The sequence below is a fragment of the Devosia sp. genome (assembly GCF_028290435.1).
Lineage (GTDB): Bacteria > Pseudomonadota > Alphaproteobacteria > Rhizobiales > Devosiaceae > Devosia.
Genome location: NZ_JAQGJV010000078.1, coordinates 57672 through 115342, shown reverse-complemented (window position 1 = coordinate 115342; position 57671 = coordinate 57672). Strand labels below are relative to the sequence as shown.

The 57671-nt window shown below is 62.3% G+C and carries 51 protein-coding genes and 1 pseudogene (2 of these 52 cut by a window edge); 33 read left to right on the top strand and 19 right to left on the bottom strand.

Annotated features, from left to right (window positions below):
• The 6 genes from nuoL to JWP26_RS17830 form a co-directional block, all read left to right on the top strand.
• Window positions 1-486 carry the end of an NADH-quinone oxidoreductase subunit L gene (nuoL, locus tag JWP26_RS17855; protein WP_299730857.1) on the top strand. 1614 nt of this gene lie to the left of the window's left edge, so only the last 486 of its 2100 coding nucleotides appear in the window; its start codon lies off the left edge, out of view; its stop codon occupies window positions 484-486.
• Window positions 486-1994: an NADH-quinone oxidoreductase subunit M gene (locus JWP26_RS17850; protein ID WP_299730855.1), complete on the top strand. Its 1509-nt coding sequence runs from the start codon at window positions 486-488 to the stop codon at window positions 1992-1994. The genes nuoL and JWP26_RS17850 overlap by 1 nt, the downstream gene beginning before the upstream one ends.
• A 10-nt stretch (window positions 1995-2004) precedes the next feature.
• Entirely contained in the window at window positions 2005-3450 is a 1446-nt protein-coding gene (nuoN, locus tag JWP26_RS17845; RefSeq protein ID WP_299730852.1) for an NADH-quinone oxidoreductase subunit NuoN, read from the top strand.
• Complete coding sequence (locus JWP26_RS17840) at window positions 3451-4287, top strand: biotin--[acetyl-CoA-carboxylase] ligase (protein ID WP_299730849.1); 837 nt, start codon at window positions 3451-3453, stop codon at window positions 4285-4287.
• A gap of 78 nt (window positions 4288-4365) precedes the next feature.
• Entirely contained in the window at window positions 4366-6039 is a 1674-nt protein-coding gene (locus JWP26_RS17835; RefSeq protein WP_299730846.1) for a ribonuclease J, read from the top strand.
• A 231-nt stretch (window positions 6040-6270) separates the two neighbouring features.
• Entirely contained in the window at window positions 6271-6516 is a 246-nt protein-coding gene (locus tag JWP26_RS17830) for a DUF1467 family protein (protein WP_299730844.1), read from the top strand.
• A gap of 188 nt (window positions 6517-6704) precedes the next feature.
• Here JWP26_RS17830 and JWP26_RS17825 read toward each other — a convergent pair whose 3' ends face one another.
• A complete protein-coding gene (locus tag JWP26_RS17825; protein WP_299730841.1) occupies window positions 6705-7040 on the bottom strand; it encodes an MmcQ/YjbR family DNA-binding protein in 336 nt (111 codons plus the stop codon).
• Between the two features lie 423 nt (window positions 7041-7463).
• On the opposite strand from JWP26_RS17825, the gene proS reads away from it, so the two are divergent.
• The 3 genes from proS to JWP26_RS17810 are packed head-to-tail and all read left to right on the top strand — an operon-like array spanning window position 7464 to window position 10859.
• On the top strand, window positions 7464-8813 hold the full coding sequence (gene proS, locus JWP26_RS17820; protein ID WP_299730839.1) for a proline--tRNA ligase: 1350 nt from the start codon (window positions 7464-7466) through the stop codon (window positions 8811-8813).
• Window positions 8810-10180 (top strand): ABC transporter permease, encoded by a 1371-nt coding sequence (locus JWP26_RS17815; RefSeq protein ID WP_299730836.1) that lies wholly within the window; start codon window positions 8810-8812, stop codon window positions 10178-10180. The genes proS and JWP26_RS17815 overlap by 4 nt, the downstream gene beginning before the upstream one ends.
• Entirely contained in the window at window positions 10173-10859 is a 687-nt protein-coding gene (locus JWP26_RS17810; RefSeq protein WP_299730833.1) for an ABC transporter ATP-binding protein, read from the top strand. The genes JWP26_RS17815 and JWP26_RS17810 overlap by 8 nt, the downstream gene beginning before the upstream one ends.
• Before the next feature lie 5 nt (window positions 10860-10864).
• On the opposite strand, the gene JWP26_RS17805 is transcribed toward JWP26_RS17810, so the two are convergent.
• The gene (locus tag JWP26_RS17805; RefSeq protein WP_299730831.1) at window positions 10865-11203 is read right to left on the bottom strand and encodes a hypothetical protein; all 339 of its coding nucleotides are present in this window, start codon (window positions 11201-11203) and stop codon (window positions 10865-10867) included.
• 397 nt (window positions 11204-11600) lie between these two features.
• On the opposite strand from JWP26_RS17805, the gene dnaE reads away from it, so the two are divergent.
• The 15 genes from dnaE to JWP26_RS17730 all read left to right on the top strand — a co-directional run bounded on the left by dnaE (window position 11601) and on the right by JWP26_RS17730 (window position 28617).
• A complete protein-coding gene (gene dnaE, locus JWP26_RS17800; protein WP_299730829.1) occupies window positions 11601-15056 on the top strand; it encodes a DNA polymerase III subunit alpha in 3456 nt (1151 codons plus the stop codon).
• Window positions 15056-15424, top strand: a complete 369-nt coding sequence (locus tag JWP26_RS17795) for a VOC family protein (RefSeq protein ID WP_299730826.1) — start codon at window positions 15056-15058, stop codon at window positions 15422-15424. Before dnaE ends, JWP26_RS17795 begins: the two co-directional genes overlap by 1 nt.
• Before the next feature lie 389 nt (window positions 15425-15813).
• The gene (rpsB, locus tag JWP26_RS17790; RefSeq protein WP_299730823.1) at window positions 15814-16620 is read left to right on the top strand and encodes a 30S ribosomal protein S2; all 807 of its coding nucleotides are present in this window, start codon (window positions 15814-15816) and stop codon (window positions 16618-16620) included.
• A 68-nt stretch (window positions 16621-16688) separates the two neighbouring features.
• The gene (gene tsf, locus JWP26_RS17785; protein ID WP_299730820.1) at window positions 16689-17621 is read left to right on the top strand and encodes a translation elongation factor Ts; all 933 of its coding nucleotides are present in this window, start codon (window positions 16689-16691) and stop codon (window positions 17619-17621) included.
• 194 nt (window positions 17622-17815) lie between these two features.
• On the top strand, window positions 17816-18541 hold the full coding sequence (gene pyrH, locus JWP26_RS17780) for a UMP kinase (protein WP_299730817.1): 726 nt from the start codon (window positions 17816-17818) through the stop codon (window positions 18539-18541).
• A 15-nt stretch (window positions 18542-18556) separates the two neighbouring features.
• Complete coding sequence (gene frr, locus JWP26_RS17775; RefSeq protein WP_299730879.1) at window positions 18557-19114, top strand: ribosome recycling factor; 558 nt, start codon at window positions 18557-18559, stop codon at window positions 19112-19114.
• Window positions 19115-19147: 33 nt separating this feature from the next.
• The gene (locus tag JWP26_RS17770) at window positions 19148-19909 is read left to right on the top strand and encodes an isoprenyl transferase (RefSeq protein ID WP_299730815.1); all 762 of its coding nucleotides are present in this window, start codon (window positions 19148-19150) and stop codon (window positions 19907-19909) included.
• The gene (locus tag JWP26_RS17765; RefSeq protein ID WP_299730812.1) at window positions 19906-20766 is read left to right on the top strand and encodes a phosphatidate cytidylyltransferase; all 861 of its coding nucleotides are present in this window, start codon (window positions 19906-19908) and stop codon (window positions 20764-20766) included. Before JWP26_RS17770 ends, JWP26_RS17765 begins: the two co-directional genes overlap by 4 nt.
• A gap of 41 nt (window positions 20767-20807) precedes the next feature.
• Window positions 20808-21956, top strand: coding sequence for an RIP metalloprotease RseP (gene rseP, locus JWP26_RS17760; RefSeq protein WP_299730809.1), 1149 nt, complete (start codon window positions 20808-20810; stop codon window positions 21954-21956).
• Window positions 21957-22140: 184 nt separating this feature from the next.
• Window positions 22141-24255, top strand: a complete 2115-nt coding sequence (bamA, locus tag JWP26_RS17755; RefSeq protein ID WP_299730806.1) for an outer membrane protein assembly factor BamA — start codon at window positions 22141-22143, stop codon at window positions 24253-24255.
• Between the two features lie 73 nt (window positions 24256-24328).
• Entirely contained in the window at window positions 24329-25357 is a 1029-nt protein-coding gene (gene lpxD, locus JWP26_RS17750; protein WP_299730803.1) for a UDP-3-O-(3-hydroxymyristoyl)glucosamine N-acyltransferase, read from the top strand.
• Window positions 25354-25830 carry a 3-hydroxyacyl-ACP dehydratase FabZ gene (fabZ, locus tag JWP26_RS17745; RefSeq protein WP_299730800.1) on the top strand — a complete coding sequence of 159 codons (477 nt, stop codon included), beginning with the start codon at window positions 25354-25356 and terminating at the stop codon, window positions 25828-25830. The genes lpxD and fabZ overlap by 4 nt, the downstream gene beginning before the upstream one ends.
• Window positions 25827-26639 (top strand): acyl-ACP--UDP-N-acetylglucosamine O-acyltransferase, encoded by an 813-nt coding sequence (gene lpxA / locus JWP26_RS17740; RefSeq protein ID WP_299730797.1) that lies wholly within the window; start codon window positions 25827-25829, stop codon window positions 26637-26639. The genes fabZ and lpxA overlap by 4 nt, the downstream gene beginning before the upstream one ends.
• On the top strand, window positions 26640-27488 hold the full coding sequence (gene lpxI, locus JWP26_RS17735; RefSeq protein WP_299730794.1) for a UDP-2,3-diacylglucosamine diphosphatase LpxI: 849 nt from the start codon (window positions 26640-26642) through the stop codon (window positions 27486-27488).
• Complete coding sequence (locus tag JWP26_RS17730) at window positions 27481-28617, top strand: lipid-A-disaccharide synthase (protein WP_299730791.1); 1137 nt, start codon at window positions 27481-27483, stop codon at window positions 28615-28617. The genes lpxI and JWP26_RS17730 overlap by 8 nt, the downstream gene beginning before the upstream one ends.
• On the opposite strand, the gene gltA is transcribed toward JWP26_RS17730, so the two are convergent.
• Window positions 28604-29893 carry a citrate synthase gene (gene gltA, locus JWP26_RS17725; RefSeq protein WP_299730789.1) on the bottom strand — a complete coding sequence of 430 codons (1290 nt, stop codon included), beginning with the start codon at window positions 29891-29893 and terminating at the stop codon, window positions 28604-28606. The genes JWP26_RS17730 and gltA overlap by 14 nt on opposite strands.
• Window positions 29894-30047: 154 nt before the next feature.
• Complete coding sequence (gene gltX, locus JWP26_RS17720) at window positions 30048-31469, bottom strand: glutamate--tRNA ligase (RefSeq protein WP_299730876.1); 1422 nt, start codon at window positions 31467-31469, stop codon at window positions 30048-30050.
• Between the two features lie 282 nt (window positions 31470-31751).
• Between gltX and JWP26_RS22425 the strand changes: the two are divergent.
• Window positions 31752-33697, top strand: a pseudogene (locus JWP26_RS22425) (ComEC/Rec2 family competence protein).
• Here JWP26_RS22425 and JWP26_RS17705 read toward each other — a convergent pair.
• From JWP26_RS17705 to JWP26_RS17690, 4 genes are read right to left on the bottom strand one after another with little or no spacing between them, the layout of a single operon-like run.
• Entirely contained in the window at window positions 33666-35621 is a 1956-nt protein-coding gene (locus JWP26_RS17705; RefSeq protein ID WP_299730786.1) for a beta-galactosidase, read from the bottom strand. The pseudogene JWP26_RS22425 and the gene JWP26_RS17705 sit on opposite strands and share 32 nt — an antisense overlap.
• Before the next feature lie 11 nt (window positions 35622-35632).
• Entirely contained in the window at window positions 35633-36508 is an 876-nt protein-coding gene (locus JWP26_RS17700; protein ID WP_299730784.1) for an SMP-30/gluconolactonase/LRE family protein, read from the bottom strand.
• Entirely contained in the window at window positions 36505-37119 is a 615-nt protein-coding gene (locus tag JWP26_RS17695; RefSeq protein WP_299730782.1) for a 2-dehydro-3-deoxy-6-phosphogalactonate aldolase, read from the bottom strand. The genes JWP26_RS17700 and JWP26_RS17695 overlap by 4 nt, the downstream gene beginning before the upstream one ends.
• Window positions 37120-37131: 12 nt before the next feature.
• On the bottom strand, window positions 37132-38055 hold the full coding sequence (locus JWP26_RS17690; RefSeq protein ID WP_299730780.1) for a 2-dehydro-3-deoxygalactonokinase: 924 nt from the start codon (window positions 38053-38055) through the stop codon (window positions 37132-37134).
• Between the two features lie 312 nt (window positions 38056-38367).
• Between JWP26_RS17690 and JWP26_RS17685 the strand changes: the two genes are divergently transcribed.
• Window positions 38368-40194, top strand: coding sequence for an IlvD/Edd family dehydratase (locus tag JWP26_RS17685; RefSeq protein WP_299730778.1), 1827 nt, complete (start codon window positions 38368-38370; stop codon window positions 40192-40194).
• A gap of 66 nt (window positions 40195-40260) precedes the next feature.
• On the opposite strand, the gene JWP26_RS17680 is transcribed toward JWP26_RS17685, so the two are convergent.
• The 9 genes from JWP26_RS17680 to JWP26_RS17640 form a co-directional block, all read right to left on the bottom strand.
• The gene (locus JWP26_RS17680) at window positions 40261-40596 is read right to left on the bottom strand and encodes a hypothetical protein (RefSeq protein ID WP_299730776.1); all 336 of its coding nucleotides are present in this window, start codon (window positions 40594-40596) and stop codon (window positions 40261-40263) included.
• Complete coding sequence (gene lexA, locus JWP26_RS17675; protein WP_299730774.1) at window positions 40596-41306, bottom strand: transcriptional repressor LexA; 711 nt, start codon at window positions 41304-41306, stop codon at window positions 40596-40598. The genes JWP26_RS17680 and lexA overlap by 1 nt, the downstream gene beginning before the upstream one ends.
• A gap of 150 nt (window positions 41307-41456) precedes the next feature.
• Window positions 41457-42665, bottom strand: a complete 1209-nt coding sequence (gene glp, locus JWP26_RS17670) for a gephyrin-like molybdotransferase Glp (protein ID WP_299730772.1) — start codon at window positions 42663-42665, stop codon at window positions 41457-41459.
• The gene (gene moaC / locus JWP26_RS17665) at window positions 42662-43144 is read right to left on the bottom strand and encodes a cyclic pyranopterin monophosphate synthase MoaC (protein ID WP_299730771.1); all 483 of its coding nucleotides are present in this window, start codon (window positions 43142-43144) and stop codon (window positions 42662-42664) included. The genes glp and moaC overlap by 4 nt, the downstream gene beginning before the upstream one ends.
• A 2-nt stretch (window positions 43145-43146) precedes the next feature.
• Window positions 43147-43953, bottom strand: a complete 807-nt coding sequence (gene trpC, locus JWP26_RS17660; RefSeq protein ID WP_299730770.1) for an indole-3-glycerol phosphate synthase TrpC — start codon at window positions 43951-43953, stop codon at window positions 43147-43149.
• Window positions 43946-44968: an anthranilate phosphoribosyltransferase gene (gene trpD, locus JWP26_RS17655; protein ID WP_299730769.1), complete on the bottom strand. Its 1023-nt coding sequence runs from the start codon at window positions 44966-44968 to the stop codon at window positions 43946-43948. The genes trpC and trpD overlap by 8 nt, the downstream gene beginning before the upstream one ends.
• Entirely contained in the window at window positions 44968-45567 is a 600-nt protein-coding gene (locus JWP26_RS17650; protein WP_299730768.1) for an aminodeoxychorismate/anthranilate synthase component II, read from the bottom strand. The genes trpD and JWP26_RS17650 overlap by 1 nt, the downstream gene beginning before the upstream one ends.
• An 86-nt stretch (window positions 45568-45653) precedes the next feature.
• Window positions 45654-47162 (bottom strand): anthranilate synthase component I, encoded by a 1509-nt coding sequence (trpE, locus tag JWP26_RS17645; protein WP_299730767.1) that lies wholly within the window; start codon window positions 47160-47162, stop codon window positions 45654-45656.
• A 28-nt stretch (window positions 47163-47190) separates the two neighbouring features.
• A complete protein-coding gene (locus JWP26_RS17640) occupies window positions 47191-49065 on the bottom strand; it encodes a peptidylprolyl isomerase (RefSeq protein WP_299730766.1) in 1875 nt (624 codons plus the stop codon).
• Window positions 49066-49271: 206 nt separating this feature from the next.
• On the opposite strand from JWP26_RS17640, the gene tpiA reads away from it, so the two are divergent.
• The 7 genes from tpiA to eno all read left to right on the top strand — a co-directional run bounded on the left by tpiA (window position 49272) and on the right by eno (window position 55495).
• The gene (tpiA, locus tag JWP26_RS17635; RefSeq protein WP_299730765.1) at window positions 49272-50027 is read left to right on the top strand and encodes a triose-phosphate isomerase; all 756 of its coding nucleotides are present in this window, start codon (window positions 49272-49274) and stop codon (window positions 50025-50027) included.
• 118 nt (window positions 50028-50145) lie between these two features.
• Entirely contained in the window at window positions 50146-50691 is a 546-nt protein-coding gene (gene secG / locus JWP26_RS17630; RefSeq protein ID WP_299730764.1) for a preprotein translocase subunit SecG, read from the top strand.
• Between the two features lie 109 nt (window positions 50692-50800).
• A complete protein-coding gene (locus JWP26_RS17625) occupies window positions 50801-52429 on the top strand; it encodes a CTP synthase (protein ID WP_299730763.1) in 1629 nt (542 codons plus the stop codon).
• Window positions 52430-52431: 2 nt separating this feature from the next.
• On the top strand, window positions 52432-52923 hold the full coding sequence (locus tag JWP26_RS17620; protein ID WP_299730873.1) for a GNAT family N-acetyltransferase: 492 nt from the start codon (window positions 52432-52434) through the stop codon (window positions 52921-52923).
• Between the two features lie 34 nt (window positions 52924-52957).
• Window positions 52958-53134, top strand: a complete 177-nt coding sequence (locus JWP26_RS17615) for a DUF4169 family protein (RefSeq protein ID WP_299730762.1) — start codon at window positions 52958-52960, stop codon at window positions 53132-53134.
• A gap of 33 nt (window positions 53135-53167) precedes the next feature.
• Window positions 53168-54133, top strand: a complete 966-nt coding sequence (locus JWP26_RS17610) for an NAD(P)-dependent oxidoreductase (RefSeq protein ID WP_299730761.1) — start codon at window positions 53168-53170, stop codon at window positions 54131-54133.
• A gap of 84 nt (window positions 54134-54217) precedes the next feature.
• Window positions 54218-55495, top strand: a complete 1278-nt coding sequence (gene eno, locus JWP26_RS17605) for a phosphopyruvate hydratase (protein ID WP_299730760.1) — start codon at window positions 54218-54220, stop codon at window positions 55493-55495.
• A 66-nt stretch (window positions 55496-55561) separates the two neighbouring features.
• Here eno and JWP26_RS17600 read toward each other — a convergent pair whose 3' ends face one another.
• A complete protein-coding gene (locus tag JWP26_RS17600; protein WP_299730759.1) occupies window positions 55562-56317 on the bottom strand; it encodes an SIMPL domain-containing protein in 756 nt (251 codons plus the stop codon).
• Window positions 56318-56390: 73 nt separating this feature from the next.
• Window positions 56391-57671, bottom strand: partial view of an AMP nucleosidase gene (locus tag JWP26_RS17595; protein WP_299730758.1) — the 3' portion only. 195 nt of this gene lie beyond the right edge of the window; the window shows 1281 of its 1476 coding nt (coding positions 196-1476); the start codon falls outside the window, past its right edge — the gene reads right to left on this strand; it ends in the stop codon at window positions 56391-56393.

Here is a 57671-nt window from a genome sequence, read left to right as displayed (position 1 = left end):
CCCATGTTCTTCCACGACGTGGAGCACATAGAGCACTTCTTTGCCGGCTCGCTGGTCGTCAACGAGCAGTTCATGGAAGCCGCGCACGCCGTGCCGCTCTGGGTCAAATGGTCCTCGACCATTGCCATGCTGATCGGCTTCGTGACCGCCTGGTACATGTATATCCGCTCGCCGGAGACGCCCAAGCGCCTCGCCGAGACCAATCCTGGCCTCTACCAGTTCCTTCTGAACAAGTGGTACTTCGACGAGCTCTACGACCTCATCTTCGTCAGGCCGGCGCTATGGATCGGACGGGCGTTCTGGAAGGGGTTCGATGACCAGTTGATCGACCAGACGCTTACCGAGGGTCTTGGTCGCCGGGTGCAGAATGTCACCTCCTGGGTGACCAAGCTCCAGTCCGGTTACCTCTACCATTATGCCTTCGCCATGCTGATCGGCATCGCGGCTCTCCTGACCTGGGCCATCGCGGCCGGGGGACTGATCTGATGACCTTCGCCAATACCATTCTGACGATCCTGACTTTCCTTCCCCTGTTGGGGGCGGCGATAATCCTGATCACGCCCAAGGGGTCACTGGAGGCCATCCGCTGGACGGCCTTCATCACCACCGCTGTGACGTTCGTGCTGTCACTGTGGATGTGGAGCCAGTTCGACGCGTCGAACGCCGGCTTCCAGTTCGTGGTCAACTATGCCTGGATCGGCGATACCATCGGCTACCGCGTCGGCGTCGACGGCATTTCGGTACTGTTCGTGGTGCTCTCGGCCCTGTTGATGCCATTCGCCATCCTGACCTCGTGGGAGTCGGTGACGACACGGGTCAAGGAATACATGATCGTCTTCCTGATCTTGGAAACCCTGATGATCGGCGTGTTCACCACGCTCGATCTGGCGATGTTCTACGTGTTCTTCGAAGGCACGCTGCTGCCGATGTTCCTGATCATCGGTATCTGGGGCGGCTCCGCCCGCATCCAGGCCAGCTATAAGTTCTTCTTCTACACATTCACCGGCTCGGTGCTGATGCTATTGGCTATCATGGCCATGTATTGGGATGCCGGCACCACCGACATCACCAAGCTGCTGACGCATGATTTCCCCGAGACCATGCAGCCGTGGCTGTGGTGGGCGTTCTTCGCCTCGCTCGCCGTCAAGATGCCGATGTGGCCGTTCCATCGCTGGCTGCCGGAAGCCCACGTGCAGGCGCCAACGGCCGGCTCGGTGATCCTGGCCGCAATTCTGCTCAAGCTCGGCGGCTACGGCTTCCTGCGCTTCAGCCTGCCTATGTTCCCGGACGCCTCAGCGCAGTTCGCCAATGTGATCTTCTTCCTCTCGGTCGCCGCTATCATCATCACCTCGCTGGTGGCGCTGGTGCAGACCGACATGAAGAAGCTGATCGCCTATTCGTCGGTCGCCCATATGGGCTTCGTGACCATGGGTATCTTCGCCGGCAATGCGCTGGGTATCCAGGGCGCCATGTTCCAGATGATCTCGCACGGCATCGTCTCCGGTGCGCTGTTCCTCTGCGTCGGCGTCATTTATGACCGCATGCATACCCGCGATATCGAGGCCTATGGCGGCCTGGTCGAGCGCATGCCGCGCTATGCCTTTGCCTTCATGGTCTTCACCATGGCCAACGTCGGCCTGCCGGGCACATCCGGCTTCGTCGGCGAATTCCTGACCATGATCGGCGTGTTCCAGGTCAATACCTGGGTGGCGTTCGGCGCTGCCTTCGGCGTGATCTTCTCGGCCTGCTATGCGCTCTGGCTCTATCGCCGGATCATTTTCGGCGCCCTGACCAAGGACAGCCTCAAAGCCATCCTCGATCTCAACCTGCGCGAGAAGGTCATCCTCTATCCGCTGATCATCATGACCTTGGTGTTTGGCTTCTATCCGGCGCCAATTCTGGACACCACGGCCGCGGCCGTGAATGCGCTGGTTGCCCAATATTCTGCTTCGGTTGGCATTGCTGCGCCTGCCGAAGCTGTCGTAGCCCACTAGGAGGGGACAAGTGGTTTCCGACATTACCGATTTCGCCAGCCTGGCCCCTGCCTATCCCGAAATGGTCGTCGCCATCGGCGCCGTCATCCTGCTGCTGCTCGGCGTGGTGCTGAACAAGGAACGCTCCAGTCTCGTAGCGGTCCTGTCCATTGTGCTGCTGCTCGGCACGGCCGTGCTGGTCATGGCGCAGCCTGTCGATGGCGTGATCTTCAACGGCACATTCATCGCTGACGGCTTTGCCCGTTACATGAAGGTACTGGTGCTGGGCGGCTCGGCGTTCTCGCTGATGCTGGCGCTGCCCCATGCTGTTGAGAACGGCACCCATAAATGGGAATATTCCATCCTCGTGCTGCTGGCGACGCTGGGCATGATGATGATGGTTTCGGCCAACGACCTGATGAGCCTCTATGTCGGGCTCGAGCTGCAGTCGCTGGCGCTTTACGTGCTCGCCGCCATCAAGCGCGACGATCCGAAGGCGACCGAAGCCGGCCTCAAGTATTTCGTGCTCGGCGCGCTGTCGTCCGGCATGCTGCTCTATGGCGCCTCGCTGGTCTATGGCTTTACCGGCCATACCAACCTGCAGGAAATCGTCATCGCCATCGCCAACCAGGGCCGCTCGATCGGGCTGATCTTCGGCGTAGTGTTCCTGCTCGCCGGCGTCGCGTTCAAGATCTCGGCGGTGCCGTTCCACATGTGGACGCCCGACGTGTACGAAGGCGCACCAACCCCGGTGACGGCCCTGTTCGCCACCGCGCCCAAGGTTGCCGCCATGGCGCTGATGGTGCGGCTGGTGATGGATACGTTCCAGCCGATCGCCCATGACTGGCAGCAGATCGTCATCTTCCTGTCGATTGCCTCGATGGTGCTGGCTGCGTTCGCCGCTATCGGCCAGAAGTCGATCAAGCGACTGATAGCTTATTCGTCGATCGGCCATGTCGGCTTCGCGCTGGTCGGCCTGTCCTCGGGCACCGAAGGTGGCATCGAAGGCGTCGCCATCTACATGGCGATCTATGTCGCCATGACGGTCGGCCTGTTCGCCTGCCTACTGTCGCTGCGCACCTCTGACGGTTATGTTGAGAATATCTCCGACATGGCCGGCGCCGCGCAGAAGCGTCCCTTCGTCGCCGCGATCATGGCGGTGATGATGTTCTCGCTGATCGGCATGCCGCCGCTGGCCGGGTTCTTTGCCAAGTGGCATGTGTTCCTCGCCGCCATCGACTCCCACCTATACGTGCTGGCGGTCATCGGCGTGCTCGCCTCTGCGGTCAGCGCGTTCTACTACCTGCGCGTAGTCAAGACGATGTACTTCGACGAGCCGGTGCGCGAGTTCATGGCCGTGCCAAACGAGCTCAACATCATCATGGCGATCAGCGGGTTCCTCGTGATCACCTATTACTTCACCGTCGGCAGTCCCCTTGCGGGCCTCGCCCATATCGCCGCCGGAAGCCTGCTCTAGGTGAGCAGCTTTTCGCTCGGGTCCAAAGCGCGCGCGGCCGGATATCGGCTGCGCGGCTTCGACACCATCGGCTCGACCAATACGGAAGCATTGGAAGCTGCGGCCGCTGGCGATGCTGGCGGTATCTGGTTTGTCACGCAGCAGCAGACCGCGGGCCGGGGCCGTCGCGGCCGGCAGTGGGCCTCGCCCGTCGGCAATCTGGCCGCCACGCTCTTGATCGTTCCCGATAGCGACCCCACATTAGGCGCGACGCTGGGCTTTGTGGCCGGCGTTTCCCTCAACCGCGCGCTGTCCGCGATCCTGCCCGATGGCGTGGTCAAGCTGGGCATCGATGGTGCGGACGGTCTGTCGGACGGCAAACGCGCCAGAATCGCTCTCAAATGGCCCAATGACGTGCTGGCCGATGGCGCCAAGCTTGCTGGAATTCTTCTTGAAGCACAGAAGCTTCCCGACGGCCGTCACGCGATTGCCATCGGTTTCGGTGTCAACGCGGTTGCGGCGCCGCAGGGTTTGCCGTATCCCGCAACCAGCCTTGTCGAACTGGGCACCACGCGCAACGCCGAAGAGATTTTCGAAGCGCTGAGCGATGCCTGGGTCGACACCTTCGCGCTGTGGCAAGATGGTCGCGGCATCGCCGATGTGCTGACGCAATGGCGCGGTGCAGCGGCGGGTATCGGTGCACCGGTCGCGGTCAACCAGAACGGCGCGACCGTGCGCGGGATTTTTGAAACCATCGACGACGCCGGACGACTGATCGTGCGCGTCGATGACGATAGTCGCATCGCCATCACGGCGGGCGACGTACATTTTGGGGCAACGGCCAGCGCCCGAAGCTGACCACGAACTATGGCGCGGGCGACCGGCGGGACAAGGATTCCGACCGGCGTCGCGTCCGACAAAAGGACTGAAGAACCCATGGCTAAAAACCAAAGGGACGAACTCGTCTTCGTGCCGCTCGGCGGCGTTGGCGAGATCGGCATGAATATGGGTGCATACGGGTTTGGACCCGAGCGCTCGCGCAAATGGATCGTCGTCGATTGCGGCGTTTCGTTCGGTGGGCCTGACCTGCCAGGGATCGAGCTGATCATGGCCAATCCAGAATTCCTGGAAGAACGCGCCGATGATGTGCTGGCGCTGATCCTCACCCATTCCCATGAAGACCATTACGGCGCTGTGCTCGACCTGTGGCCCGGCTTTGAAAAGCCGGTCTATGCCACCCCGTTCACCGCGGCCATGCTGGCGGCGAAGCGGGCGGGGGACGGCATCGTCGAAAACGTCGACGTCACCATCATGACGCCGGGCAAGCCGTTCACGGTCGGCCCGTTCACCGTGGAAGCGATCAATGTCGCCCACTCCATCCCCGAGAGCAACGCCCTGCTGATCACCACCCCGATCGGCCGCGTGCTGCACACCGGCGACTGGAAGCTTGATCCGACCCCGGTCGGCAATAAGCCGACCGACGTGGCGCGGCTGCAGGCGATCGGCGCCGACACCAGCCTGCCGCTGGCGCTCATCTGCGACAGCACCAATGCGATGAAGGACGGCGAAAGCCCAAGCGAAGCCGAAGTCGCCGCGAATCTCGCCGCGATGATCGCCGAATCGCCCAACCGCGTTGCCGTGACGACCTTCGCCTCCAACGTCGGCCGCGTGATCTCGATCGCCAAGGCCGCTGAGAAGGCTGGCCGCCATGTGGTCATGTCGGGCCGCTCGCTGCACCGCATCACCGGCATCGCCCGCGAACTGGGCATGCTCGAAGGCTGCCCGCCGCTACTCGACCAGGACGCCTACCGCACAATTCCGCGCAACAAGATCGTACTGCTCTGCACCGGCAGCCAGGGCGAAGCCCGCGCCGCCATCGCCCGCATTGCGCGCGGCGAGCATCCGGTGATCGATCTGACTGCTGGCGATCGCATGATCTTTTCGTCCTGGGCCATTCCGGGCAATGAGCGCGAAGTCAACGACATCCAGAACATGCTGATCGACAAGGGCGTCGAGGTCATCACGCAGAAGGATGGCCTGGTCCACGTTACGGGCCATCCCCGCCGTGAGGAACTGAAGCGCCTCTATAGCTGGCTCAAGCCAGAGGTGCTGGTGCCGGTGCATGGCGAGGCGATGCACCTGATGGCCCACGCCAAGCTCGGTCGCGAAGAGGGCATTCCCAACGTCATCGACGCCCGCAATGGCGACATGGTCCGCCTGTTCCCCGAGCCGCTGGCCTTCCCGGCCGAGGTGCGCACCGGTGAGCTTTATCTCGATGGGCTGGTGCTCTGCACGCCTGACGAAAGCGGCGTCAAAGGCCGGCGCCGCCTGTCGTTCGGCGGTCATATCGTGGTCAGCCTCTGCGTCAATGGCAGCGGCCAGGTGGTTTCGGGTCCGGATCTCGTGATCGAGGGCCTGCCGGAAACCGAAGACGAATCGCTGACCGAACTCGTGGAAAACACCATTGCCGGCGTGCTTAAGAGCGTGCCGCCCAAGCGCCGCAGCGACACCGAAGTGCTCAACTCGGCCCTGTTCAAGGCCGTGCGCAACGAGGTCAACGCCTATTGGGGCCGCAAGCCCAACGTCTCGGTCTTTGTGCACCGGGTTTAGCTGCACCTCTCTTCTGGGGGAGAGGTCGGCGCGTAGCGGCGGGTGAGGGGGCCCATGGCAAACACCTCACCCGACAAAGCGCCCTCACCCGACCTAAGAAGGTTGACCTCTCCCCCAAAGGGAGAGGTGAGGGCAGGCTACTGCGACAATTGGTGCACGATCTCGTGGTTCGACAACTGAGCCACGCGGTCTAGTGTGCCGCAACTTTAACGACCCGCCGGAATCCCCGCCATGCAGATCGGTTCGCTCCTCGCCGTCTATTTCGTCATCTGGTGGCTGTGCTTCATCCTGGTGCTGCCCATCGGCTCACGCAGCCAGGCGGAGGCCGGAGAGATCGTGCGTGGCTCCGACCCCGGTGCGCCCGCCGTGCTGCGCATGTGGCCCAAGGTGCTGGCGACGAGTGCATTGGCGATCGCTGTTACGGCTCTTCTGTTTTGGGGCCTCAGCAATCCGACGCTCAAGGAATATTGGAACTAGGCAACCGCTCGGCGCCTCGCCACCCGCTGTCCTTCCCGCGGGCTTGACCCGCGGGCCACTCTCAACGCGGCACAAGCGGGGAGAGGCCCGCGGATCAAGTCCGCGGGAAGGGGGCGGACGTGCGTAGCGTGTGGCAGCACTTTCAGTTTCGAAAGCCCTGACGGCGGGACGCCCGGCTCAATCGACTCTCATCTCGCCCGCTTGCGCGCGACCACTTTCGGCTCGGCGTGGCGCCAGGCCATCTCCAGCACATCGCTAAGATCGGCTTCGGTGGCCGCGGGCAGGTAGATGGTGGTCCAGCCCTGCCGACCCCAAGCATTGTCGAGCGGCTTGAAAATGTCTTCAGCCACAGTGCATTTGAGTTCCTGCTCATCGGGCGTCAGCTTGAGATTGGCCGTCATGCCATCGCCGGCCAGCGTCACGTAGATTCGCGCCACCTTGAACGCGGCGCGATCAAAGTGCGGCGCCTCGGTGGTGCCGGGCAGAGCCAAGGCTAGTCGTCGCAGGTCGGCGGCATTGGCCATTTGGCCTCCAGGGGATAACGCTCAAATCAGCCAAGCCGTGCGAGGCTGAGCCATGCGTTTGGCGCGTATAGTAGAACTGCGCAAACGATAGTTTTGCACGCCGTGACTCGAATGCCTAAGCCAGATGATGCAATCGATTGCACAAACAAAAAAGCAGGGCCCAAAGGCCCTGCTGAATTGAGTTTGTTCGACAATACGCTGGTCTTAGGCACGCTACGAAAGCGGCAGCCAACGCTCCTCCCTTGACGTTGTCGACGTCCGGCGGTTTGGAACCACCTTTGTTTTATTGAGGCAGACCCTAACAACAAGAATCGGCCCTGTCACGCAGATTCTGCATGGCTTGCATGCTTGCCACGGATGGACTTGTAGGATTTCAGTGGGCACTAACAAAAGCCTTGAGTCGCCGTCAGTTTTGGAGTCGTCATGCGTCTGTCCCGCTACTTCCTCCCCGTGCTGCGCGACGTTCCTAAAGAGGCCGAAATTGTCTCGCACCGCCTGATGCTGCGCGCCGGCATGATCCGCCAGCAGGCCTCCGGCCTCTACTCCTGGCTGCCGCTCGGCTACAAAGTGCTGATGAAGGTGCAGAAGATCATCGAGGAGGAGCAAAACCGCTCCGGCGCGATCGAACTGCTGATGCCGACCATCCAGTCGGCCGACCTTTGGCGCGAAAGCGGGCGCTACGATGCCTATGGCAAGGAAATGCTGCGCATCGAGGACCGGCACGAGCGCGAATTCCTTTACGGTCCGACCAATGAGGAGATGATCACCGACATCTTCCGCACTTATGTTAAGTCCTACAAGGACTTGCCGCTGAACCTGTACCACGTGCAGTGGAAGTTCCGCGACGAAGTGCGCCCCCGTTTTGGCACCATGCGCAGCCGCGAATTTTTGATGAAGGATGCTTATTCCTTCGACCTGACCAAGGAAGATGCGGTCAAGGCTTATGAACGCATGTTCGTGGCGTATCTGCGCACCTATTCGCGCATGGGCCTGACGGCTATCCCGATGCGCGCCGATACCGGCCCCATCGGCGGCGATTTGAGCCATGAATGGATCGTGCTGGCAGAAACCGGCGAAAGCGCGGTGTTCTGCGACCGCCGTCTGCTCGACAAGCCCATTCCGCCCCAGGACATCGACTTCCGCGGCGACCTCAAGCCGGTCTTCGACGACTGGACCTCGCTCTACGCCGCCACCGAAGACATGGTCGATATGGCCGAGTTCGAGGCGGCTGTGCCGGAGGAGCATCGTGTTTCTGCACGCGGTATCGAAGTCGGCCATATTTTCTACTTCGGGACCAAGTATTCCGAGCCGATGAAGGCGACCGTGACCGGTCCCGACGGCAAGGAAATCATCGTGCATATGGGCTCTTATGGCGTCGGTCCGACCCGGCTTGTCCCAGCGATCATCGAAGCTTTCCACGACGAGGCGGGCATTGTCTGGCCGGTCAGCGTTGCGCCATTCGAAGCGGTGCTGATCAACCTCAAGGCCGGCGACGCCGAATGCGACGCGGCCTGCACCAAGCTCTACGAAGAGCTGAACGCGGCCGGCATCGACATGCTCTATGACGATCGCGACCAGGGGGCAGGGGCCAAGTTCACCACGGCCGACCTGATCGGCATTCCCTATCAGTTGATCCTGGGGCCGCGTGGCCTGAAATCGGGCGAAGCCGAAATCAAGCATCGCAAGACCGGCGAGCGCGAAACCCTGCCGATCGCCGATGCGGTTGCCCGCATCGTCAGCCTGATCGAACCGCAAAGGCGGAATGACATTTGAGCGACGCGGCAGCGCCTGCACTCAATAAGGGAACGCGCGCCTTCGCCCGTTTCGAATGGATGATCGCCGGCCGCTATCTGCGCGCCCGGCGCAAGGAGGCGTTCATTTCGGTGATCGCCAGCCTGACCATGGTCGGCCTCGCCATCGGCGTGGCCACGCTGATTGTCGTCATGTCGGTGATGAACGGTTTTCGCGCTGAGCTACTGACCAAAATCCTTGGTCTCAACGGGCATTTCACTGCCTTCCCGATCGAGCGCGAATTCACCGACTACAAGGAAACCATCGCCAATCTACAGAAGATTCCTGGCGTGGATTTTGCGGTTTATTATGTCGAAGGCCAGGTGCTCGCGTCGGGCAAGGGCAGCTCGACCGGCGTCACCGTGCGCGGCATGGACGAAGAAAATATCAAGAAGCTCAAGCTGCTCTACAATGCTGCGGACCAAGGCGGCTGGGACAATTGGGACACCAGCAAGGGCATAGCCATCGGCTACCGCCTGGCCCAGACGCTGGGCGTATCGCTTGGCGATAGCGTCACCATCATCAATCCCGATGGGGCGATGACGCCATTCGGCACCACGCCACAAATTCGCTCCTACCCAGTCAACGTCATCTTCGACCTGGGCATGGTCGAGTTCGACAGCTTCTTCATGTACATGCCACTGGAGCCGGCCCAGAGCTATTTCAAGCTCTATAAGGATGAGCTCAAGCCCGGCCTGAAGCCACTCGATCCGATGGCGACCGATGCGGAAATCGATGCCGCCTATACCCGCGTCGGGCAGGCCTCGGCGGCCGAAATCTTCATTCACGATGCCGATGACATCACCAATATGCGCGCCAAGCTACAGGCCGATCCGACGACGCGGCCATTGGTGCTGACCGACTGGCAGCAGCGCAACGAGACCTTTTTCTCGGCGCTGCAAGTGGAGCGGGTGGTAATGTTCACCATCCTGTCGATGATTATCCTCGTGGCGGCGTTCAACATCATCTCCAGCCTGATCATGCTGGTGAAAGACAAGAGCTCCGACATCGCCGTGCTGCGGACCATGGGCGCCACGCGCGGCTCGATTATGCGCATATTCTCCATCACCGGCACCACGATCGGTTTCGTCGGCACGCTGATAGGCCTAGGGCTGGGGCTGTTGGTGGCATCATATGCCGAGCCGCTACGGGCCTTCCTATCCAACACGCTGGGCGTGGCGATCTTCCCGCCCGAAGTGTTCTTCCTCGCGGCCCTGCCGTCCAAGACAGACCCGGTAGAAGTCACCGTCGTCGTCTGCTTGTCACTAGGCCTGAGTTTCCTCGCGACGCTGTATCCGGCCTGGCGCGCCGCCCAATACGACCCCGTCGAGGCCCTGCGTTATGAGTAAGCCGCATCTGGTGCTGACCGACGTGCATCGTCATTACGGGCAGGGGGACAAGATGGTCCGCGTGCTCGAGGCCGCCAACCTGACGGTCGAGAGCGGCGAAATGGTCGCGTTGGTGGCGCCATCGGGCGCTGGAAAATCGACATTGCTGCATCTGAGCGGGCTTCTGGAAAGCCCGCAAAGCGGCGAGATCGAGATCATCGGCATCAAGACCAGCAAGTTGGGCGATCGTGGCCGCACGCAATTGCGCCGCTCGACGGTGGGTTATGTCTACCAGTTCCACCATTTGCTGCCCGAGTTCACCGCGCTGGAGAACGTCTCCATTCCGCAATTGATCGCCGGCCAGTCGCAGGCCGCGGCCGACAAGCGCTCGATGGAACTGCTCGACCTGCTCGGTGTCGCTCCGCGCGCTAGCCACCGTCCGGCCGAGCTATCGGGTGGCGAACAGCAACGCATCGCCATCGCTCGCGCCGCCGCCAACCACCCCAAGGTGATTCTGGCCGACGAGCCGACCGGCAATCTTGATCCCGAAACCAGCGACCTGGTGTTCGAGGCACTCCGCAATCTGATCAAGAACGAGGGCGCCGCGGCTTTGATCGCCACCCACAATCACGACCTGGCCCGGCGCGCCGACCGGATCGTGACGCTGCGCAATGGGCTGGTCATCTCCCACACGCTGTAGAAGCGCTATTCGTCCTGCATGCTGGCCTTGCGGGCCTGTTCGGCGATGACCGCCAACCGCCGTCGCGCGGTCTTGAGCTCGGCCGTCAGTTTCTGGTTTTCGGCCTTGAGCTGGCGCATCCGGGCCTCCGCGGCCTCGTGATGCTCGATGCCATATTCGTGGATGCGTTTGACCACGACCTTGCTGGCGCTGGCCTGCGGATGCTCCAGCAATTCCCGCCAGCTGAGATCCAGCGTTCCAACCAGCTTGTGCGCAGCCAACGCAGCCGATGCCCGCTCGCCGGCATGCTCCGATCCCAGCATGCCAAGAATACGCGTCAGCTTGGTCAATGTTGCAGGCTTCACCACGTCCTCCTGATCCAAGGATACATGGTTTAAAACCGCGCCGAAAACCAGAAGCGAACGGCCAAATTTCCGTGCGATCGACGATCCGAAAACGCCGGCATCGCCATCTCCTAACGAATTCCTAACCAAGCGTGGGCAATCCCCGCTGTCCGCGCAGTTCTCCATAGACAGGAACAAATAGCGAACCTATAAGAACATATCAGAAACACAGGAGACGGAAATGCTGACTTTCTTCAAGGATTTCGCTGCGTTCGTAACTCTCGGTGCCTTCACCGTTGGCTCGCTGACCTGGATGGATGTGCTGACCCGACTCGTGTGACCCTGTGGATTGCGCGCCGATTTGATTTCGTATTGGCGCTGAGGCTGTCACAAGGGGAGCTTCGGTTAAAGGACGATCATGAGCGGTCCCGGCTTCATTCATCTGCATGTGCATTCGGCGTATTCCCTGCTTGAGGGAGCGCTGCAGCTCGAAACGATTTTGAAGCTGGCCAAGGATGACCATCAGCCGGCGCTGGGCATTGCCGATACCGGCAATCTGTTCGGGGCGCTGGAATTCTCCGAAAAGGCCGCCAAGAAGGGTATCCAGCCGCTGATCGGGGTGGAGCTGGCTGTCGATTTCGCCGCCACCGAAGAGCGCACCAATGAGCGCGGCAACCATACCCATTCGGCCAAATCCAGTGTCGTGCTGCTGGCCAGCAGCGAAACCGGCTTCGGCAATCTCTCGCGCCTGGTGTCCAAGGCTTACCTCTTGGGCGACGGCGGCGCACCGCGCGCGCAGGTCGACTGGCTCGACCGCGACGGGCTCGAGGGCATCATCTGCCTGACCGGCGGCCCGGAAGGGGCGATCGACGCATGCCTCGCGGCGGGGCAGGATGTTCACGCCTATCAACGGCTGGAGCGGCTGGAAAACCTGTTCGGCGACCGGCTTTATGTCGAATTGCAGCGCCACGGGCGGGTGCAGGAGGCTTCGGTTGAGCCGCGGTTGGTTGATTATGCCTATCGCCGGGGCATACCGCTGGTGGCCACCAATGAGCCATTCTTCAAATCCGCCAAGGAATTTGAGGCCCACGATGCACTGCTGGCCATTGCCGGCGGCACCGTGTTGGCGCAGACCGCGCGGCGCAAGCTGAACGACCAGTATTATTTCAAGACCCGCGCCGAAATGGTCGAGCTGTTCATCGATTTGCCTGAGGCGCTGGATTCCACCATCGAGATTGCCCAGCGTATTGCCTACCGGCCAAAAACCCGCGCGCCGATCCTGCCAAAATTCGCCGCAGCGCCGGACCTGACCGACGACGAGGCCGTCGCCGTGGAGGCTGCGGCCCTGCGCAAGATGGCGGAAGAGGGGCTCGACATGCGCCTCGCCACCGTAGGCACCGCGCCGGGCAAGACCGAACAAGAATATCGCGATCGGCTGGAATTCGAGCTGGGCATCATCGCGTCGATGAAATTCCCCGGCTATTTCCTCATCGTGGCCGACTTCATCCGCTGGGCCAAGGCGAACGGCATTCCGGTCGGCCCCGGCCGTGGTTCTGGCGCCGGCTCGCTGGTGGCCTATGCCACCACCATCACCGATCTCGATCCGCTGGCCTACAATCTGCTGTTCGAGCGCTTCCTCAATCCAGAACGCGTGTCGATGCCGGATTTCGACATCGACTTCTGCCAGGACCGCCGCGAAGAGGTGATCCAGTACGTGCAGACCAAGTACGGCACCGAGCAAGTCGCCCAGATCATCACTTTCGGAACGCTGCAGGCGCGCGCCGTGCTGCGCGACGTCGGCCGCGTGCTGCAAATGCCCTATGGGCAAGTCGATCGGCTGTGCAAGCTGGTGCCGGCCAATCCAGCCGATCCCTATTCGATCGAGCGCACCATGGCCGAGGTGCCGCAGTTCAAGCAGATGGCCGAGGAGGACGAGACCGTCCGCGAACTGGTCGCCATCGCCAAGAACCTTGAGGGCCTGTTCCGTCACGCCTCGACCCATGCCGCCGGTATCATCATCGGCGATCGACCGCTGCAGGATCTGGCGCCGCTCTATCGCGACCCGCGCTCGGACATGCCGGTCTGCCAATACAATATGAAGTGGAGCGAGGCGGCGGGCCTCGTAAAGTTCGACTTCCTCGGCCTCAAGACGCTGACCACCATCGATTATGCCGTCAAGATGATCAATCAGGACGGCGGCGATTTCCGCATCGAAGATATTCCGATCGACGACAAGCCCACCTATGACCTTTATGCCCGTGGCGACAGCTTTGGCGTGTTCCAGGTCGAGGGCGCCGGCATGCGGCGCGCTTTGGTGGACATGAAGCCCGACCGGTTCGAGGACATCATCGCTATCGTGGCGCTGTATCGGCCGGGTCCGATGGACAATATCCCCCTGTTTTGCGACCGTAAGCACGGCCGCGAAGAGGTGGAATACCCCCATAAGGACCTCAGCGTCGTTCTCGACGAGACCTATGGCGTCATCGTCTACCAGGAACAGGTGATGCAGATCGCCCAGCTTCTATCAGGCTATTCGCTGGGCGAAGCCGATATGCTGCGCCGCGCCATGGGTAAGAAGATCAAGGCGGAGATGGATGCGCAGCGCGAGCGCTTCCGCGACGGCGCCATCAAGCACGGCCTGAAAAAGGGCGAAGCCGACACAATTTTTGACCTTTTGGCCAAGTTCGCCAATTACGGCTTCAACAAGAGCCATGCCGCGACCTATGCGTTGGTCTCTTACCAGACCGCCTATCTCAAGGCGCATTATCCCAACGAGTTTCTCGCGGCGTCGATGACGCTGGATATGGGCAATACCGACAAGCTGGCCGAGTTCCGCAGCGAGGCCAAGCGCAACAAGATTGAGCTGGTGGCGCCATGCGTCAACCGCTCCGAGGCAGTGTTTTCGGTCAAGAACAAGGCCATTCATTATGGCCTCTGCGCGGTCAAGGGCGTCGGCCGGCAGGTCGCCGAGCATATAGTCGAAGCGCGGGGCGATACCCCGTTCAAGGACCTGGGCGATTTTGCCCGCCGGGTGGATCCGCGCATTCTCTCCAAGCGCACGCTGGAAACCCTGGCCAATGCCGGCGCCTTCGATGACATCGTGCCGCGCCGCGAAGTGGCCTTCGGCGCCATCGAGGCGGTCATGGGCATGGCACAGTCGCTGACCACCGAGCGCACTGCGGGACAATGGAACATGTTCGATTCGGGCGAGCCCGAGCCAATCAAGCTTCCCGCTGGCGTGCCCGCCTGGAGCACGACGGAGCGCGCTGACCGCGAACTCTCCGCTATTGGCTTCCACCTCTCCGCGCACCCACTCGATGCGTATGCCGATGTGTTCGAGCGGCTGCGCGTGCAGAAATGGGGGGATTTCGAGCGGGCAGTGAAGGACGGAGCCGGGGCTGGGCGGTTGGCCGGCACCATTTCCGGCCGCCAGGATCGGCGCACTCGAAAAGGCACGCCGATGATGATCCTGACCCTGAGCGATCAGAGCGGCAGCTTCGAAGTCATCGCGTTTTCCGAACAGATCAATGAATTCGGCGGCATCCTCAGCCCCGGCAAGTCAGTAATCCTGCAGGTCGGCGCCGATGAACGGGCGGAAGGCATCAGCCTGCGACTGCTCTCTGCCGAGCCGATCGAGGGCGTGGCGGAAAAGATCGATAGGCGGCTGACCGTCTTCGCGTCGGACTCCAAGGCCCTTGGCTCGATCAGCGCCCAGCTCAAGCGGGGCGGGGAGGGGTCAGTGAACTTCGTCGTCATCCGCGACGGCGGCGCCCGCGAATACGAAATCGAACTCCCCGGCAGCTACCGGCTGACCGCCGAAGTCGCCGGCGGCATCAAAGCGCTGGAAGGCGTCATGGACGTGCGGTTCCACTGATGCTGAGCCATGTCTCGCTGGGCGTAACAGACTTGGCGCGGGCAATGGCCTTCTATGACGCGAGCCTGGCGGCGCTCGGCTATGTCCGGCTGTGGACCGGCGTCGACGGACTGGGCTATGGCGAGCCGGGCCGCGGCGAAAAGCTGAATGTCTTTGCTCGTGAGGACGCGGCGCCCCCGGGAGCGGGGTTCCATCTGGCCTTCGTGGCGCCGGATTCGGCCTCGGTCGATCGGTTTCATGCGGTAGCTTTGGCCCATGGCGGCACCGACAATGGCCCGCCGGGGCCGCGACTGCATTACGGGGCGAGCTATTATGCGGCCTTCGTGCGCGACCCGGACGGTCATAAGCTGGAGGCGGTTTATCAGTAGCCGATGGATAGGGCGTTGCCTGGGTCGGCGGAAACTGATGAACCGCCCCCAAAAACAGCGCGGGAGAGGTGAGCCGCGGCCCGTCCTCTCCCGCTAGGGGTTTTCACCTTGTCCCCACGCTGAAACGCGGGTCGATTGCTGATAAGGTGAGCCTGATCCGTTTGGTTCGGCTTGCCAAGATGTCGCCAGGATTGAGCTTAACTAGGTCTGAATGCCGCTGGCCTTGCGCTTGGGCGCCATTTCCCCTATATGCGCGTTTGCGTTCGACTGCGTGTCGTCGCGATTTCACACACGAGGCAGGCGATCTGTTCGATCAGATTGCCATCCGGTGGCAGGCAACTGTCGCAAGGCCGCGTGGAGGCATCAACCGGTAAACAGGAGCAGCCATCATGGCACTGCCCGAATTTTCTATGCGTCAATTGCTTGAAGCTGGCGTCCACTTTGGTCACCAGAAGCACCGTTGGAACCCCAAGATGGAGCGTTTCATCTTTGGCGTGCGCAATGACATCCACATTCTCGACCTGAGCCAGACCGTGCCGGCCCTGAGCCGCGCGCTGCAGCTGATCTCCGACACCGTTGCTGATGGCGGCCGCGTGCTGTTCGTTGGCACCAAGCGCCAGGCGGCTCCCCTGGTTGCCGAGGCTGCCAAGTCGTCGGCCCAGTACTTCGTCAACTCGCGCTGGCTCGGCGGCACGCTGACCAACTGGCAGACCATTTCGAAGTCGATCTCGCGCCTGCGCGAACTCGAAGCGATGGGCCCAGATGAGCTCGAAGGCCGCACCAAGAAGGAGCGCCTGATGATGAGCCGCGAGCAGGAGCGTCTTGAGCGCGACCTGGGCGGTATCAAGGACATGGGCAACCTGCCGTCCTTGCTGTTCATCATCGACACCAACAAGGAAGCCAATGCGATCAAGGAAGCCCGTCGTCTGGGCATCCCGGTAATCGCCATCGTCGACACCAACTGCGATCCCGACACCGTCGATTTCGCGATCCCCGGCAATGACGACGCCAGCCGCGCGCTGGAGCTTTATGTGTCTCTGGTCTCGCGCGCTGCGATCGATGGCATTGGCCGCTCGTCGAGCGCCATGGGCACCGATCTGGGCGCCTCTGAACGCGCTCCTGTCGAAGAAGCGCTGCCGGAAGCTGCTGTCGAAGCCGCTCCTGCCGCTGCCGAGCCCACACCAACCGTCAACTAAGACGGTTCATATAGCCCCGTTTTATTGAACCATGCGGCCCCGTTGCGGGGCCGCCGAGAGGTGAACCTATGGAAATCACTGCTGGAATGGTCAAGCAGCTTCGCGACGCCACTGGTGTCGGGATGATGGACTGCAAGAAGGCCCTGGCTGAAACCGCTGGCGACATGGAAGCCGCGGTTGATTGGCTGCGTACCCGTGGCCTGGCCAAGGCGGCCAAGAAGGCCGACCGCATCGCTGCTGAAGGCCTGGTTGGCGTTGCCACCAACGGCACCACGGCCGCCGTGGTCGAAGTCAACTCCGAGACCGATTTCGTGGCACGGAACGAGCAGTTCCAGGCCATCGTCGGCAATGTCGCCAAGCTGGCGCTCGATGCCGACGGCGATGTGGTCAAGCTCGGCGAAATGCCCTTCCCGTCTTCGGGCCATTCGGTTTCGGCCGAAATCACCGAAGCCATCGCCAAGATCGGCGAGAACATGAACCTGCGCCGCACGGCGACCGTTTCGGTCACTGATGGCGTGGTGGAAAGCTATGTTCACTCGGCCGTCAAGCCGGGCCTGGGCAAGATGGGCATCCTCGTCGGTCTGGAATCGACCGGCGACAAGGCGGCCCTGTCGGCCCTCGGCAAGCAGTTGGCCATGCACATCGCAGCGACCAACCCGCTGTCGATCGACCCCGCAGATCTCGACCCGACCGTGGTGGCCCGCGAGCGCGCCATCATCCTGGAGCAGGTCAAGGAATCGGGCAAGTCGGCTGAAATCGCCGAGAAGATGGTCGATGGCCGCATGCGCAAGTACTTCGAAGAAGTGACGCTCCTGGCCCAGACGTTCGTGATCGATGGCGAGACCAAGGTCGGCGTCGCGATCAAGAACGCCGAAAAGGACGTTGGCGCCCCCATCAAGCTGACCAAGTTCGTGCGCTTTGCGCTCGGCGAGGGCATCGAGAAGGCCGTCACCGATTTTGCCGCCGAAGTTGCCGCCACTTCGGGCGTCAAGCAGAACTGATTAGTGAGGGCGGGCCTGCGGGCCCGCCTTTTGCTCTCTGCCGGGGGCGCCTCCCAAAACCGGTATCGATCGAGCACAATGTCTTAACCTGATGGCAATTCGTACTCGCCGGTGCTTCCCACCGGACGGGCATATGCACTAGGGTCTGCCGGGCGCCCCGGATTCGGCGCGCCCATTATCAATTCGAGAAGGATTTGCCAATGGCGCCTGCCTATAAACGCATTTTGCTCAAAGTGTCGGGCGAAGCGCTGTCAGGCGATCAGCAGTTTGGCATCCAACCTGAGTTCCTCGACGGGGTCGCCCGCCAGATCGCCGACGTGGCGCGAACCGGGATCGAAATGGCCATCGTCACCGGCGGTGGCAACATTTTCCGCGGCATGGCCGTGGCCGCCAACGGTGGTGACCGGGTCACCGCCGACATGATGGGCACTCTGGGCACCGTAATAAATGCCCTGGCGCTGGCCGGGGCCCTCACCAATGCGGGCGTGAAGGCGAAAGTATTCAGCGCCACCACCATGCCGTCGGTCGCCGATACTTATACGGCGCGGGCTGCGAAAGCAGCGCTGGAAGACGGCTATGTCGTCGTCCTGGGCGGCGGTATCGGCAATCCGTTCTTCACCACCGACACGGCCGCTGCCTTACGCGGCATCGAACTCGAATGCGACGTCGTGCTCAAGGGCACCAATGTCGACGGCGTCTATTCGGCCGATCCCAAGAAGGATCCGACCGCTACGCGCTACGATCAGATCAGCCACGACGACGTCATCAAACAGAATTTGCGGGTCATGGACACGGCAGCCTTCGCTCTTGCCCGCGACAATAATCTGCCGATAATCGTCTACGCGCTGGACGACAAGGAAGGCCTGTCGGGCGTTCTTGCCGGACGTGTCCGCAGCACGCGCATCGGCGAGCCGCTCTAGCCTAGAAGGACGAATATCATGGCCTACAACCTCGTCGACATCAAAACCCGCATGCAGAAATCGATCGCCTCATTGCGCGACGAATTGGTCGGCTTGCGGACCGGACGCGCCAGCGCTAGCCTCTTGGAGCCGGTATCGGTGGAAGCCTATGGTTCGCGCACGCCGCTGAGCCAGCTGGCCACCATCACCGTGCCGGAGCCGCGCATGCTCAGCGTCCAGGTCTGGGATCGCCAGCTCGCCAATGCTGTTGAGAAGGCCATCCGCGATAGCGGCTTGGGCCTCAATCCGATGGGGGAGGGGCAGGTGATCCGTGTGCCACTGCCCGAACTCAACGAAGAGCGCCGCCGCGATTTGACCAAGGTCGCGCATAACTATGCCGAAGCGGCTCGCGTCGCCATCCGGCACATCCGCCGCGACGGCATGGACGCGCTCAAGAAGGCGGAAAAAGATGGCGATATGAGCCAGGACGACGCGCGTGCACAAACCGATGTGGTGCAGAAGACCACCGATGCGCATGTGGCCGAGGTCGATGCGCTGGTAGCGGCCAAAGAAGCAGAAATCATGCAGGTCTAGGACCTCATGACCTGCTGCGCCGGGAGGGCGTAGATGTCCAGCGACTCCGCCATCACTGCCGAAACCGCGCAACGTCCGCGCCTGCGCATTCCCGCGCATATTGGCATGATCATGGATGGCAATGGCCGCTGGGCCAAGGCCCGCGGCAAGCTGCGCACCGAAGGCCATATTGAGGGCGTCAAGGCGCTGCGCAATCTGGTCGAACTCTGCATCAATTACGGCGTCGCTAACCTGACGGTGTTCAGTTTCTCCTCCGAGAACTGGACCCGCCCACGCGATGAAATCGCGTTTATTTTCAATTTGCTGCGCCGGTTTGTTGCATCTGATTTGCAAAAGCTGATTCGGAACAATGTGAAGGTGCGCATCATCGGCTCGCGCACCGGGCTGGAGCCCTCGCTGACCCGGCTGATCGATGATGTCGAGGCCAAGACGGCGGCCAATACCGGGCTGACGCTGATCGTGGCCTTCAACTATGGCGGCAAGGCCGAGATCACTGATGCGACGCGTCTGATCGCCCGCGAAGTGGCTGCCGGCCGGCTCAATCCGGACGATATCACCGAAGCTACCGTGGAGCGCGCGCTCTACACCCATGGCATTCCCGACCCCGACCTGATCATCCGCACCAGCGGCGAACAGCGCATTTCCAATTTCCTGCTGTGGCAGGCCGCCTATTCGGAATTCGTCTTCGTGGACGAATATTGGCCCGATTTCGACGAGGCCAGCTTCCTTCGGGTGCTCGAGACCTTCTCCCTGCGCGACCGGCGCTTTGGTGGCATCGAGGCGAAATCGCCTTGACCAATCCCGGCGATCCCGCTGCCGATCCTACCCCCAATCGCCGCCGTAACTGGGCCGATCTCGGCCCGCGACTGATTTCCGCATTCGTGCTGCTTCCCGTCGTGGCGCTGACGCTTTACCTCGGCGGCTATCTGTTCGCACTTGTGGTCGGTGTGGTGTTTGCCGGCGTCTATCGCGAGTGGGAGACAATGGTCACCCGGGCGCCGTTGACGCCGGTCGGCATTGTGTTGATCGGTCTCATAGCGCTTTCGGGCCCGCTGTTTCCCTGGCTCGGCCTAGCCGGCTCGGCAGGCTTTATTGGCCTTGCCTGCGTCGTCGCGCTCGTCGCGCGCGGGGAAGGGGTCCTTTGGCGCATTGGCGGCCTGGTGCTCACCGGAGCAGTCATCGTCGCCCTGCTGGCCCTGCGTGGCACGACGCTGACCGGCGTCTGGGCCGGCGTGTACCTCGCCACGGTCGTGTGGATGACCGATTCGGCCGCGTTCTTCACCGGTCGGCAGATCGGCGGAGAAAAGCTGGCGCCCGATATCTCGCCCTCCAAGACATGGTCCGGCGCTTTGGGCGGGCTGTCGCTCGGCACCACGGCCGGCCTGATCGTCTGGATCATCGCCACCGATTCGCCGTGGTGGATCGGCCTGATCATCTCGGCCATCATCAGCATTTTGGGCCAGTTGGGCGACCTCAGCGAGAGCGCGGCAAAGCGCCACTTCCGCATCAAGGACAGCGGCGATATCATTCCCGGACATGGCGGCCTAATGGATCGGCTCGACAGCCTCACATTCGGCGTGTTGTTCGTGCTGCTCCTCGGGACGCTGCATGCTGGTTTCGGCGCCGTGGCCGAAGGACTGCTGTTCTGGTGATACCGCCTCCTGCGCGGTGATTGCCGCCGATAAGGAAGACAATGTTCGCTTCAGTGCTCGCCTTCGTTCCCTGGCTTTTGTCTTATGTGCTGCCGTTCCTGGTCGTGCTGACCGTGATCGTATTCGTCCACGAAATGGGCCATTACCTGGTGGCGCGCTGGAATGGCATCGCCATCCAGACTTTCTCAATCGGCTTTGGGCCCGAACTGGTCGGCTGGAACGACAAGCGCGGCACGCGCTGGAAAATTTCGGCGATTCCCCTGGGCGGCTATGTGCGCTTCGTCGGCGACATGAATGCCGCCAGCGTGCCGGATCCCGATGCTGTGGAAAACCTCGATCCGGAACTGGCTCCGCATCTGTTCGCCAACAAGAACGTCTGGCAGCGCATTGCGGTCGTCGTCGCCGGCCCGCTGGCCAACGTGATCCTGACTTTCGTGATCCTCTACGCGCTGCTGCTCGGCTATGGCCGCTATACCATCCCACCAGTGATCACCGGGGTGACCGCCGGCTCGGTGGCTGAGCAGGCCGGCCTCCGGGCCGGCGACACCATCGTCGCCGTAGACGGCTATGTGGTGCGCGGTTTCGAGGATTTTCAACGCTTTGTCGCCACCAGCCCGGCGCGCCAGGTGAGCCTTGCCATCGAGCGCAACGGCGCCCCTCAAACCCTGACTTTGACGCCCGAAGCGGTCGAAGTGCAGGACCGTTTCGGCAATAACCAGCGCATCGGGCGCATCGGCGTCAGCCGCGATGTCGCCGATAACGACGTCACGCTGTATCGGCCCGGCCCGGTCGAGGCCTTGGGCATGACCGTTGAGGAAATCCGCCTCATCGTGCAGCGCACCGGCGCATTTCTGGGCGACTTCTTTGTCGGCCGCGGCGATGTGGAGCAGCTTGGCGGACCCGTCAAGGTTGCCAAGGTTTCCGGCGAGGTGGCGACCCTGGGCGTGGTGGCGCTGATCAATCTGACCGCGCTGCTCTCGCTAAATATCGGAATTTTCAATCTTTTGCCCGTACCTATGCTCGACGGCGGGCATTTGATGTACTACCTGATCGAAGCTGCGCGGCGTAAGCCGCTGAGCATGAGGATTCAGGAAATGGGCTTCCGCCTCGGCTTCGCGCTGGTGCTGGCGTTGACGGTGTTTACGCTGTTCAACGACACATTGTTCGCATACCTCAGGACCCTCAGTTAAGTCGCTGTTAACCTTAGTTCGCAAGGTGTTGCACGAATACAAGGCCGCCAATCATTTACTAACCGCTACAAGGCATGCTCCTTGTCTGTGGTTAAAAAAACAGTAAAACAGTTCAATGGAGTTAGCTTGGGGGAGCGCTGTGCATGGCGATTCCCCGGGCAGGTCGCAGAAGGCAATAAAAACGATGATCCACCCTACCAAGCTGATGCGCGGCGTGTTCTTTGCGCTGGCAATCCTGGGCGCTGCGCCACTGGCCGGCACCAGTATTCCAGTCCTCGGCACCGCCATGGCGCAAGCGCAGGAGCAGTTGGTCGGCTCGGTGCTGTTCGATGGCAACAAGCGCTTCTCTGATGCACAACTCCTGACCATGGTGGATGTCTCGGCATCCGGCATCTTCACTCAGGCGCGTCTGGCCTCCGACATCGAAAGCATCCGTCAGGCTTATGACAAGGATGGCTATCGCTCCGTCGGCGTGACCGCCAAGACCGAAACCATCCCCGATGGCCGTGTTCGCGTTACCTTCGTCGTCAACGAAGGCGATCGCGCCGGTATCGCTGCAATCAATTTCACCGGTAACAACGCGATCAATGGCGGAACCCTCAAGGGCACGCTGCTGACCAAGGAAACCGGCTTCCTGAGCTGGCTGTTCAAGGACGACGGTTACGACGAGCAGAAGCTTGCGGTCGATCGTGAACGCGTCCGCCTCTACTACGCCACCCATGGTTATCCTGACGCACAGGTGACCTCGGTCGGCGAGTACGATGCAGCCCGCAATGACTATTTTATCAACTTCACCGTCAACGAAGGCGAGAAGTATGAGTTCGGCAATGTTGGTATCGAAACCAGCATCAGCGGCCTGAACACCAATGTGCTGACCGGCACCGTCAAGACCGGGCAGGGCAGCCGCTATTCGATCACCGACCTGCAGAAGTCCATCGAGGACATGTCCTACGAGGCCACCACGCAGGGTTATTCGTTCGCCGACGTCCGCGCTCGCCTTGATCGTGACGTCACCAATCGCAAGTTCAACGTCACCTATCTGGTTGACGAGGGCCCGCGCGTCTATGTCGAGCGCATCAACATCACCGGCAATACCAAGACCCGTGATTTCGTGGTCCGCCGTGAGCTGGAGTTCGCCGAAGGCGACCCCTTCAACCGTTCGATGGTCGTTCGTGGCCGCACCGCGATCCAGAACCTCGGCTTCTTCTCGGCTGTCGATATCACCACCCAGGCCGGCTCTTCGCCCGATAAGGTCGTGATCAACATCGCGGTGACTGAGCAGTCGACTGGTGACTACGGCGCAACCGCGGGCTATTCGACCTCTGACGGCGTCCTGGGCGAACTGTCGCTGACCGAGCGCAACTTCCTTGGCCGTGGCCAGTATCTGCGTGCCGCTGTTGGCGCTTCGCAGTCCGGCCGCACCTTCGACTTCTCGTTCACCGATCCCCGCTTCATGGGCCTGAAAGTATCTGCCGGCGTCGATGCCTATCATCGTATTAGCGACGAATCCGATACGAACTTCTATGGTTCGCAGTCGACGGGCGGCCAGTTGCGCTTCGGCGTGCCGATCACCCGTGACCTGTCGGCGACCGTGTTCGCCGGTGGTGAACGCAAGGTCATCGTCGACGAAGAAGGTCCGACCTCGACCCTGGTCGTGGATGGCCACGAATACTACAAGGCCTTCGTCGGCTACACTCTGACCTGGAATGGCGTCGATAACGTCAAGAAGCCGACCGAAGGCCTCTATGCAACGTTCACGCAGCAATACATCGGCTGGGATCATAACCTGATCAAAACCGAGGCCAAGGGTCGTTACTTCATCCCGCTGATGGATGACAGCGGCATCGTGGCCAGCATCAAGGGCCAGGCTGGCGTGATCAACGATCTGAGCGACAATGGCGTGAGCCCGGTCGAAGCCTTCAATCCAGGTGGTTCGCTGATCCGTGGGTTCCAAAGCCGTGGTCTCGGACCGCGTCTGTCGACTGGCGAATATCTCGGCGCCACGATGTATGCTGGCGTTTCGGCCGAAATCCAGTTCCCGCTCCCGGTCCTGCCGGAAAGCTATGGCCTGAGCGGCGCAATCTGGGCGGATGCCGCCTGGGTGGATGGTCTGCCGGACTTTGGCGCCAACACGGTTGAGCCAGGCAGCACGGATACGCCATGGCGTACGTCGATCGGTGCCTCGCTGCTCTGGGACTCGCCGTTCGGCCCGCTGCGTGGCGACTTCGCCCACGTGCTTGGCAAATCGAGCTCGGATCGTACCCAGGTGTTCCAGCTGACCCTGTCGACCTTGCTGTAGACGCCATTGCGTAAGTAGATTTATCGAGCCGCGGGGCGGTAGCGCCGCGGCTCGATTGTTTTTGAGTGACACCATGGTCGACACCCGTTTTCACCGCTTTGCCGGCCCAGCCAAGCTAAGCACCATTCTGGCCGCGACCGGCTGGAGCGATGCCCTGGCCAGCCTCAACGGTGAGGATTTCGAAATCCACGGCGTCGCCGAACTGGACCTGGCCGCTCCCGGCGACCTGGCGCTGGCCGCCCACCTCAACTACGTCGAAGACTTGCGCAGCACCTCGGCTGGTCTGGTCGTCATTGCCGCCGGCTTGGCTGATGCAGTTCCGGCGCAGACCCAGGCACTGGTCGTTGAACGCCCACACCAACTCTTTGCCGACATTCTCGATTTTCTCTATCCGGACAGCACCCGCTCGGTCATCGCCGCACAACGCAACGATCTGGAGCCGCCGCTGCTGGAGCGCGACGTGGTGCTGGGCTCCAATGTCGTCATCGGTCCGGGCGTCGAGATTGGCCGAGAAACTATTATCGGGGCCAACACCGTCATTGGTGCCGGCGTTACCATCGGCCGTAACTGCATCATTGCCGCCAATACCACGATCGATTGCACCCATATCGGCAATGGCGTGACAATCCATTCCGGCGTGCGTATCGGCACTGAAGGCTTCGGCTGGCTCGACCATGGCCAAACCAACCGCAAGATTCCACAGCTTGGCCGCGTTATCGTTCAGGACCGCGTCGAAATCGGAGCCAATTCGACGATCGACCGCGGGGCCTTGGGCGACACCGTGCTGGGCGAGGGCACCAAGATCGACAACCTGGTCCAGATTGGCCACAACTGCCGCATCGGCCGCAATTGCCTGATCGCGGCGATGAGCGGCTTATCGGGCTCAACCATTATCGGCGATGGTGTGCTGATGGGCGGCGGCACCGGCACCTCCGGCCACCTGACCATCGGCGCTGGCTCGGTGGTCCATGGTCGAGCCGCGGTCACCAAGAACTGGCCGCCCGGCTCCAAGCTTGCCGGGGCTCCGGCGCAGGATATAAGAGACTTCTGGCGCGAAATCGCCGTCATGCGAAAACTATCGAAAGGGGACAAGCGGCAATGACCGATCTATCGACCGCGAGCAAAGAGCTCACAGCGATGAGCATCGCCGAAATCCTCAAAAGCCTGCCCCATCGTTACCCAATGCTGATGATCGACAAGATCATCGAAATCGACGGCGACGAAACCGCCATCGGCATCAAGAACGTGACGTTCAATGAGCCGATCTTTCAGGGTCACTTTCCGGAAAACCCGATTTTTCCCGGGGTACTGATCATCGAAGGCATGGCCCAGACGGCTGGCGCCATCGTCATCGCCCATGATTCGAGCGGCGACCGCAAAAATATCGTGCTCATGCTGGGCGTGGACAAAGCCAAGTTCCGCAAGCCGGCCGGCCCGGGCGACAAGATCGAGTTCCACATTTCCAAGATTCAGCGCCGGCGCAATGTCGGCCGCTATAAGGCAGAGGCCATCGTTGATGGTGTCATCATTGCTGAAGCCGAGATCACGGCGATGATCGTCGGGGTTCCCCTGTGACGTCGGCCACCATTCATCCGACGGCAATCGTCGGATCTGGCGCCAAGCTGGGCTCAGAGGTCAAAGTCGGCCCGTTCTGCATCATCGGCGACAATGTCGTTCTGCATGACAATGTGGAACTCGTTTCCCACGTCACCATCGACGGCCATACCGAAATCGGTGCCGGCTCGCGCATTTTCCCCTTCGCCTCGGTTGGTCATGAGCCGCAGGACCGTAAATATGCCGGCGAGGCCTCGCGACTGGAAATCGGTGAGCGCTGCGTTATCCGCGAAGCCGTAACCATCAATCCCGGCACTGCTGCCGGTGGTGGGATGCTGACCAAGATCGGCAATGACTGCCTGCTGATGGCCAGCGCACACGTGGCGCACGACTGCATCCTTGGCAACAACGTCATCATGGCCAACTACGTCGGTTTGGCCGGCCACGTCCTGGTGGGCGACAACGTCACTTTCGGTGGCATGGCCGTGGTGCATCAGTTCACCCGCGTTGGGCCCCATGCCTTTATCGGTGCGCAATCGATGATCGATGGCGACGTCATCCCCTATGGTATGGCCCTGGGCAACCGCGCCTCGCTGGCCGGCCTAAACCTGGTCGGCCTCAAGCGCCGCAAGTTCGACCGCGAGGCCATTCATCGGCTGCGCGCAGCCTACCGTATGATCTTCGCCAGCGAAGGCACGTTGCGCGAACGTGTCGAAGACGCCGCCGAACTGTTTAAGAACGACGCGCTGGTCCAGGACGTGGTGAAATTCATCGGCGCCGCATCCGACCGGCCGATCCTCATTCCGCGCAACGGCCACACTCCCGAATAAATGGCCAAGGCGACAGGACGGCTTTCGATTTTCGCGGGCACGGGAACGCTGGCGCCTTATGCGGTCGATGCGGCGCTGGCAGCCGGCTATAAAGTGCAGGTGCTGACGCTGGAGCCGCGCAGCGATGTGACCAAGGTCAAGGTCATTGGCGTCGATGTTGGAAATCCGCTCGCCATCATCTGGTCGCTCAAGATTTTTCGCACCACCCACATCGTCATGGCTGGCGGTATTCATCTCTCCGACAAGACCCGCGAAGGGCTGATCCGCTTCGCCAACAAAGACGCACCTGCCGCATCGGCCAGTGCCGCGCCGGTCGGCGACGCCACTCTGGCCGCCTTAGGTAGCGTGCTCAAGAAAATGACCGGCGCCGATCTGGTCGGCATCCACGAAATCGCCCCTGAATTGTTGGCGCCTGAAGGGGCAATCGCGGGTCCTGTCTTGTCCGAAGACGAGATCGGGTTCGCCCAATTTGCGTTACGGACGGCCCGCGCCATTGGCGCTCTGGATATCGGGCAGGCCGCAGTCGTCTCCGGCCACCGGGTCCTCGCCGTCGAGGATATCGGCGGCACCGATGCGCTGATTGCCAGGGCCGGCGAGTTGAAACGGCTGGGTCTAGCTGGTGACGGCGCGGCGCGCCTGATTCTCGCCAAGGCCGTCAAACCGCAACAGCCCAGCTTCGCCGACCTGCCGGCCATCGGCCCGCAGACCATAGCCAATTGCGCCGCCGCCGGCATTGCGGCGATCGCCGTCGAGGCAGGCAACAGCCTGCTGTTGCAGCGCGCCGAGCTGGTCGATGCCGCCAACCGCCTCGGCGTCAGCGTCGTTGGCCTGAGGCTCACCGATGGCTGACGCGCTCAAGCTGTTCATTCTGGCAGGCGAGCCGTCCGGCGACCGCATTGCCGCAGATCTTGTGACGCGACTGCGCGCCAAGGTCGCGGTGACTCTGTCCGGTATCGGCGGTGACGAGCTGATGGGGCAGGGGCTCAAGCCGCTGTTCCCGATGAGTGATCTGGCGGTTATGGGGCTGACCGACGTGCTGCTGCGACTGCCGCTACTGCTATGGCGCATCGAGCAGACGGCGCGCGCCATCGTCGCTGGCAATCCCGATATCGTCGTGCTGGTCGATGCGCAGGATTTCTCCAAGCGCTTGGCCAAGCGGGCCAAGGCACTTGGATTCACCAAGCCGATCCTGCTCTACGTCGCCCCCAGCGTCTGGGCCCGCGCGCCACATCGGGCCAAGGCGCTGACGCCGCTATTTGACGAAGTGCTCGCGGTCTTGCCATTTGAGCCTGCGGTAATGACACAGCTGGAAGGCCCACCGACGCACTATGTCGGTCACCCCTCGCTCGCCGAAGGCATCCCCACCTCGACCAGCATGGACCGGGGGCTGGTCGCTCTTCTGCCGGGCAGCCGCAATGGCGAATTACGCCGCCATCTACCCCTGCTAGGTCAGGTTGCCGCCCAACTAGCCGACCATCCCGCCATCAGCGGCTTCTTCATTCCCACCCTGCGCTCGCTGGAGGGACGGCTAAGCGCCGAGACCGCCAATTGGCCGGTGCCCGTGACCATTGTCGCCAATCGCGCCGAGCGGCGTGCGCTGTATCAGCAAAGCGTGCTGGCGTTGTCCGTTTCTGGAACCGCGACACTGGAACTGGCGCTGGCCCGCGTCCCCATGGTCGTCGTCTACGTCCTCGACAAGCCACAGGCGCGCGAGTTCGACCGCATCGGCCGCCCGCAGGTTGGCTTGCCCAATATCGTGCTGGGCCGCATCGTCACCGATGAGTTGATCACCACGGGGCCAGAGCCCGAAACGCTCAAGGCCGCGGCGCTGCGCCTGCTCGACAATAAAAAAACCCGCCAGGACCAGATTGTGGCCTTTGGCGAGCTTGCGGATTTGATGGTGCACGGCACGTCGGACGCGCCCCGGCAGGACCCGGCGGACCGGGTCCTCAGTCATTGGCAGATCAGCGGGCGCTGATCGCCTCGTAGTCGCGGGCCGGCGAGCCATTATAGAGCTGGCGCGGACGGCCGATCTTCTTCTGCGGATCGGCGATCATTTCTTTCCACTGCGCGATCCAGCCGACCGTACGGGCGACCGAGAACAGCACTGTGAACATCGAGGTGGGGAAGCCAATGGCCTCAAGGATGATGCCCGAATAGAAATCCACATTTGGGTAGAGCTTGCGATCGATGAAGTACTGGTCCTCGAGTGCAATCTTTTCCAGTTCCTGCGCGACCTGCAGGATCGGGTTGTTCTCGACACCAAGCAGAGCCAGCACTTCCTTGGCCGTCGCCTGCATGACCGTGGCGCGCGGATCGAAGTTCTTGTAGACGCGATGGCCGAAGCCCATCAGCTTGAAGCCGGAATTCTTATCCTTGGCGCGGGCGATGAATTCGGGAATACGGTCAACCGTGCCGATTTCCTTGAGCATGTTGAGCGCCGCCTCGTTGGCGCCGCCATGGGCCGGGCCCCAAAGGCAGGCCACGCCAGCCGCGATACAGGCAAAAGGATTGGCGTCGGACGAGCCGGCGAGCCGGACCGTCGAGGTCGAGGCGTTCTGCTCGTGATCGGCATGCAGGGTGAAGATCAGGTCCATCGCCTTGGCGATAACCGGGTTCACCTTGTACTGCTCGGCCGGGACCGAGAAGCACATGTGCAGGAAATTGGAGGCGAAATCGAGATCATTGCGCGGATAGACGAAGGGCTGGCCCACCGAATATTTATACGCCATGGCGGCGATCGTCGGCATCTTGGCGATCATGCGGATCGAGGCGATCTCGCGCTGCTGCGGATCGTTGATGTCGGTGGAGTCATGGTAGAACGCCGCCATGGCGCCGACCACGCCAGTCATGACTGCCATCGGATGGGCGTCGCGGCGGAAGCCGCGATAGAAATAGTGCATCTGCTCATGCACCATGGTGTGGTGCGTAACGACCTCTTCGAAGTCCTTCAGCTGCACCTTGCTCGGCAGTTCGCCATAGAGCAGCAGGTAGCATACTTCCAGGTAATTGCTTTTGGCGGCCAACTGGTCGATCGGATAGCCGCGATACAGCAGTTCGCCCTTGTCGCCATCGATATAGGTGATGGAGCTGTCGCAAGCGGCCGTGGAGGTAAATCCGGGGTCGTAGGTGAACATGCCGGTCTTGGCGTAAAGCGATCGGATGTCGATGACATCCGGCCCGACGGACCCGGACAGAACCGGAAATTCGTAGGACTGATCCCCGATGACGAGTTTGGCGACTTTGTCGGTCATTCAGCTCTCCTCGATGGCCCGCAACCCAATAGAAAAGGAGTTTCGTTGAGCTGGGCCGGCAAATGTGGCTTAGGCATAGGCTGCTCCTGAGGTATCAGCTTTTGCCGTCGCGAAGCAATTGATGGGTAAGCATTCCTTACCCACCTAACTGTCATTATTTCGTGTCGATCTGGTCTCCCAGGCGGGCGAGGCTCTCGTCCCGGCCAATCAAAACCATCACCTCGAAAATCCCCGGCGACACAGTGCGTCCGGTCAGCGCCGCGCGCAACGGCTGAGCCAGCTTGCCCAGCTTCAGCCCCTTGGCCTCGGCCAGGGTACGCATCGCCGCGTCGATTGCTTCCACGCTCCAATCGTTCAACCCGATCAACAGGTCCCGCACATCGCCGAGCACGGAGCGTGCGTCCGGTGTCAGCAGCGCCGAGGCCGCGCTATCGATAGGCAACGGACGTGACGCATAGATGAATTGCGCTAGGTCGATCAGCTCCAAAATGGTCTTGGCGCGCGGCTGCAGTTCGGGCAGGGCGGCAAGCACGGTGGCCTTGTCGGCGGTCAGGCCTTCCAGGTCCGCCAGTCGGCCAACTTCTTCGGCCAGGGCAATCATCACGCCGTACAGATAGTCCGGCTTTGCCTCGCGGATGTAGTGGCCATTGATGCTCTCAAGCTTGACGAAATCGAACCGGGCCGCGCCCTTGTTGAGACCGTCGAGGCTGAACCACTCGATCATCTGCTCGCTGGAGAAAATCTCGTCGTCGTCGTGCGACCAGCCGAGCCGCGCCAGATAATTGCGCAGGGCCTCAGGCAGATAGCCCATCTGGCGATAGGCCTCGACGCCGAGTGCACCGTGGCGCTTGGAGAGCTTGGCGCCGTCCGGCCCGTGGATCAATGGAATATGGGCCATCTCGGGAATGTCCCAACCCATGGCGTTATAGACCACGATCTGGCGCGCGGCGTTGGTCAGATGATCGTCGCCGCGGATGATGTGGGTGACGCCCATGTCATGGTCGTCCACGACCACGGCATGCATATAGGTCGGCGTGCCGTCGGAACGCAGGATGATGAAGTCATCCAGGTTCTCGGCCTTGAACACCACCTCGCCCTGCACATGGTCATGCACCACAATATCGCCGCTGAGCGGCGACTTGATGCGGATGACTGGGGCGACGCCGGCCGGAGCCTCGGACTGATCGCGATCGCGCCAATAGCCATTGTAGCGCGGCGGCTTGCCGGCGGCGCGGGCCTCTTCGCGCATCTGGTCCAGCTCGGCGGGCGAGCAATAGCACTTGTAAGCGTGACCGCGCGCGATCAGCTCATGGGCGATTTCGGCATGGCGCGAAGCGCGGCCGAACTGGCTGATGGCGTCGCCATCCCAATGCAGGCCGAGCCAGCTCAGGCCATCCTTGATCGCCTCGACAGCGGCTTCGGTGGAGCGTTCGCGGTCGGTGTCCTCGATGCGCAGCAGCATCTTGCCGCCCATCTTGCGGGCATAGGCCCAACTGAACAGCGCGGTGCGGGCACCGCCGATGTGCAGATAGCCGGTGGGCGAGGGGGCGAAGCGAGTGACGACCTGAGACATTATAGACCGGAACGGTTGGACGAGTTTCGGTGCCGTGTGTAGCATAGGCGGGCATGAGCGCAAGGGCGGGGGGCCAGGCCGGTGCTGAGCGCGGAAACGCTGGAGACCACCGAGCTGCCGGCGCCGCCCAAGCCGCGGGGCTCGCTCGTCTTGCGCCCGGGCCGCTTGCCGGCGGCTACAAGTCCGCTGTGGCGCCGTGTTGCGGTTTCGGCGCGCGATGCAGTGGTCGAAGCGGTTGAGACGCGGCGGCTGTTCGTGCTGCTGCCATTCTGCGTTATTGGCGGAATGGTGGCTTATAGCCAGGTGGCATTCGAGCCCAATCCGTGGGCTTTGCTGGGCGTGGCGATCCTGCTTGCTGGATTTCTTGTTGTCTCCCTGCCGCATATCGCGCGCTTTCGCGTCCTGCTGCTGGTTTCGGCGATCTGGGCCGGCGTGTGCATGCTGCCGATTCACGGATTGCTGTTCGGAACGCCGATGTTGCGGTTTCCGGTCTATGGGCAATATCAGGCGACGGTGGACGAAATCCTGTCGCAGACGGAAACCCAGCGTCGCATCGTGGTCTCCAATCTGGTTGCGATCGGCGATAGCAAGCCGGCTGGGGTGACGCGGGCACGGCTGCTCATTGGCGCCGACCCGCCGCTAGCGCCGGGTGACGTCATCGAGGGCAAATTGCGGCTGGCGCCGATTCCTGGTCCGGTATTGCCAGGTGCCTTCGACAGCCAGTTCCATGGTTATTTTGCCGGCATCGGTGCTTACGGCAATGTCACGAGTGGGCTGGCCCTAGTTTCCAACGGTTCAAGTTTCGATCCGACCCGCGCTATCGAGGGACTGCGTCGTTCGATTGCCGAACGCATCGGGCATGTTTTGACCGGCTCGTCCGCCGCAATCGGCGACGCCATGGTGATGGGCGACCAGAGCCTGATTTCCGATGAAACGCGCGACGTGATGGCAGCGTCGGGGCTGGCGCATATCTATTCAATTTCGGGGCTGCACCTGTCGCTGGTGGCGGGCGGCGTGTTCTTTCTGCTGCGGTGGCTTTGGCCGCATTGTCCGGCTGGACGCAGCGCTTGCCAATCAAGAAGATCGCGGCGGTCGGCGGCATTCTTGCTGCATGTTTCTATCTCTTGCTCGCCGGTGGCCTCGCCAATGTTCCGGCGCTCCGATCGACCCTGATGCTGGGCCTGATCTTTGGGGCGATCCTGGCCGGGCGCCGGGCGCTGACCATGCGCAATGTCGCCATCGCAGCCCTGGCCATCATCCTCATCGATCCCGCCAGCGTGTTCCGCGCCAGTTTCCAACTATCGTTCGCGGCTGTGGTGGCGTTGATCGGAGTCTACGAGTTGCCGCGCAAACCGCCGGTCGAGGGCAGGGGATGGATTGGCCGGTCGGTTAACCATGTCTGGGTCGCCGCGCTGACCAGCCTGATTGCCGGCACCGCCACTTTGCTGTTCTCGGCCTACCATTTCCAGCAGACCGCGCCGCTTGGCGTGCTCAGCAATGTGCTGGTGCTGCCGGTGGTCAGCTTCATCATCATGCCAACTGCCATCGCGTCGGTGCTGGCCATGCCGTTCGGGGTCGAGCAGCCCTTCCTCATTGCCATGGGCTGGGGCATCGAGCGCATGGTGGATGTGGCAACGCTGGTGGCCAATTGGAGCCAGGGGTTGGAATCGAACCCGCTACTCACGCCGATTGCGCTGTTCATCGGCCTGTTGGCGATGGCTTGGTTCGCCTTCATCAAGAACTATTGGCGCTTCGCCGGCCCGGTTCTGGCGATTCCCGCTATTTTGCTGTTCGCGCTCGATACCAGACCGGATGTGCTGATCGCCGATACGACCCAAGCCGTGGCGGTGCGCGATGGCGGCGGCATGGGTCTGCTCACCGGCAAGGACGGCACTTTCGCCGTCGATGTCTGGAGCGAGTATTATCAGGAAGACTTCGCACCGAAACTGGCTGGCGCGCATTGCGATAGCGTCGCCTGCGTCTATGCCAATGACCGCTTTTCGATATCGGTGATCAAAAGTGTAGAGGCCTTCGCCGAGGACTGCGAGCGCAACGATCTCGTCATCGCCCGTATTCCCGCGCCCCAATATTGTGGGGCGCAGGTGATCGATGCGAAAACCCTGCGGAACACTGGCGTGCAATGGCTACGCTGGGACGCGGCTGCAGGGCGGTTCGACGTCCGCCCCGCAGTGGCCAATCTCACCCGGCCGTGGCGAGCCGCGCTACAGTGACGCCCGCTCCGGGAATGCTCGCTTCGCCAACCACATAGCCGGCTTCATCAGCCGCCTTGTTGAGCGTCGCGGCGCCTGCACCGTAGTTGACGTAGATGCGGAACCCGCCGCGCACCCGGCAGCGCACGCCAGCCGGCAGGTTCAGCACCGGCAGGTCGGCCTCGGCGATCAGGTAATCGACCACGCGCTGCACCAGCGCTTTGTTGCCGCTGGCGGTGAGGTAGAACAGCTTGCCCTGCGACACCAGCACCGGCAGGTTGTCTTCGTCTTCAATTACGACTTCGCCGCCGGTCTCGACGCGCTCGCGCCAGTGGTGCACTGCGCCGCCACCCTTGACCGGGGTCTGATGCACCGGATCTGTGGTCGATACGCGGGTGACCCGCAGATCCATCATATTGCGGGGCAGATCCGGCGCCAGTTTCGCCGGAATGGCAAAGTCCTGCGTCTTCGAACCGCTGCGCGGCCCGATCAGCAATTGGCCCTCGAATGTCTCGATTGCCGTCCGCAGCGCATCGTTCCAAGCGAACAGCGCCGGAATGGCCACAATGTCATATCCGGCGAAACTGGTCGTGTGCGGCGACAGCACATCGATATCGATGCCATGCTTGCGGAACGCCGAATAGAGCGCCCGCACATGCGCGCCATGCGAGAACCCCTTGGCCTGCGGGGCGATCTCCCAGGCCCATTCGCTTTGATAATCATAGACGACGGCGACGCGCGCTTTGCCGGCAACCCCGGCAATGCCCGTCGCCTTCAGCTCCTGCGCCACCTGCATGGCTTCGCCATGCGCCGGGGCCGGTTCGCTATCGGGCCGCAGCAGGCCGGCATGCATCTGCTCCTGCGCGAACGGCGCCTGCCGCCAACGGAAATAGGAGACTACTTCCGCGCCATGCGCGAACGCTTCCCAAGCCCAGAGCCGGGCCATGCCGGGCAGGGGATCGGGATTGAAATCGGCCCAGTTCACCGGACCCGGCTGCTGCTCCATGATCCACCAGCGGCCGTGGCCGACGGTGCGATAGAGGTCATGGTGGAAGGCGGCATTATCGGGGTCGCCCTGGCGCATATACTGGTGCTTGAGCTCGTCGGACTCATTGCTGACCGCCAGATGGCCCAGCGGGTAGCTGTCCCAGCTGGCAATATCGAGGGTTTTGGCCACGTCATAATGATCGAAGTCGCTGGTGCGGCTCATGAAATTGTGGATCACTGGCAGGTCAGGCCGCCGCGCCTTAAGAATATCGAACTGCACCTTGTTGAATTCCGCCACCTGGTCTGAAGCATAGCGGCGGAAGTCCAGCGCATGGGCCGGCGCGGCTTCGGTCACCAGCAGGTTGGGCAATTCGACCTGGTCAAAGCGGTTGTATTCCATCGACCAGAAGATATTGCCCCAAGCCGTGTTGAGCGCATCGACCGTGCCGTATTTCTGGGCCAGCCAAGCCTGGAAACCGGCTTTGGCAGCCGGCGAATAGGAATAGGTCGTGTCGTGGCAGCCATATTCATTGTCGGTCTGCCAGCCGCCCAAAGCCGGGTGGTCGCCCACGGCATCGGCCAAGAGCCGAGTGATCCGTCCAGCTTCTTCGCGATAGCCGAGATGGGAAAAATCGTAGTGCCGGCGCGAGCCGAAGCCGCGCTGCCGGCCCTCTTTGTCCACCGACAGCATGTCAGGATGCTTGTCGACCATCCAGCGCGGCGGCGTCGCTGTCGGGGTACCAACGATCACCTGCAGCCCGTGCCGGCCCAGCGCATCCATGGCGCGGATGATCCAGTCGAATTGCAGGTCACCCGGCGCGGGTTCGAACTTGGACCAGGCGAATTCCCCGATTCGCACGAACGTGATGCCGACCTCGGCCATGCGCTTGGCGTCGCTCTCCCACCATGCCTCGGGCCAATGTTCGGGATAGTAGCAAACGCCGAGGGCAGGGGTCATTACGTGGACTCTTAGAGTGTGATGAGGGGTTCAGGCTGGCCGGCGATATCGAGCTCGATGGCGAAGACACCGCCCGCGACTTTTTCGGCGGCGAGCTGGTCGGCGCTGAGCGTCTTGGCGGCGGTGGTCAGGAACAGGGTCTTGAGGCCGGGGCCGCCAAAAGCCGGGCAACTTACCTGGCTGACGGGCACTTCAATGATACGATCAATCGAGCCGTCCGGCGCATGCCGGACCACGCAATTGCCGCCCCATTTGGCGTTCCACAGATAGCCTTCGCTATCGACGACGGCGCCATCGGGATAGCCACGACCGTCGGACACATCGGCAAATATCAACCATTCGCCAACCGGCAGACCGGTGGCGGGATCGGCCGCGCATTTGAGTATCTGCTTGGTCGGCGTATCGCTCCAATAGGCGGTGCGTCCATCGGCCGAAAAGCAGGTGGCGTTGGGGATTTTGACCTGCGTGCGGATGGTGGTCAGCTTGCCAGCGCGATAGTGGTAGACCGCACCGCCTGGCTCGTCCTCTTCCTTGCGCATGGTGCCGATCCAGAAGGCGCCGGACGGATGCACGCGGCTATCATTCGTGCGCGTGCTGGCGTCGTCGGCCTCGATCGGCACGATCAAGCTGGTCGCCCCGGTCAACAGGTCATAGCGCTTGAGCCCGGTTTCCGTGGCAAGTGCCAGCGTGTCATTGTCGATCACCGCCGCTGCCGCAACGATCTCGTCGAACGACCAGATATTGGCGACCGCGCCATCGGCTTCAGCCGCGAACAGTTTGCGATTGTTGATATCGAAAAAGAACAATTGCTGGCGCAGCGGGTGCCAGAACGGACCTTCGCCGAGGGCGCATTGGCTGTTGATCAGCAGGCGGGCCGTTTGGCTCATTGGGCTTGGCCCCGGTCATAGGCGGCAACGGCCAACGCCGCATGCTCAGCGGTCTGCGACAGTTCCATGCCCGGCTTGTAGAGATAGGTGCCCAGCCCGAAGCCGACGCAGCCGGCGGCGAAGAACTCGGCGAAATTGCCCGGATCGGCGCCGCCCACCGCATAGAGCGGCAATTCTGGCGGCAGCACGGCCTTGATGGCCTTGATGCCCTTTGGCCCCAGCACTTCGGCGGGGAAGAACTTGAGCCCGGTGGCGCCCGCCCGGATGGCGCGGAAGGCATCGGTGGGCGTGAACACGCCCGGATAGGAGGCGAGATGGATGCGCACCGTCTCCTCGATCACCGCCTTGTTGGTATCGGGCGAGACGATGAAGGTGCCGCCGGCATCGGCGACCGCCAGGACCTGTTTTTTACTCAGCACCGTGCCAGCGCCGATCATGGCGGTGTCGCCAAAGGTGTTGGACGCCAGCGAAATGCTGGTCAGCGCGTCGGGCGAATTGAGCGGCACTTCGATCATGGTGATGCCGGCATCGATCAGCGCCTTGCAGACGTCAATGATCTCGGCCGGCGTGATGCCGCGCAGAATGGCGATGATGTGGCGAGGGGTTTCCATGAGGTCCGTCCGCTAAGAGGAAAATTGGCGCGCGGCCTTGAGGCCCGCCAGCACCGCTTCGGTAGCATCCACCAGCCGCGAACGCACGCCGATCCGCGTCAAAGCTTGGCCATAAAGCGCACAAAGCGCCGCCGAGCCGATGAGCGGTACTTCGGCATCGCCGATCCATTCGCGATTGGCGCCGATTTCACTGCCGATCAGGAGGCCCGACAGATAGCCGGCGCACCAATCCGGCTGCCGTCCCGACAGCAGTGAGCCGGCGCGCACTTCGAACAGTTGGCCCAGGAGGCCTTCGGGATGGTCGAGACCGGCCTGAACGCCGACCGCAAAGCCTTCGTCGCGCCCGGGCCCATCGAGGTCCCCGCCCAGCGAATGGCGCAAAACCGAGTGGGTGCGCAGCACCTCGAACATTTCGCCGGTCATGGCGGTGGCGAAGCGCTCGATGCGGGTGCCAGACAATTGCGCCCATTTCGAATGGGTGCCCGGCATGCAGACGACGCCGTTGAAGCCGGGGTTGAGCGCCGCGAGCCCCAGCAACTGGGTTTCCTCGCCGCGCATCACATTGTCGGAGCCGGGGGTTTTCTGGCAAACACCGGGTAGGATTGCCGGGGCCAGACGCGCGTCGGGCATTTCGGGGCGGACGGCGCCGTCAAGCAGGCCGCGCAGGTCGGTGGGCGCCTGCAGATAGGGGGCCTCCAGCCAGCCTTGCCGCGCCCCGGCCATGCCGCAGATCAGCACCTGGATGGGTTGGCTGGATTGGCTGTCGACGCCCTCCAGCAGCTCGCTCAGCGCGCCGGGAAATTGCTCGCGCGTCAGCTTGCCCATGCCATTGGGTGAGGTGCGCGAAACCGCGACCGCCCCGGCGGCGTCGATGCCCCAGGCGCGCAGGTTGGAGGTGCCCCAATCGACGGCAACCCAGTCCACTTTGTCAGTCACGGCAAAACTCACCCTTTATGCGCGACCGATCCGGCCGCAATCGGGCCGAACGCTACCGCCTGCATCGGATTCCAGCTAGCCTCAATCGACTTCGCCGCATTGCTGCTTCTATCGGCGCAGAGGATCGGCTCGTCTCGTCATTTGGTAAGGCCGTTCAGGCGTCTGGAAACATCTCCCCGGCAGATTTTGAGCCAGCCCAAACCGGGGAAATTTCGACAGAATCCCGTTCCCTCTTGCCCCTGTCGTGGTACAGATGGCAAAATGTTGAGGCACGTTACCGCGGCGTCATATCGCGGACATGAGGAACAGAAAATGACGGCAGACACCAGCGGCGGTCCGGGTAACGGGCAGGGCGCAGCGAAAAAGTTGCGCTCGCGCGCTTGGTTCGACAATCCGGATAATCCGGACATGACCGCGCTCTATCTCGAGCGCTACATGAATTTTGGCGTCTCGCGCGAAGAGCTGCAGTCCGACAAGCCAATCATCGGCATCGCCCAAACGGGCTCCGACCTGTCGCCGTGCAATCGCCACCACATCGTGCTGGCCGAACGCGTCCGCGAAGGCATTCGCGAAGCCGGCGGCATCGCCATCGAATTCCCTGTGCATCCGATCCAGGAAACCGGCAAGCGCCCCACTGCGGGCCTCGACCGGAACCTGGCCTATCTCGGTCTCGTCGAAGTGCTCTATGGCTATCCGCTGGACGGCGTGGTGCTGACCATCGGCTGCGACAAGACCACGCCCGCCATGCTGATGGGCGCCGCCACCGTCAATATTCCGGCCATCGCCCTGTCGGTCGGCCCGATGCTGAATGGCTGGCACAAGGGCGAGCGCACGGGCTCGGGCACCATCGTGTGGAAGGCTCGTCAGATGATGGCGGCCGGCGAAATCGACTATGCGCAGTTCATTGAGCTGGTCGCGTCATCGGCGCCCTCCACGGGGTATTGCAACACCATGGGCACGGCCTCGACCATGAACTCGCTGGCCGAGTCGCTGGGCATGCAGCTGCCGGGTTCGGCCGCCATTCCCGCGCCGTATCGCGATCGCCAGGAAATGGCTTATCGCACTGGCAAGCGCATCGTCGACATGGTGCGTGAGGATCTGAAGCCGTCCGATATCCTGACCAAGGACAATTTCATCAATACCATCGTGGTCAATTCGGCCATCGGCGGTTCGACCAATGCGCCGATCCACATCCAGGCCATCGCCAAGCATATCGGCGTGGAACTGGAACTGCAGGATTTCCAGACCTATGGCCACAAGGTACCGCTGCTGGTGAACCTGCAGCCGGCCGGCGAATATCTGGGCGAGGACTTCTACCATGCCGGCGGCGTGCCGGCGGTGGTCAACGAGCTGATGAGCCAGGGGCTGATCCGCGAGAACGCGCCCACCGTCAACGGCAAGTCCATCGGCGACAACTGCCGCGCCACGACGATCCAAGACGACAAGGTCATCCGGCGTTTTGACAATCCGCTCAAGACCGAGGCTGGTTTCCTCGTGCTGCGCGGCAATCTGTTCGACAACGCCATCATGAAGACCAGCGTGATCTCGACCGAGTTCCGCGATCGCTACCTGAACAATCCCGAACATCCCGGCATGTTCGAGGGCAAGGCGGTGGTGTTCGATGGTCCCGAGGACTACCACCACCGGATCGACGATCCCTCACTCGCGATCGACGAACACACACTGCTGTTCATGCGCGGCGCTGGCCCAATCGGTTACCCGGGCGCGGCGGAAGTCGTCAACATGCGGCCACCCAACTACCTGATCAAGAAGGGCATTACTGCCCTGGCCTGCATCGGTGACGGTCGCCAGTCCGGTACTTCGGGTTCGCCCTCGATCCTCAATGCCTCCCCGGAAGCCGCAGCCGGCGGCAATCTCGCCATCCTGCGCACCGGCGACCGCGTGCGGATCGACCTCAACAAGGGTTCTGCCAATATCCTGATCGACGACGCGGAAATCGCCAAGCGTCGTGCGGATCTGGAATCCATGGGCGGCTACAAGTATCCCAAGCACCAGACGCCGTGGCAGGAAATCCAGCGCGGCATCGTCGGCCAGCTCGGCGACGGCGCTATCCTCAAGCCCGCCGAAAAGTACCAGCGCATCGCCCAGAGCGAAGGCATCCCACGCGACAACCACTAAGCTAAATGCAAATGGGCCACTCTCCTTCCAGAGAGTGGCCCAAATCTGTAAAGTCCGACCGTTGTCTTATTCCTTGGCAGCCGTCTCGATCGTCACCCAGCGACCAGTGACATCGCACTGCAGCAGCATGGCGTCATTGTTGCGGATACCGACGATCGCACCTGCCGAGGACAATTTGCCTTCGAGCAGGCAACCCGCGACCGGAGTATCGGCTTTCGCTACGGCCCAGCCGGTTCCGGCGTTGCAGACTGCGGTGCCATTGCCAGCATTAATGCCCACACCTGCCGAAAACGTCACGTTGCCGACCCAACAGCGGGTCTCCTTGATGCTCGCTTCCTGAGCGAACGCCGGAATGTTGCCGACCGCCAAAAGGCCAAGCGCGACAAGCAGGGTGCGCCGCATCAGTATTTCCTCAGCAGGCCCACCAGACGGCCCTGGACCTTGACGCGGTCGGGTCCGAAGATGCGGGTTTCATAGGCCGGATTGGCGGCTTCCAGCGCGATCGTGTTGCCCTTGCGGCGCAGGCGCTTGAGGGTGGCTTCCTCGTCATCGACAAGAGCCACGATGATCTCACCGGTTCCCGCAGAGTCCTGCTTGCGGATCAGCACGGTATCGCCATCGAAAATGCCAGCCTCGATCATCGAATCGCCGCGCACTTCGAGTGCATAATGCTCGCCGGCACCCAGCATTTCAGGCGGTACGGAAATGGTGTGCGAATGGGTCTGAATCGCCTCGATCGGCGTACCGGCCGCGATGCGTCCCATCACCGGCACCGAAATGGGCCGGGCATAGTCTTCGACCGAACCGCGCATCGGCGGCGACGCCACCTTGCCCAGATTGCCTTCGATCACACTCGGCTCGAAGCGGGACTTACGCCCGCCCAAAGAGGGGTTCATCGAATCGGGCAGCTTGAGCACTTCCAGCGCGCGCGCCCGGTTCGGCAGCCGTCGAATGAAACCGCGCTCCTCGAGCGCCGTGATCAACCGGTGAATGCCCGACTTGGATGCCAAATCGAGCGCATCCTTCATCTCGTCGAACGATGGCGGAATACCGCTTTCCTTCATCCGCTCATGGATGAACATCAGCAGCTCGTGTTGTTTGCGCGTTAGCATTGGGCCCCTCGGTCGGGAATCGGAACAAAGACTGAACGATGATACGTGTTCCAGTTATGTTCTGCAATATGCCAATGCAATGCTGGCGCAATTTCCGCCCTTGCAAGCAAACCAGGCTTCGTACCGGGGCCCATGCGGTTTTATTTCAGCCTAGAACGCGTCGATACTGATGGCCTCGACCATAGTACCGGCCGGCTGACCCGGATCATGTTCTGGTTGCACGATGAGCATGTCGGCTTGCGCCAGCGAGGAGGTATGACCGCTATCGACCTCGGAAATCGGCATCAATGCCGTCCCACTGGACCCATGCAGGACATGGGCGCGCATGAAATGGCGCCGTGCGGTATTGGGCGGGGTCGGACCCGCCAGTGGCAGATGCCAGAGTTGACCAGTGGATTCGGCATGGCCCTGCAACAGCCGCAGTGCCGGCTTGATAAAAATTGTGGCGGTAACCAGCGCCGAGACGGGGTTCCCCGGCAGGCCGAAGATCAGCGTCTTTCCGCGCGTGCCGAACATCAGCGGCTTGCCGGGCCGCATATTGATGCGCCAGAAATCCAGCGTCACGCCGAGCGACAGGAGGATTTCCTGGACAATATCGTGGTCGCCGACGCTGGCGCCGCCGGTGGTAACGACGATGTCCGGCTCGCTGGCGAAAATGGCTTCCAGGGTCGCCGTCAGCGCCGCCCGGTCATCGCCGACAATGCCGTGGTCGGTGACGGTTTCGGAGTAGGGCGCCAGCAGGGGGCTTAGGCCGTAGCTGTTGGACGAAACGATTTGGTCCGGTCCCAGCGGCGTGCCGGGCACGACTAGTTCATCGCCGGTCGCTAGGAGCGCAATTTTCGGTCGGCGGTTGACCGCGATGGCGGGGACATTCGCCGCTGCCGCGACGGCCAGTTGCAGTGCGCCGAGGCGCGTGCCGGCGGCGACCAGAACCTGGCCGGTGGCAAAGTCATTGCCGATTGGACGAATGCTGCGGCCGGGCTTGGGCTGGTCGGTAAACTGAACGGTGCTCCCGGTCACCGTCGCCTCTTCCTGCATGATCACCGCATCGGCGCCGGCAGGGACGGGCGCGCCGGTAAAAATGCGCACGCATTGGCCTTCGCCAACAGTGCCGGCAAAGCCCGCGCCGGCTTGCGACATGCCGATAATGGCAAGGCTGCGCCCCGGTACGGCGTCCTGCGCCCGCACCGCGTAGCCATCCATGGCGCTGGCGTTGAACGGGGGCTGGTTGTGGCTGGCGACGATGGGCGCGGCCAAGACCCGGCCGGCGGCATCGCGCAGAACAACTGTTTCGGCCTGCGCCTGGGGCACGCGCTTCAGAATCGCAGCAATCGCGTCTTCGACGGGTAGCAGGCTCATGGCGTGCGCACGAAATCGCCGGACTTGCCGCCCGATTTTTCCAACACGCAGATATCGGTCACCACGATGGCGCGGTCGATGGCCTTGGCCATGTCGTAAAGCGTCAGCGCCGTAGTGGACGCCGCTACCAGCGCCTCCATTTCCACGCCGGTCTGGGCGGTGGTTTCTGCGGTGGCGTGCACGACGATCACCGTCGCGCTCTCGGCCGCGATGTCGACGCTGACCTTGGTCAGCGGAATCGGATGGCAGAGGGGGATCAGGTCCGAGGTCTTCTTGGCGGCCATGATGCCGGCAATGCGGGCCACGGCCAGCGCGTCGCCCTTCTTGAGGGAGCCGCCCATGATCGCCGTCACCGTCGCCGGCTCGGCGATGATACGGGCCTGGGCCACGGCCCGGCGGCGAGTGACGGCCTTGTCGCCGATATCGACGATGTGGGCTTCGCCCTTGGCGTTGAGGTGCGTAAGGCCGCCTTGTGCCATGCCTATGCGCTCACTGTGCCCATGAGCAGGGCGCGCGTGGCGGCGACAACGTCGTCCTGGCGCATCAGGCTTTCGCCAACGAGGAAGGTGCCGATGCCGGATGCTTCGTCCAGCTTGCGCACATCGTCGTGGCTGAGGATGCCGCTTTCGCTGACCAGCACCTTGCCGGCTGGCACGCCGGCGGCGAGGTCGATCGACGTCTCCAGGCGCGTCTCGAAGGTGCGCAGGTTGCGATTGTTGATGCCGATGAATTCCGCATCCAAGGCCAACGCCCGGTCCAGCTCAAGTTGGTCGTGCACTTCTACCAAGGCATCCATGCCCCATTCCTCGGCGGCGTCGAGCAGGTAGCGGGCCACGTCGTCGCCAACGGCGGCCAGGATGACCAGGATGCAATCGGCGCCCCAGGCGCGGGCTTCGGCCACCTGATAGGTTTCGAACAGAAAATCCTTGCGCAGCACGGGCAGGGTAGTCGCCGCGCGCGCCTCGATCAGATAGCTGGGCGAACCCTGGAACGATGGACGGTCGGTCAGCACCGAGAGGCATGTCGCGCCGCCGGTTTGGTAGGCGCGGGCGATTTCGGCTGGATTGAAATCCTGGCGAATCAAGCCCTTGGACGGACTGGCCTTTTTTACCTCGGCGATCAGCGCATATTGCTTAGCGGCGCGCTTGGCCTTGATGGCTTTGAGGAAGCCGCGGGGCGCTGGCTGGTCGTGCGCCATTGCCACGACTTCCGCCCAGGGTCGCATGGCCTTGGCCGCGGCGATTTCCTCGCGTTTGTAAGATTCGATCTGCTTGAGAATATCAGCCATGGTCTCGCCCGTTGGACACCGCGACGAGCCGCGCCAGCGTCTCCTTCGCCTTGCCGCTGTCGATGATGTCGGCGGCCAGTTCGGCGCCGCTTTTGAGGTCTTGCACACGATCGGCGACAATCAGCGCGGCCGCCGAATTGAGCAGCACGATATCGCGATAGGCACCGGGCTTGCGGTCGAATAGTTCCTGGATTGCAGCCGCGTTATATTCGGGGTCGCCGCCCAGCAACTCCTTGGGATCGGAGCGTTTGAGACCGGCCTGTTCGGGCGTCACCTCGAAACTGCGAAGGTCGCCGCCGGCGATCTGGGCAACGAAACTCGGGCCGGTGGTGGTGAGTTCGTCCAGCCCGTCACTACCATGCATCACCCAGGCCTTGATGGCGCGGTTAGCGAGAAGGGCGGCCGCGACCGGTTCCACCCATTCCTGGGCGTAGACGCCCAGCACATAGCGACGCACGCCAGCCGGATTGGACTGCGGACCCAGGAGGTTGAACATGGTGCGCACACCCATTTCCGCGCGCGCCGGGCCGACATGGCGCATGGCAGGGTGGTGGGCGGGGGCGAACATGAAGCCGATGCCGGCCTCGTTGATGCAGCGCGAGATTTCGGCGGGCGTGAGATCGAGTTTGACGCCAAGCGCTTCGAGCGCCTGAGACGAACCCGACCTAGATGACAGGGCCTTGTTGCCGTGCTTGGCCACGGGAATGCCGGCTGCTGCGACGACGATGGCGCTGGCGGTGGAGATGTTTAGCGTGCCGCCGCCATCGCCGCCGGTGCCGACGATATCGATGGCGTGTTCGGGGGCGTCCACCGTGACCATCTTTTCGCGCAGGATCGAGACGGCTGCGGCGATTTCGCCGACGCTCTCGCCTTTGACGCGCATACCCATGAGGAACGCGCCGATCTGGCTGGGTGTGGCATTGCCCTCCATGATCGTGGTCATGACGCCGCGCATTTCCTCGCCGGTGAGGTCGCGGTTGGCGGCGATTTTGTTGAGAGCGGCCTTGATGTCCATCAGGCGGCTTTCTTCTGGTTGAAGTCGCGGGCCAGATTCAGAAAATTCTGCAGCAGCGCGTGGCCGTTTTCGGAGGCAATGCTCTCGGGGTGGAACTGCACACCGTGGACGGGAAGGGTCTTGTGCTGCATGCCCATGATGAGGCCGTCGTCGGTGGTCGCGGTGATTTCGAGCGTGTCCGGCAGGGTCTCCGGCTTGACGATCAGCGAATGGTAGCGCGTCGCCTCGAAGCCGGAATTGAGACCGCGGAACAGGCCCTTGCCGGTGTGGTTGATCTTGGAGGTCTTGCCATGCACCAGATGCGGCGCGCGGATCACGTCGCCGCCCAGGGCCTGGCCGATGGCCTGATGGCCAAGGCATACGCCCAGGATCGGCATTTCGCCCTTGAACCTATTGATCAGCGCCAGGCAAATGCCCGCTTCATTGGGGGTGCAGGGACCGGGCGAGAGCACGATCGCCTCGGGCGCCATGGCGGCGATTTCATCGAGCGTGATCTTGTCGTTGCGCACGACAGTGATGTCGGCGCCGAGTTCGCCCAGGAAGTGGACGAGGTTGTAGGTGAAGCTGTCGTAGTTATCGATGACGAGCGTGCGGGTCATATCTCTGGTTCCAGCGCGGCTAGTGGGGTCACGGGTTCAGGTTCAGAACCAGTCCCGCCATCGGTGTTGAAACATTGCATGCGCCATCATTGCCCGATCCTGGCTTCGCCGGCGTAGCGTAGCGCTTCCTCGGCGGCGCTGAAAAGGGCGCGCGCCTTGTTTTCGCATTCGGCCTGCTCGAGTTCGGGCTGGCTATCGGCGACGATGCCGGCGCCGGCCTGCACGAACAGCTTGCCGTCCTTGAGGAGGGCGGTGCGCAGCACGATGCAGGTGTCCATTGTGCCGTCGGCACCGAAATAGCCGACGCAGCCGCCGTAGATGCCGCGGCGTGAAGATTCCAGTTCGTCGATGATTTCCATGGCGCGCACTTTTGGCGCACCGGACACCGTTCCGGCCGGGAAGCCAGCGGCCAGCGCGTCGACGAAGTCATATTTTGGATCGAGCACGCCTACGACGTTCGAGACGATGTGCATCACATGGGAATAGTATTCGAGGAAGAACTTGTCGGTGACCTTGACGGTGCCGGTCTTGGCAACCCGGCCCACATCGTTGCGGCCCAGGTCGAGCAGCATCAGGTGTTCGGCCAGCTCCTTGGGGTCGGCCAGCAGTTCGGCCGCCAGTTCCTGGTCGCGTGTCGGCGTGGCGCCGCGCTTGCGGGTGCCGGCGATGGGGCGAATGGTGACTTCGCCATCCTGCACCTTGACCAGGATTTCCGGGCTCGACCCGGCGACCGAGAAGTCGCCGAAATCGAGGAAATACATATAGGGCGACGGATTGGTGCGGCGCAGCGCTCGATAGAGCGCAGTCGGCGGCAGGGTGAACTCCGCCTCGAAGCGCTGGCTCAGCACCACCTGGAAGACATCGCCGGCGGTGATGTAGTCCTTGGCCTTGGCCACCATGGCGAAATACTCGTCTTTCGAGGTATTGCTGGTGACCTCGATCTTTTCCAGATCGGGAAGGGCAGGGGTCGTGGGCAGCGCTTGGCCCAGGCGCTGGATGGCGTCGTCGATATGCGACTGCGCCGATTCATAGGCCTGCCGGGCGGTCACGCCATCGCGGACGTAGACCGGCGCGGTGAGATAGAGTTCGTCCTTGAGCGTATCGAAAATCGCGAGCATGGCCGGGCGCATCAGGATGGCTTCGGGCATGTTTAAATGGTCTGGATTGCTGTTGGGCAGCGTCTCCATATAGCGGACCATCTCATAGCCCAGGAAGCCATAAATGCCCGCGGACTGCGGCGGCAGGCCCTCGGGCACTTCGATCTTGGAGCTGGCCACCAGATTGCGTAGGGCGTCCAGCGGCGCTGCGGCCAGAGGCTCGAAGCGGTCCACGTCAATATGGGCCGCGCGATTGATGGAGGCCGCGCCGTGCTCGACCTTGAGGATGACATCGGGGGCGAGGCCGACGATCGAGTACCGGCCGCGAATGGCGCCGTCCTGCACGGATTCGAGCAGGAAGGTGTTCTTGCGGCCCGCCGCCAGCTTCATGTACGTGCCAATGGGCGTTTCAAGATCGGCGACGACGCGACGCCAGACGATCTGGGACTGACCAGCATCGTATTGCACCGCGAAACGCCCAAAGACCTCGTCGCCCATAGTCAGTATCCGATTATAGAAGTTGCCGTTATTGCTGGCCGCCGAGTTGCAGCGTCTGCGTCAAGGCCTGCTGGTTGATGCGTAGCCCGGCTTCGTCGCGCACTGCGGTGACGAAATCGCCGTAAAGGCCGATACGGGCTTCGTTTTCCAGCGAAGCGTTCTGCTGGGTGGCCAGTGGACCATCAGCCGGGGTCACAGCGCTGACCTGGAACACGATGTGATCGCCTTCCGTGTTCACCGCCGAGCCGTGATGATCCGGACCGCCGGCAAACGCCGCCGCCGCCACCGGGCCGTCGATGGATGTGTTGGCTTCGCCAAACCGGGTAAAGGGCAGGCTGGCTTGCGGAACCAAGCTCAGCGCGGACGCCACGTCGATCAGGTCTTCGCCGCCATCGAGACGTTTGACAATGCTGTCAGTTTCGGCGTCGATCGCCGCGTTCACCTTCTCGGTTGTCCAGGCGGTGGCAACGGCATCGCGCACTTCGTCCAGGGTTTGATCGCGCGCCGGATCGACCTTTTCCAGGTCGAACCAGACGTTGCTATTGCCGTTCAGCGTGATCGACGGCGTCAGCTTGCCCTCGGTGGCCTTGAAAATCGCCTGCACGGCCTTGGGACGGTCGGCCTCGGCCAGCGATGGGATCACGGCCAGTTCAGCGCCGCCCTGCGTTACGGCAGCGTTGTAAAGCGGCAGCCCAAAGCGCTTGGCGATTTCGTCGAGCGGCTTGAACGCCGCGCGCAGTTCCTCGACCTGGTCGAGCACGTCGGCATACTCGGTCTTGGCCTGCGCCAGCGCCAGGCTGTGCGCGATTTCGTCATGGGCTTCGGCCAGGGTCTTGGTGTGCCCCGCCTCGATTGCCGAAACATGGATCGCGCGCTTGCCGGTGACGCCGTCGATGACCGCATAGCCATCCTGGGCCAAGCCGAACGCGGCTGTCGCCAGGTTCGCATCGGTGATGTCGCGCTGGGCCAGCGTGCCGATATCGGTCGCGGTCAGGCTGTTTTCGGCGACCAACGCGTCGAATGTCTTGCCGGCCGCTGCACCGCCTTCGAACGCTGCGATCTGCTCCGGCGTGGCCAGCGGCACCTGCTGGATGGTGCGGCGTTCCAGCGTCGTCATATTGGCCTTCGTGCGCTCGTACTCGGCACCGATAGCGGCTTCATCGATGGTCTTGGTGGCGGCCAGGGTATCCGGCGACAATGCCATCAGCCGCACGGTGCGGGTTTCGACGGTGCGGAAATCGGTCTGATGCGCGGCCAGATAGGTCGTCAGATCGGTATCGGTTGGTGCAGCCGGCGTCTCGATGGTGTTTTCACCAACCACGATGTAGTCGACCGTGCGCTTGTCGGCGGCGTAGCGGTTGACCAGGACCGATGCGGCGGCCGGCAGCTTGACGTCGCTGAACAGCGACAGAATCAACTGCTGGCGGCGCGCCGACTCGCTCTGGGTCTTGAAATATTCGGCTTCGGTTATGCCGCTCTGGCGCAGCACGTTCTGGAACTGGCTCGGATCGAAATTGCCCAGCGTGCCGGCGAAATTGGTATCCTTGCGCAGCATCTGGCTCAGCTTGCTGTCCGACACGCCAAGACCGAAATTGTCGGCCAACTGGTCGAGCGCCGCGTCTTGCGCCAGGTTTTGCAGCACCATGGAGGGAATGCCCAGGCTCATGGCTTCCTCGGGCGAGGGGACCGAACCGATCTGCTGGGACACCTGTTGCATCTGGATCTGATACGCCCGCAAGAAATCGCGCGAGGTGATATCGACATTGCCCACCTTGGCCACGTTATTCGTGCCAAGATCGGTGATCACATTATTGATGCCGAATCCAGCCAGACCTGCCAGCAGGCAGACCCCCATCGCCTTGCCGGGCCAGGATTTTGCAAACAGACGCAAACTATCGAGCATGTCAGACGTTCCAGTACGCAAGGTTGGTGCATTCGCCCCAAAGGGCCGGACGCACCGGATTTGAACCGCGGGCTTTACCGCCCTTATGGCGGGATACTAGTAAAGCGTTCCGTGGAAAAAGGGAGACCCTTTTATATCCCGGAAACGCATGGATAATCGGGGTTAGGGCAAAGCCCGTTCCGGTGCAAGAGGCAGGAGTAGCAAGAGTGACAACCACAATCACGCCGCTGATCGCGGGCAACTGGAAAATGAACGGTTCGCGGGCCTCCCTCGAAGAACTGCAGCAGCTTGCCGGATTGCTGACCACCGGCGAGGCCCCCAGGGCCATGGTCGTCATCTGCCCACCGGCCACGATCCTGCACGCCGTCGCCTCGCAGGGCTCCACCAGCGGCATTCTCGCCGGCGGCCAGGATTGCCACGCCACCGCCTCGGGCGCCCATACCGGCGATATTTCGGCCGGCATGTTGGCCGATGCCGGCGCCCAATTCGTCATTGTTGGTCATTCCGAACGCCGCGCCGACTATGGTGAAACCGACCAGACCGTCCGCGCCAAGGCTGAAGCGGCGCTTGGGGCCGGCCTCAAGCCGATCATCTGCGTCGGCGAGACCGAAGCCGAACGCGATAGCGGCAAAGCAGAAGCTGTGGTCGCCGCGCAACTGGCCGGCTCCGTTCCAGACGCCGCCGAACACCATGAAATTATCGTGGCCTATGAGCCGGTCTGGGCCATTGGCACCGGCCGCACGCCGACCAATGACGAGATCGCCCAGATGCACAATCGCATCCGCGCCATCCTCACCGATCGTTTCGGCGACAAGGGCGCTTCGACTCGCATTCTCTATGGCGGCTCGATGAAACCGCAGAACGCCCGCGAGATTTTAAACATCGAAAACGTCAATGGCGGGCTGGTTGGCGGCGCTAGCCTCTTGGCAAAAGACTTTTACACCATTATCTCCGCCGTATAGCCGCGTCTGGACGCAATCGAGCCAATGCCTGTGCCGAATTTCGGCGCAGGCGTATGGCATTTGTTTGCGCCCAAGTGTATGACGCCCCATCTTTTGACGGACCGAGACTGAAACACGCATGGCAAACGTCCTGATTGTGGCCTATCTGCTGATCGTTCTGGCGCTAATTGCAGTGATCCTGCTGCAGCGCTCGGAGGGCGGCGCCCTTGGTATTGGCGGTGGCGGCGGTGGCTTCATGACCGCCCGCGGTTCGGCCAATCTGCTGACGCGCACCACGGCAATCCTGGCCACTTTGTTCTTCCTGACCGCAATCGGCCTGACCGTGCTCAGCGAATTCGATCGTGGCAGTTCGAGCATTCTGCAGGGCGCGACCACGGGTGGAGAAGAGGGCGCGGCACCGACCAGCGTGCTCGATGCACTCAATGCGCTGCAAGGCGATTCGGATCTCCCGGTTCCTGCCGCCGACGGCACAGTGACACCGCCAGCCGACGCAGCCGCACCCGCGGCGACCACTCCTGCACCGGCGACAACGACGCCAGCCCCAGCAGTGACCCCGGCTCCCGCCAGCGACCTTCCGGTTCCGGTGACGCCAACCCCCGAGCCCGCCACGCCCGCCCCGGCGGCGGCGCCCGAACCAACACCGGCCGCTCCGGCGACCAACTAAGCGCCGCAAGGCACCAAAGAGGGGGATGGAAACATCCCCTTCTTCTTTTTGTGTAGAGCGGTTTTCCCGCCCTGCGAATCGTTCCTGAATCTATGTAAGGTGAGCGCCCATGGCTCGGTACGTTTTCATCACCGGAGGCGTGGTCTCCTCATTGGGTAAAGGTCTTGCATCGGCGGCGCTTGGCGCGGTCCTGCAAGCGCGCGGCTTCAAGGTGCGGCTGCGCAAGCTCGACCCCTATCTCAACGTCGATCCGGGCACCATGTCGCCAACCCAGCACGGCGAGGTCTTCGTCACCGACGACGGCGCCGAGACCGATCTGGATCTTGGCCATTATGAGCGCTTTACCGGCCGCTCCGCCAACAAGCGCGACAACATCACCACCGGCCGCATCTATTCCGATATCATCGCCAAGGAGCGCCGCGGCGACTATCTCGGCGCTACGGTCCAGGTCATTCCCCACGTCACCGACGCGATTAAGAATTTCGTGCTCGAAGGCAATGAGGAATTCGATTTCGTCCTCGTCGAAGTGGGCGGCACTGTCGGCGATATCGAAGGCCTGCCGTTCTTCGAGGCCATCCGCCAACTCGGCAACGACCTACCGCGCGGCCAAGCCATCTACGTCCACCTGACGCTGATGCCCTATATTTCCAGCGCCGGCGAACTCAAGACCAAGCCGACCCAGCACTCGGTCCGCGAATTGCGCTCCATCGGCATTTCACCCGATATCCTGCTGGTCCGCTGCGATCGCCCCATTCCAGAAGGCGAAAAGAAAAAGCTCAGCCTCTTCTGCAATGTGCGCGAAAGCGCCGTGATCCAGGGCCTCGACGTCGCCTCGATCTACGACGTGCCGCTGGCCTATCACAAGGAAGGCCTCGACACCGAAGTGCTCGCCGCCTTCGGCATCACCGATGCGCCGACCCCGGATCTGACGGCCTGGACCGAGGTTTCCCATCGCCTCCACAATCCCGAGGGCGAGGTCAATATCGCCATCGTGGGCAAATATACCGGCCTCAAGGACGCCTATAAGTCGCTCAGCGAGGCGCTGGCCCATGGCGGCATCGCCAACCGGGTCAAGGTCAACCTGCAATGGATCGACAGCGAGGTGTTCGAGCGCGACGAACCCGCGCCTTACCTCGAACACGTCCACGGTATCCTGGTCCCCGGCGGTTTCGGCGAACGTGGATCGGCCGGCAAGATCGAAGCGGCGCGCTTTGCCCGCATCAAGGACGTGCCGTATTTCGGTATCTGCTTTGGCATGCAGATGGCCTGCATCGAGGCGGCCCGCAACATGGCCGGCGTCAAGAATGCATCATCCACCGAGTTCGGCCCCACCAAGGAGCCAGTCGTTGGCATGATGACCGAGTGGCTCAAGGGCAACGATACCGAGACCCGCAAGGACGGCACCGACCTGGGCGGCACCATGCGCCTCGGGGCCTATCCGGCCCAGCTCACGCGTGGTTCGCGCGTTGCCGATATCTATGGCACCACCCACATCTCCGAGCGCCATCGCCACCGCTATGAGGTGAACATGGACTACCGCAAGGTGCTCGAAAAGAACGGTCTGCTGTTCTCTGGCGTATCGCCGGATGGCAAGCTGCCCGAAATCGTCGAGCGCACCGATCATCCGTGGTTCATCGGCGTGCAGTTCCACCCGGAACTGAAATCCAAGCCGTTCGAACCGCATCCGCTGTTCGCCAGCTTCATCGCCGCCGCGATCGAGCAGAGCCGGCTGGTTTGACCGTGCTCGTCACGGAGCGGCTGGTCTTGCGCCGGCCGCGCCTGGACGATCTCGACGCCATGTTCGCCATCATGTCGAACCCGATGGCCATGCGCTACTGGTCGACGCTGCCGCACAGCAACATTGACGTGACGCGCGCTTGGCTGGACCAGATGATCGCCAGGACGAACGCAGGCGGCGAGGACTTCATCATCGAGCATGATGGGGTTGCGATCGGCACCGTTGGGGCAGGGCGTCTACCCAGCTTTGGCTTTATCATCCATCCCGACTTCTGGCGGCGGGGATTTGTCAGCGAAGCATCTCGGGCATTTCTGGACTATGTCTTTGCCAGAAGCGATGTGCCGCTGCTGCGCTCGGAAGTCGATCCGCGCAACATCGCGTCGCTGACAGTCCTCGGCAAGCTGGGATTTGTCGAAACGGGACGCGTTGAACGGGACTTCCAGTTGGGCGATGAATGGTGCGATACCATTTATCTTGAACTGATACGCCCCTGACGCCAGCGCACTGGCAACAGCCCAGGACACGACCATGGCCGATATCGTCAACCTCCGAACCGTTCGCAAGCGCAAGGCCCGGGACGCAAAAGCCGAGACCGCCGCGGAGAACCGCGTTGTGTTCGGCCGCACCAAGGTTGAAAAGAGCCTGGCCGAGGCCAAGTCCGAACTGACCAAAAAACGCCTCGACGGGCATAAGCTGGACGATTAAGCGCCACGCGGCGCAGCACAACAGGAGAGCCGCATGGCCCGGATCGTCGTCATCGGAGCAATGGGACACGTCGGCACCTATCTTGTGCCGCGTTTAGTTGAGGGGGGCCACGATGTCGTCGCCATCAGCCGGGGCAAGGCCAAGCCTTATGCGCCCAACCGCGCCTGGGATCGCGTTGAACACAAAGTCATGGACCGCGAACCCATGGAAGCGGACGGCAGCTTCGGCCCCGCCATTGCCGCACTCAAGGGCGATATCGTCATCGACATGATCTGCTTCACCCTGCCAAGCGCGCAGCAGCTAGCGGAGGCGCTGGCCGGCAAGGTCAGCCATTTCCTCCATACCGGCACGATCTGGACCCATGGTTTCTCCACCGTCGTGCCCACGCTAGAAGAGACACCCAAGCGTCCATTCGGCGATTACGGCGTCCAGAAAGCTGCCATCGAAACCTACCTGCTCGATCGCGCTCACCGCGACAGCTTCCCAGCAACCTTGATCCATCCCGGCCACATCGTCGGCCCCGGCTGGGCGCCGCTCAATCCTGCCGGGCATTTCAATCCGGCTGTGTTTTCAGCGATCGCGCGCGGTGAACCCCTGACACTGCCGAATTTCGGGCTTGAAACCGTCCACCACGTCCACGCCGACGATGTCGCCCAGATGTTCATGGCAGCAATCGCCAACTGGAGCAGTTCTGTCGGCGAAAGCTTTCACGCCGTCTCGTCCGGTGCGCTAACGCTGCGCTTCTATGCAGAGCATATGTTCCGCTGGTTCGGGCGTGAGCCAGACCTAAGCTTCCAGCCATATGAAGCCTGGGCGGCGGGGCAGGACCCCGAGGAGGCCAAGGCCACCTGGGAACACATCGCGCGCAGCCCCAATTGCTCCATCGCCAAGGCCCGGCGACTGCTCGGCTACGTCCCGCGCTACACCTCTTTGCAGGCTGTGGAGGAGGCGGTGCAATGGCTGATTGCGGACGGACAGGTAGCCGACCCCGCCAAATAATTTGGCGCACCCTCTTTGATTCGTCACACACCGCGTCTAGACAGGCGCCAACACTGTGTAAACGCAGCCGGGAAAGGGCTTTCCATGTCTTCGATCATCCACGTCCAGGGCCGCCAGATCTACGATAGCCGCGGCAACCCCACGGTCGAAGTCGATGTGGTACTCGATGACGGCAGCTTCGGCCGCGCCGCCGTGCCGTCCGGTGCCTCCACCGGCGCCCATGAAGCGGTCGAATTGCGCGATGGCGGCAAGGCCTGGCTCGGCAAGGGCGTGACCCAGGCCGTCGAAAACGTCAACTCAGTGATCTTCGAGGAAATCCAGGGCCTCGACGCCCTCGATCAGCTCGGCGTCGACCAGATCATGATCGAGCTCGATGGCACCCCCAACAAGTCGCGCCTCGGCGCCAACGCCATTTTGGGCGTCTCGCTGGCCGTGGCCAAGGCCGCCGCCGAATCGAGCGAACTGCCGTTCTACCGCTATATCGGTGGCCCGAACGCCCATGTCCTGCCGGTGCCGATGATGAACATCATCAATGGCGGCCAGCACGCCGATAACCCGATCGATATGCAGGAATTCATGATCCTGCCCGTCGGCGCCGAAACCCTGGCAGACGCCGTCCGCATCGGCTCGGAAATCTTCCACACGCTCAAGAAGGGCCTTTCGGCCGAGGGCCACAACACCGCCGTGGGCGACGAAGGCGGCTTCGCGCCGAACCTCAAGTCCGCCGACGAAGCGCTTGGCTTCATCATGAAGTCGATCGAAAAGGCCGGCTACCGCCCCGGCGAGGACGTGTTCCTCGGCCTCGATTGCGCCGCCACCGAATATTACAAGGGCGGCAAATATGCCATGGACGGCGAAGGCAAGAGCCTGTCGTCGGATGAGAACGTCGCGTTTCTCGCCGATCTCGCCGCCCGCTACCCGATCATCTCTATCGAAGACGGCATGGCCGAGGACGATTGGGAAGGCTGGAAGGCCCTGACCGACGCTATCGGCAAGAAGGTTCAGCTCGTGGGCGACGATCTGTTCGTCACCAACACAGAGCGCCTCGTCTCCGGCATCAAGATGGGCGTCGCCAACTCTATCCTGGTCAAGGTCAACCAGATCGGCACGCTGTCGGAAACCCTGAATGCCGTCGATACCGCGCACCGCGCCGGCTACACCTCGGTGATGTCGCACCGCTCGGGCGAGACCGAAGACTCCACCATCGCCGACCTCGCCGTTGCGCTGAACTGCGGCCAGATCAAAACCGGCTCGCTATCGCGCTCGGATCGCCTGGCCAAGTACAACCAGCTCATCCGCATCGAAGAGCAGATCGGCTCGTGGGCCAAGTATGCCGGCTACTCGGTGGTCAAGGGCCGCTAAGCCGTTTCACAGAAATGACGAAGCCCGGCAGCGATGCCGGGCTTTTTTTGTTGCAGGCGCGTTATCTCAAGACGCAGGTCGTCCAATCGTCCAGTTTACCCTGACGCTTGCGTTGTATTCCAACTGGGCGGGAATCGCGATGCTGAGAGGAATTCTCCCATCGCGGGTGGTTGGGATAGCTAGGTCGGCCTCGCCATAGTCCGGCGGACTCGCATCGCCATCGGTGACGTTGCTAATATCGACAAGGTCGACGCCGAGCGCCTCCGCATAGGCCGTAGCCTGCTCCAGAGCATCGCGAGCGGCGTCCTTGCGGGCTTCCAGCAAGGGAATGCGTTTGTTCTTGACGGTGAAATGGATGTTTTCAACCAGCAGGTCGCCTTCGGCCAAGGTCGAGATGATGCTCTCCAGGCCGGCCAGATTGGCCGTCGACATGTCGAATTTGGTCGTTGCGACGAAGTACGGTTTTTCGGTGCATTCCTCGCCATCGCGAAGAACCCTGAAGCCGCCACCGCAGAGATCGATCTCTCTTATGCTGTACTGAGCCGTTTCCAGCCTAAGTCCGCTTTGCGCCAGCCCGTCGACGGCAGCCCTGACCTGTTGCGCAATCGCCGGATGAGCGTCCCTCGCCTCGGCGAGCGTGTCGCCTTTGGTGACGACGCTGCCGGAAAATTCCGCCATTTCGGGCACAACCCAGAATTCACCTTGCCCCGCGATAGACATCGTGTTCGCAGCCGACGGCGCCTCTTCGGACTGCGCAAACACTGCCGTCGAACAACTGACGGCAAGCAGCAACGCAAGTGACATTCGTTTGAACGCAAACAATCTATGACCCCAATATTGTTAACGAATACCCGGGAGATTGCTGGCCCGATTATGGCTTAATAATAGCCGCGTCCTACTGAAACGCCGTCTCAGCAAAACTGCGCAACTTCCGCGAATGCAGCCGTTCGGCGGGCTGGTCGCGCAAGATTTCCATCGCGCGAAGACCGATCAGCAGGTGCCGGTTGACTTGGGTGCGGTAGAAGTCCGAGGCCATGCCGGGCAGCTTCAGCTCGCCATGCAGCGGCTTATCGCTCACGCAGAGTAACGTCCCATACGGCACCCGGAAGCGGAAACCATTGGCCGCGATCGTCGCGCTTTCCATATCCAGCGCCACCGCACGAGATTGGCTCAGCCGCTGGGTAATTTCGGCTTGGTCGCGCAATTCCCAATTGCGGTTGTCGAAGGTGGCCACTGTCCCGGTGCGCATGATGCGCTTGGTCTCGAGCCCTTCGAGCTGGGTAATCTCCTCCACCGCCTGCTCCAGCGCCACCTGCACTTCGGCCAGCGCCGGGATCGGTACCGATAGGGGCAGGTCAGCGTCCAGCACGTGGTCTTCGCGCACATAGGCGTGCGCCAGCACGTAGTCACCTAGTTCCTGCGAATTGCGCAACCCTGCACAATGCCCCAGCATGATCCAGGCATGCGGACGCAGCACGGCGATATGGTCGGTAATGGTCTTGGCGTTGGACGGGCCAACGCCGATATTGACCATGGTGATGCCGCGGCCACGATCCGCCGTTAGGTGATAGGCCGGCATTTGCGGCACGCGCGCCGTGGGTGTGCCGACCGTGCCGCCGCCCAGCCGTTCATTGGTGGTGATGACATTTCCCGGCTCGATGAAGCTCGTATAGTGCTCGTGCCCGGTCGCCATATGCTCCTTGGCCACGCGGCAGAACTCGTCGATGTAGAAGCCGTAATTGGTGAAAATCACGAAATTCTGGAAGTGATCGGCATCCGTCCCGGTGTAATGGCTGAGCCGATACAGCGAATAGTCGACGCGCGGCGCGGTGAACGCGGCCAGCGGGTAGGGTCCGCCTTTCGGGGGCACGAAGGTGCCATTGGCGATTTCGTCGTCGGTATTACCCAGGTCGGGCGCATCGAACACATCGCGCAGGGGAATATTAAGCTTGTTGAGCGCCTCGCCGTCGACCCGGTCGCTGGCCGCCACCGCGAAATGCAGCGGGATCGGGGTATCGGACTCCCCGATATCGATGGTGCCGCCGTGATTCTTCAAGATGACTGTGAACTGCTCTTGGAAATAGGTGCGGAACAGGTCCGGCGCCGTCACCGTGGTACGATAGATACCCGGTGTATGCAGGTAGCCGTAGGGCAGGGTGGATGAGCTTTTGCCGTA

What these genes read in the sequence shown, in the direction of transcription:
- JWP26_RS17700 (WP_299730784.1), bottom strand. Translation starts at nt 36,508, where the DNA reads ATGAGCCAAACGGCCCGCCTGCTGATCAACAGCCAATGCGCCCTCGGC.
- JWP26_RS17810 (WP_299730833.1), top strand. Translation starts at nt 10,173, where the DNA reads ATGAGTAAGCCGCATCTGGTGCTGACCGACGTGCATCGTCATTACGGG.
- eno (WP_299730760.1), top strand. Translation starts at nt 54,218, where the DNA reads ATGTCTTCGATCATCCACGTCCAGGGCCGCCAGATCTACGATAGCCGC.
- fabZ (WP_299730800.1), top strand. Translation starts at nt 25,354, where the DNA reads ATGACCGATCTATCGACCGCGAGCAAAGAGCTCACAGCGATGAGCATC.
- lexA (WP_299730774.1), bottom strand. Translation starts at nt 41,306, where the DNA reads ATGCTAACGCGCAAACAACACGAGCTGCTGATGTTCATCCATGAGCGG.
- secG (WP_299730764.1), top strand. Translation starts at nt 50,146, where the DNA reads ATGGCAAACGTCCTGATTGTGGCCTATCTGCTGATCGTTCTGGCGCTA.
- JWP26_RS17730 (WP_299730791.1), top strand. Translation starts at nt 27,481, where the DNA reads ATGGCTGACGCGCTCAAGCTGTTCATTCTGGCAGGCGAGCCGTCCGGC.
- gltA (WP_299730789.1), bottom strand. Translation starts at nt 29,893, where the DNA reads ATGACCGACAAAGTCGCCAAACTCGTCATCGGGGATCAGTCCTACGAA.
- JWP26_RS17610 (WP_299730761.1), top strand. Translation starts at nt 53,168, where the DNA reads ATGGCCCGGATCGTCGTCATCGGAGCAATGGGACACGTCGGCACCTAT.
- JWP26_RS17615 (WP_299730762.1), top strand. Translation starts at nt 52,958, where the DNA reads ATGGCCGATATCGTCAACCTCCGAACCGTTCGCAAGCGCAAGGCCCGG.
- rpsB (WP_299730823.1), top strand. Translation starts at nt 15,814, where the DNA reads ATGGCACTGCCCGAATTTTCTATGCGTCAATTGCTTGAAGCTGGCGTC.
- lpxD (WP_299730803.1), top strand. Translation starts at nt 24,329, where the DNA reads ATGGTCGACACCCGTTTTCACCGCTTTGCCGGCCCAGCCAAGCTAAGC.
- lpxI (WP_299730794.1), top strand. Translation starts at nt 26,640, where the DNA reads ATGGCCAAGGCGACAGGACGGCTTTCGATTTTCGCGGGCACGGGAACG.
- bamA (WP_299730806.1), top strand. Translation starts at nt 22,141, where the DNA reads ATGATCCACCCTACCAAGCTGATGCGCGGCGTGTTCTTTGCGCTGGCA.
- JWP26_RS17650 (WP_299730768.1), bottom strand. Translation starts at nt 45,567, where the DNA reads ATGACCCGCACGCTCGTCATCGATAACTACGACAGCTTCACCTACAAC.
- JWP26_RS17625 (WP_299730763.1), top strand. Translation starts at nt 50,801, where the DNA reads ATGGCTCGGTACGTTTTCATCACCGGAGGCGTGGTCTCCTCATTGGGT.
- JWP26_RS17705 (WP_299730786.1), bottom strand. Translation starts at nt 35,621, where the DNA reads ATGACCCCTGCCCTCGGCGTTTGCTACTATCCCGAACATTGGCCCGAG.
- JWP26_RS17680 (WP_299730776.1), bottom strand. Translation starts at nt 40,596, where the DNA reads ATGCGGCGCACCCTGCTTGTCGCGCTTGGCCTTTTGGCGGTCGGCAAC.
- JWP26_RS17830 (WP_299730844.1), top strand. Translation starts at nt 6,271, where the DNA reads ATGCAGATCGGTTCGCTCCTCGCCGTCTATTTCGTCATCTGGTGGCTG.
- proS (WP_299730839.1), top strand. Translation starts at nt 7,464, where the DNA reads ATGCGTCTGTCCCGCTACTTCCTCCCCGTGCTGCGCGACGTTCCTAAA.
- JWP26_RS17795 (WP_299730826.1), top strand. Translation starts at nt 15,056, where the DNA reads ATGCTGAGCCATGTCTCGCTGGGCGTAACAGACTTGGCGCGGGCAATG.
- trpE (WP_299730767.1), bottom strand. Translation starts at nt 47,162, where the DNA reads ATGGGCGACGAGGTCTTTGGGCGTTTCGCGGTGCAATACGATGCTGGT.
- trpD (WP_299730769.1), bottom strand. Translation starts at nt 44,968, where the DNA reads ATGGACATCAAGGCCGCTCTCAACAAAATCGCCGCCAACCGCGACCTC.
- JWP26_RS17685 (WP_299730778.1), top strand. Translation starts at nt 38,368, where the DNA reads ATGACGGCAGACACCAGCGGCGGTCCGGGTAACGGGCAGGGCGCAGCG.
- JWP26_RS17825 (WP_299730841.1), bottom strand. Translation starts at nt 7,040, where the DNA reads ATGGCCAATGCCGCCGACCTGCGACGACTAGCCTTGGCTCTGCCCGGC.
- JWP26_RS17640 (WP_299730766.1), bottom strand. Translation starts at nt 49,065, where the DNA reads ATGCTCGATAGTTTGCGTCTGTTTGCAAAATCCTGGCCCGGCAAGGCG.
- tsf (WP_299730820.1), top strand. Translation starts at nt 16,689, where the DNA reads ATGGAAATCACTGCTGGAATGGTCAAGCAGCTTCGCGACGCCACTGGT.
- rseP (WP_299730809.1), top strand. Translation starts at nt 20,808, where the DNA reads ATGTTCGCTTCAGTGCTCGCCTTCGTTCCCTGGCTTTTGTCTTATGTG.
- JWP26_RS17835 (WP_299730846.1), top strand. Translation starts at nt 4,366, where the DNA reads ATGGCTAAAAACCAAAGGGACGAACTCGTCTTCGTGCCGCTCGGCGGC.
- glp (WP_299730772.1), bottom strand. Translation starts at nt 42,665, where the DNA reads ATGAGCCTGCTACCCGTCGAAGACGCGATTGCTGCGATTCTGAAGCGC.
- moaC (WP_299730771.1), bottom strand. Translation starts at nt 43,144, where the DNA reads ATGGCACAAGGCGGCCTTACGCACCTCAACGCCAAGGGCGAAGCCCAC.
- JWP26_RS17850 (WP_299730855.1), top strand. Translation starts at nt 486, where the DNA reads ATGACCTTCGCCAATACCATTCTGACGATCCTGACTTTCCTTCCCCTG.
- trpC (WP_299730770.1), bottom strand. Translation starts at nt 43,953, where the DNA reads ATGGCTGATATTCTCAAGCAGATCGAATCTTACAAACGCGAGGAAATC.
- JWP26_RS17695 (WP_299730782.1), bottom strand. Translation starts at nt 37,119, where the DNA reads ATGGAAACCCCTCGCCACATCATCGCCATTCTGCGCGGCATCACGCCG.
- dnaE (WP_299730829.1), top strand. Translation starts at nt 11,601, where the DNA reads ATGAGCGGTCCCGGCTTCATTCATCTGCATGTGCATTCGGCGTATTCC.
- JWP26_RS17770 (WP_299730815.1), top strand. Translation starts at nt 19,148, where the DNA reads ATGTCCAGCGACTCCGCCATCACTGCCGAAACCGCGCAACGTCCGCGC.